We start from the raw sequence: 57,671 nt of genomic DNA, 5'->3' as shown, positions 1-57,671 counted from the left end.
TTAGTATCAAAGTCTGATATAACATATGCCCATCTTTAGTTTCTATATTTTCATAGTTTTGAGTTGTATATAACTCATCAGATATTTCTTTTTGGTTGTTTTTATTTTTTTTATAAATTTTATTACACTCATTTATTAAAATTCTTATTAACCATGTTTTAAAATACCTTTCATCCTTTAATGTATTAATCTTATTAAAGGCTATTAAAATAGTAGTTTGGATAGCATCTTCAACATCCTCTTCAATCTTTAAGATACCTTTAGCAACTCTATACATAGATGTGAGATTTTCTTTTATTAATAGTTCAAAGTCTTGAGATAAGTCCTCTTTAGTTAATTTTTTGTATGAAACTTTATTAAATGAATTTTTATTAAAAAAACTTATTAGTTCCAATATCATCCTTCCTTTTTCAACTATTAGAGAGTAAATTATACATAATTGTTCCATAAAAAAATGAGTATTTTCATTTTATTTACAAATAATAAAAAGTTTTGAATGTTTATTTAAAACTTGACTGATTTTTAGGAGTATTATAAATTAATAATTTAAGAATTTTACTTTATAAATAAGTGTGTTAAAGTAAAAAAATGAAATTAATATGATAAATTAGATATGTTTTCATAAAAAGATTATTTTTGTTTGAGAGGTTAATAATTAGAACTACTACAATAAAGTTTTCTTAGTGTATTTCTATTTAATATGGTAAAATTAATATATTACACTTAAATAAAAACATAGCTTTTAGTATGCAATTTTAATAAAAAAAATGACTATTTACTTAAAGTAAAATTAGAAAAATAGTAGTTTATATATCATTAAAAATGTTTAATAGAAACAATATTAGAAGAAAGGATGTGAAGGAAATGGGGGATAAAAAGTTTTGTCACTTACATCTGCACTCAGGGTACAGTTTGTTAGATGGTTCTGGAAAGATAAAGCCACTTATTAAAAGGGCGAAGGAACTTGGAATGGAAAGCATAGCTTTAACTGACCATGGTGTTATGTATGGATGTGTCGACTTATATAAAGAGGCTAAAGCACAAGGCATAAAGCCTGTTTTAGGTTGTGAAGTTTATGTTGTGCCTAAGTCTAGAAAGATAAAAAGTAATGATGAAGATAATAAAACATATCATTTAGTTCTTCTTGTTAAGAATGAAAAGGGATATGAGAACCTTATGAAAATTGTTTCTGTAGCATCTATTGAGGGATTTTATTATAAACCAAGAATTGATAGAGAATATTTAAAAGAACATTCAGAAGGAATAATAGCCTTAAGTGCTTGTCTAGGAGGAGAGGTTCAAAAGGCTATTTTAAATGGAAATATAGATAGAGCTAGAGAAGCCGCAACATTCTATAGAGATACTTTTAAAGATGGATTTTATTTAGAGCTTCAAAACCATGGTATGGAAGAACAAAAGAAGGTTAATGAAGTAAATATACAGTTAGCTAAGGAACTTAATATTCCATTAGTAGCGACTAATGACGTTCACTACATAAATCAAGAGGATTCAAAGGCTCATGACATACTTATGTGCATTCAAACTGGGAAAACTGTTGATGACCAAAATAGAAGAAGATACCCATCAGATCAATTCTATTTAAAATCACCAGAAGAGATGTGGGATATGTTTGATTATGTTCCAGAGGCTTTAGAAAATACATTAAAGATTGCTGAAGAATGTAATTTTGATTATGAGTTCCATGTATCAAAGCTACCTAAGTTCCCATTGCCAGAAGGGGTGGAGCCTTTTGACTATTTAAGAAAAACTTGTTTTGATGGTCTTATAGATAGATTAGAAGAACTTAAGCCGCTTAAGGACAATGGAGAATATGATATAGATAAGGTATATGAGATTGGGGAAAGCAATGAGCGTGTTAAAGAGGATATAGAAAGATTAGAATATGAGCTTGGAGTAATTAAGCAGATGGGATATGTAGATTACTTCTTAATAGTTTGGGACTTTATTAAATACGCTAATGATAATGGAATACCAACAGGCCCAGGAAGAGGGTCAGCTGCTGGAGCTTTAGTTGCCTATACTTTAGGAATAACAAAGATTGACCCTATGAAATATAGCTTGCTTTTTGAGCGTTTCTTAAATCCTGAAAGGGTAAGTATGCCCGATATAGATTCTGACTTCTGCTATGAAGGAAGACAGCAAGTTATAGACTATGTTGTTGAAAAGTATGGACATGATAATGTATCTCAGATTATAACCTTTGGAACAATGGCTGCAAGAGCTTGTATAAGAGATGTAGGAAGAGCTATGAATTATACTTATGCAGAGGTTGATAGAATAGCTAAACAAATACCTACAGTATTAGGAGTTACCATAGATAAGGCTTTAGATTTAAATCCAGAGCTTAAAACTATATATGATAGTGAGGAGCGAGTAAAGGAGCTTATAGATGTCAGCAGAAGACTAGAGGGACTTCCAAGACACTCATCAACTCATGCTGCTGGTGTTGTTATAGCATCTCAGCCTTTGGTTGAGTATGTTCCACTTCAAAAAAATGATGAGTCTATAGTAACTCAATTTGATATGACAACCCTTGAGGAACTTGGACTATTAAAGATGGATTTCCTTGGACTTAGAACCTTAACTGTTATGCGTGATGCTGTTGATATGATTAAATATAACAGAGGTGTAGATGTAGACTTAGATAATCTAGACTTTGATGATAAAGAAGTTTATAAAATGATTGGTGAGGGGAATACAGTAGGTGTATTCCAATTAGAATCAGCTGGTATGACTTCTTTCATGAAAGAGTTGAAACCAGACTGTTTAGAAGATATCATAGCGGGAATCTCTCTTTACAGACCAGGTCCAATGGCAGAAATACCAAGGTATATTGATGGAAAAAGAGATCCTAAATCAGTAGAATATATAGTTCCTGAACTTGAAAGCATACTAAATGTAACTTATGGAGTTATGGTTTATCAAGAGCAGGTTATGGAGATTGTTAGAAAGCTAGCAGGTTATTCTATGGGAAGAAGTGACCTTGTTAGAAGAGCCATGTCTAAGAAAAAGCATAAGGTCATGGAAGAGGAAAGAAAGAACTTCATTTATGGAGTTGAAGATGAAAATGGAAATATTGAGGTGCCAGGTTGCTTAAGAAATGGGATTTCAGCTGAGGCAGCCAATAAAATATTTGACTCCATGATGGACTTTGCATCTTATGCATTTAACAAAAGTCATGCTGCTGCTTATGCCGTAATAGGATTTCAAACTGCATACTTAATGAGATATTATCCAGTAGAGTTTTTAGCAGCTATGCTTAACTCTGTTATGGGTAACAGTGATAAAGTATCTGAGTATATAAGAAGTGCAGAAAAGCTTGGAATTCAAGTATTACCACCAGATATAAATGAAAGTTATACTAAGTTTACTGTTAAAGGAGATACCATAAGGTTTGGTATGGGAGCTATAAAGAATGTTGGAGTTAACGTTGTTGCTAACATATCCTCTTCTAGAGATAAAAAAGGTAAATTTACATCTCTTATGGATTTTTGTAATAAAGTAGATTTAAGTATTGTTAATAAGAGAGCCGTTGAGAGTTTAATTAAGGCTGGAACATTTGATAGTTTAAAGGTATATAGATCACAATTATTATCTGTTTTTGAAAAGATAATGGATGGAGTTTACTCGCAAAGAAAGAAGAATATAGATGGTCAAATGTCTCTATTTGGAGCTATACAAGAGGAAAGTAATAATTTAGAGATTAGTTATCCTAATATAAAAGAGTTTAATAAAAAGTATATGCTTGCTATGGAAAAAGAGATGACAGGTCTTTATATGAGCGGCCATCCTCTTGATGACTATGAAAAGCCTTTAAAGGAACAAACTTCGATAACTATAGAAAAAATAGTTGAAGCTCAAAAGAATTTAAGCGAACAGAAGGATGTTGAATTAGAAGATTTAGTTATAGATAGCTCTTTAAGTGATGGAACAAGGGTAATTGTAGGAGGAATTCTTACTAATGTATCTAGAAAAGTAACTAGAAATAATACACTTATGGCATTTGCAAAAATTGAGGATTTAACAGGATATTTAGAGTGTGTTATATTCCCAAAAACTTTAGAAAAGTGCAATACGCTAGTGAATGAAGATTCTTTTGTTTTAATAAGAGGAAGAGTTTCTCTAAAAGAAGATGAAGAGCCAAAGATACTTTGTGAGGATATACAACCATTAGAATTGATGAATTCATCTAAGGTTTATATAAAGGTAGAGGATAAGGCAAAGGCTAATATGATAATTAAGCCTTTAAAAGTTTTATTATCACAATATAAAGGGGATTCTCCAATATATGTTTTTGCTGAAAAAGAAAAAGCATCCTTCAGACTTAATAGAGATATGTGGGTTAATCTAGAGACTGATGTAATAGACTTTTTAATCAGTAAATTTGGGGAAGAGAATGTAAAAGTGGTTGAAACCTAGCTCTTAAATCTTAGAAAATTAGTGAAAAAATAAACAAAATAGGAAATTAATGTCCACTTATAAGAGAGAAGTTGCCAGTTTAAAATATTTTTTGAATATATAAGTATTAACGATTACTTATTGAGTTTTAGAGAGATATTTTAGAAAAAGCACTAGTAAAACCTCCTCTTAAAGTGGACTTTTTTTAAAAAAGTGATAAAATTAATTTGTAAATTTTCTTAAAATTAAAAAAATATAATCTTTTTGTATAATTAACTAAATTTTTTGTGCAAAAAGTGTTAATTTAGTTTTAAATGGACAATATAGTTAAATTTTGAATTATAACTTTTAATATTTATTTAAATATAAAAATGAAATTAGAGCATAATAATTATTGAAAAAATTATCAAATATCGAGTTTTTTTTCTTTAATTCTACATAAAAAGGTTGAAAATGGACACTACTTTAAGTACAATTAATTGTGGTAGAATAGTATTAACAAAAGTTACGTAGGGTATTTAAATTTTGAGATAAGATTTTACATAGTTTAAAATTGATAAACATTTAACATATATAAATAATATCTTAAAAATGTGGGTAATATTTGGCACTGTTGGGACTAAAGTTGTCCCGAGTGGTGTAGAGGAGGAAAATATTATGAAAAAGATTGCTGTTTTAACAAGTGGTGGAGATGCACCAGGAATGAATGCTGCATTAAGAGCAGTTACAAGAATGGCTTTACACAATGGACTTGAAGTGATGGGAGTTCAAAGAGGATACGCTGGATTAATAAACGGAGAACTATTCAAAATGGATAGAAAATCTGTTTCAGAAATCATAAACAGAGGTGGTACAATCTTAAGAACTGCTAGATGTTTAGAGTTCAAACAAGAAGAAGTAAGAGAAAAAGCTGCACAAATATTAAAAGCTTATGGAGTTGAAGCTTTAGTAGTTATCGGTGGAGATGGATCATTCATGGGAGCTAAACTTCTTTCAAAATTAGGAGTTAAGACTGTTGGATTACCAGGAACAATCGATAATGACTTATCTTACACTGATTACACTATAGGATTTGATACTGCATTAAACACTGTAGTAGATGCTATAAACAAATTAAGAGATACATCAACTTCACACGAAAGAGTATCTATCGTAGAAGTTATGGGAAGAAACTGTGGAGACCTTGCTTTATATGCTGGTATAGCAGGTGGAGCAGAAGCTATAATAGTTCCAGAAATGCCATTTGATAAAGATGAATTAATCAAAACTATCTTAGAAGGTAGAGCAAATGGAAAAACTCACAGCATAATAGTTGTTGCTGAAGGAGTTGGAGGATCAGCTGAGTTAGCTAAAGAAATAGAATCTGTAACAGGTATAGAAACTAGAGCTACAATTTTAGGACATATTCAAAGAGGTGGATCACCAACTGCTGATGATATAGTATTAGCATCAAGAATGGGAGCTAAAGCTGTAGAAGTTTTATTAGAAGGAAAAACTTCAAAAGTTATAGGAATTAAAGAAAATAAAATATTCGATATGGATATAGATGAAGCTTTAGATATAGAAAGAAGCTTTGATGAAAATTTATATGAAATGGCTAAAGCTATAAACAAATAATTTTATTGAGTTAATGACATAATAAATTTTTCAATTTATTATTTATTATATATTTTAAACTTAGGGTTAATTTTTTTACGAGGGAGTGTTTTTTAAATGAGAAGAACAAAATTAGTATGCACTATCGGACCAGCTAGTGAAAATGAAGAAATCTTAACAAAAATAATCGAAGCAGGTATGAACGCTTCAAGACACAATTTCTCACATGGTGACCATGAAGAACATAAAGGAAGAATGGTTAAAGTAAGAGAAATATCAAAAAAATTAGGTAAAGAAGTAGCTATATTATTAGATACTAAAGGACCAGAAATAAGAACAGGAAAATTCGAGCCAAGCAAAGTTGAATTAACTGCTGGAACTGAATTTACTATATATGCTGGAGGAGACGTAGTAGGTGATACTACTAAATGTTCAGTAACTTATGAAGGATTAGCTAAAGACGTTAAAGCTGGAGATACTATCTTAATAGACGACGGTTTAGTTGGATTAGAAGTTGTATCTGTAGAAGGTAACGCTGTTAAGTGTATCGTAAGAAACACTGGTTTAGTTGGAACTCACAAAGGAGTTAACGTTCCTGGAGTATCAATAAAATTACCAGCTATGACTGATAAAGACAGAGCTGACTTAATATTTGGTTGTGAAATGGGCGTTAACATGGTTGCTGCTTCATTCATAAGAAAAGCAGAAGACGTTAAAGCTATAAGAGAAGTATTAGTTGCTAATGGTGGAGCTGATATACAAATATTCTCAAAAATCGAAAACCAAGAAGGTGTTGATAACATAGATTCTATCATCGAAGCTTCAGATGGTATCATGGTAGCTAGAGGAGACCTTGGTGTTGAAATACCAATGGAAGACGTTCCTTCAGTTCAAAAAATGATAATAGAAAAATGTAACAATGCTGGAAAACCAGTTATAACAGCTACTCAAATGTTAGACTCAATGATGAGAAACCCAAGACCAACAAGAGCTGAGGTTTCAGACGTAACTAACGCTATCTTAGATGGTACTGATGCTATCATGTTAAGTGGTGAGTCAGCTAACGGAAGCTGGCCAGTAGAAGCTGTTGAGACTATGGTTAAAATAGCTACTAAATCAGAAGAAATGTTAAGCTACGAGTTAGCTGCTTCAAAAGCTAAAAAACACATACCAGCTGTACCAGGAGTTATCTCAAGAGCTGCTTGTAACGCTGCACACGAGTTAAAATCAGCTGCTATAGTTTCATTAACTCAATCAGGAGCTACTGCTAAGAGAATATCTCAATGCAGACCAGATGCACCAATAGTTGCTGTAACTCCATGTGAAAGAGTTGCTAAGAAAATAGCTTTATGCTTCGGAGTTTACCCAGTTGTTGCTGAAAATGCTACAATGGAAAACGCTGTTGAAATAGCTAAAAATGCTGGATTCGTTAAAGCAGAAGATACAGCTGTAGTTGTTGCAGGTGTACCAGCTAACGAAGGAAACACTAACATAGTAAAAGTTGAAGTTGTAAAATAATTTTACAAATATATAAAGAAATAGGTAGCAATAGCTACCTATTTTTTTTATTTAAAAGAACTTCTTACCAAATGTTAATAAATTATGAATTAAAATTTATATCCAAAATTTAAAAATAATTTAATGAAAATATTTAATTTAAAGCCTAAATATTAAAATAATATAATTAAATATATTAATTAACAAAAAGTTAACAAATTTATTATGACAAGTAAATAAAAATAGTGTATATTAGATAGTGCTTATGAAATAATATAAGTAGAATCAAATGGCAACTGATTCCAAACTTGAAAAGTACTTGATGACTGATACCATCGAGTGCTTCTTTTTTTATTCAAAAACTAATATTCATATAAATTAAAGAGTTCTTGCTTCATAACATTTCTTAAATACATCTTTAATAAGTATTTTAAATATAATAAATTTTAATATTAAGATATTAAATTCATTAAGTTAATTTAGGTATATAGTATAAATTTAAAATAAATACAAAAAATAACCTCAAATAATTATTTTGAGGAGGATATTGAATATGACAAGATTAGCATGTTCAGCTCATAATTGTGTTAACTATGTTAATGGCATGTGTTCAGCATTAACTATTCAGGTTGATGGTCAGTCTGCTGAAAGCAAACAAGAAACTTGTTGTGAGACCTTTGCACCAAGAACTTTTATGAATGCTGTTAAAAGTGCTTTTAACACTAATTATGCAGGAACAATAATACAAGCTTTAGATAGTCAGGCTGACGTAGATCATAAAATAAAATGTTATGCCATGAATTGTACATATAATGTTGGTATGATTTGTACATCTACTGACATACAAATTTTTGGACCAGAGGCTAATACATCCACTTCAACAGAGTGCGAGACTTTTTATAAAATATAATTATTAAAGGCTAGAATATAAAGGTTAACCTTTGTATTCTAGCTATTTTATTATATAATAAAATATATTTTATTTATCTATATAAAGGGGGGGAGAAATATAAAAGAAGTAAATAAAGTTGCTGTAATTACTGGAGCAACTAGTGGGATTGGAAGAGAATATGCCTTTCAGTTAGCAAAAGAAGGATATAATTTGATAATAGTAGGTAGAAGAATAGAAAAAATAAATGAGGTTGCTAGAGAGGTAAAGGATAAATTTAAGGTAGAGGTTTCAATTGAAATTTTAGATTTAACTAATGATGTTGAATTTAATGATTTTGTTGAAAGGTTAGAAGAAAAAGGAAATATAGAATTTTTAGTAAATAATGCTGGATATGGAGCTGATGATTCATTTACAAGAGATGAATATAATAAGCAGCTTGATATGGCCAAGGTACATATGTTAGTTACTATGAAATTATGTCATAGCATAAGTAAGCAAATGAAAAAAAACAATAAAGGATATATAATAAATGTTAGTTCTATGGCAGGGTTTAATGTTTTTCCAAGTTCAGCTATGTATTGTTCCACTAAGGCTTTTCTAATAAGTTTTTCTCAATGCTTAGAAATGGAACTTATAGGAAACAATGTTAAGGTTCAATGTCTTTGTCCAGGATTTACGAGAACAGATTTTCATAGCAAGTTAAATATGGAGGGAAATAAGCTTAAAAATAAAGGTCTTGTAAGGTGGATGAGCACTAAAGAGGTAGTGAAAATAAGTTTAAAAAATATAGATAAAAAATTAAAGGTTATTGTTATACCAGGAGTTTGCAATAAGATTCTTTATTTTGTTAGTAAGTTCACGCCTAGATGGCTATATTATAAAGTAGCTATAAAAGGGTGGGAGTTAATGGATTAACGAAAAAGGTTTGGTTATATAAGGTTTTGATCCAATAAGTATAGTGGTTTTTAGAGGATTAAGGAGGATAGAATGGAGAAGTTTTTAAAAAAATTATTAAGTAGAACATTTATAGTTGGATTTCTCATATTCATACAGTTAGTTATATTAATAGCTGCTATATGGAAGGTAAGTGAAGATTTCATTTATTTATATTTTTTATTTATTTTTATTAGTGTGGTAGTTTTTATTTATATTGTAAGTAGAAAAGATAATCCATCTTATAAGCTGGCATGGGCTGTACCGGTGTTATTGGTACCTGTTTTTGGGGGATTATTTTACCTAATATTTGGTGGGAATAAGACAAGTAAGAGGTTTAGAAAGCAAATTCAAGCCTCTCATGATGAAACCAAGCATTTATTATATAATGATGGAAAAATAATAGCGGAATTAGAAAGTCTAGATAAAAGTATAGCTAATCAGTCTAGATACATAGCTAATTATTCTCAATTCCCAGTGTATAAAAACACAATTACAGAATATTTATCACCAGGAGAGGTATTCTTTGAAAAGTTAAAGGAAGAACTTAAGAAGGCTAAACACTATATATTTATGGAGTATTTCATAGTTCATGAAGGGGTTATGTGGGATAGTATTCTTGAAATATTAGAAGAAAAGGTTAAAGAAGGCGTAGAAGTTAGATTTGTTTATGATGATATGGGATGTTTAGGTACTCTTCCATATAAGTATAATGAGGTTTTAGAGGCTAAGGGAATAAAGTGTATGGTTTTTAATCCTTTCGTACCACTTTTATCTTTAAGAATGAACAATCGTGATCATAGAAAAATAACAGTTATAGATGGACATACAGGTTTTACTGGAGGAATAAACCTAGCAGATGAATATATAAATGAAATTGTTAGATTTGGACACTGGAAAGATGCTTCTATAATGCTAAAAGGGGATGCTGTTTGGAATTTAACGGTTATGTTCCTTCAAACATGGAATTTTTATAGTGAAGGAAAAGAAGCATATGAAAAGTATTATCCATATTTTCATCATGAAGATGAATTTGAAAGTGATGGATATGTTCAGCCATATGGAGATAGTCCATTAGATGATGAGATTGTTGGAGAAAATGTTTATTTAAATATTATAAATAAAGCTAGGAATTATGTTTATATAAATACTCCATATTTTATTGTTGATAATGAGCTTGTAACAGCACTTACTCTTGCAGCTAAAAGTGGAGTAGATGTTAGAGTGGTTACTCCTCATATTGAAGATAAATGGTATGCTCATATAGTGACAAGAGCATATTATCCTCAGCTTATAGAAGCTGGTGTTAAGGTATATGAATATACTCCAGGATTTATTCACTCAAAAACTTTTGTATCTGATGATGAGGTTGGTACAGTAGGTTCAATTAACATGGATTATAGAAGTTTATATCTTCACTTTGAGTGTGGAGTATGGCTATATAAAACTAAATCAGTAGGGCAAATAAAAGAAGATTTCTTAGAAACATTGAAAAAGTGTCAAAGAATAACTTTAGAAGATTGTGCTAATGTTAAGATGCCAACTAGAATTTTAAGAGCAGTTATTAGAGTATTTGCACCTCTTATGTAATTAAAAAAGGAGACTAAATTTTAGTCTCCTTTTTGTGGTGTTAGAATGAAAAAATATTATTTTTTTTCAAAGCTTCCGCAGTCAGTACATTCAATAGAAGCAGCATCAGTACTATTTTTTACAACTTGGATTTTGTCTAAAGTGCAATAGTTGTCATCATGACAATGATGCTTACATTCATGAACTGTACATCCTATACTAGAATTATGATCCATAACAAACTCCTCCTTCTCTTAAACCTTTTTGTTGGAAGTACCAACAATATATATAATGTGTATAAAGGAATTTATTTATACTGGAATTTAAAGTTTGTAATAGGGGATATAAGTATTTAGAGTTTAATAATTGATATTAAGAATTTTTAAAGGTAATTTTATAATATATAAGCACTTAGTTAAGATGCTTTTTTTTATTAATTAATATATGATAAAATTTACTTAGTTTAATTAAGGATATAGAAATCAATGGGTTTGGATAAATGCAAAGAGATTTAGAATAGAAACCCTTGGAGGAATTTATGTTTAAAAATTTAACATTTAGTGAAAATGAGAAAAAGTATATACAAATAGCTGATTATATTAAAGACCTTATAAATAGAGAGGTTTTAATTGAAGGAAATAAGCTTCCATCATCAAGAGAGATTAGTAGTATTTTATCAATAGGAAGAAATACAGTGATTTCTGCCTATGAAATTCTTGAAATTGAAGGTTTTGTAGAGACTATAAAGGGAAAAGGAACCTTTGTTAAAGGAAAAATTTCTAATGGTTTTAAAAATGGTAATCCTATGTGGGAAGAGGCAAATTCTAAAAATAAAGAAGAAAAAAAATGGAGTATTGATTGGAATAAAAAAACTAATGAATATGGAGTTTTAGCTGAAAAATTAGATATTCAAAAAAGCGAATATAGGTGGGAAAAAGGAATGATTTCTTTTAAAAGTATAGCTCCACCAGGAGATCTTTTTAATATTGAAGAGCTTAAAAGAGCTTTTTCTAATAGGATAGCTTTAGAAAAACATAAAATAGTAAACTATGGTTACGCTGTTGGATATAAGCCTTTTATAGATTATTTAAAAGATTATATGAAGGAGAAGGGGGCTTATTCAGAGGAAAAGGAAATAATAATAACTAATGGATTCACAGAAGGATTAGATATGTTACTATCTGCTTTTACTGAAGAAGGTGATTATATACTTTGTGAAAATCCAACTCATAATACAGCTTTAAAAATAATGAAAACTCATAAACTAAATATTGTGGGAGTTAAAATGACAAAGGATGGAATGGATATAAATGATCTTAAGGAAAAGATAAAAAAATTTGGTTCAAAGATTAAATTTGCATACCTAATTCCTTCATATCATAATCCAACAGGGGTTGTTGCTTCTATAAAGAAGAGAGAAGAGGTTTATAATATTCTTAAAAATGTGGAGATTCCTATTATAGAGGATGGATTTAATGAAGAACTTTTATATGAAAGTTCCCCAACAATTCCTTTAGCTTCTTTAGATAGAGAAAGCAATGGAGTAATATATATAGGCAGCTTTTCAAAAATACTATTTCCAGGTTTAAGAATAGGATGGATTTATGGAGATAAAAGAATAATAGATATATTAGAGAGTGTAAAAAGGTGCAGGAACATTCATACTTCATTTTTAGATCAAGGAATATTATATGATTTCATGATAAGCGGAGCTTTTGAAAAATATATTAAAAAGGTTAGAAAAGTTTATAAGAAAAAATATAAGTTTACTAAGAATGTTATAGAAAAGTACATTCCAAGTGCTGAAATTTGGGGTGAAGGTGGACTTCACATGTTTCTAAAGATAAATGGAATAGATACAAGAGAGCTTTTAAAAAGGTGTTATGGTAGAGGAGTTCTCTTTATGCCTGGAGACTTGTTTTATATAGATAATGAAGTTTATTTAGAAGAAGAAAACATAGTTAATACTAAAGAAGGTTTAATTATTGGAGAAGAAAGTAAACAAAAAAGAGATACCTTAAGACTTGGATTTACTAGACTTTCAAAAGAAGATATAGAAAGAGGAATAAAAGTAATTGGAGAAGAGGTTGAAGATCTTTTAATTTAGCTTTAGATTTATTTTTCATATAGCTTTTCAGAATTACTTAATTTCGTAAAGTATTGCTATCATTTATTCCAAAATAATACAATACTAATTACTCATTAAGATATTCTTCCAATTCTATATGAAAAATAAATAACAAGCTAAATTAAAGATTTAATTCTATATAAAAGTTAATAAGGTTAATGTTTTGTTTTGAATATGTATAGTATATTAGCCATACGTTGTAAAAGGTTATTGCATGTGATAAACTTTAAAAGTTAGTTATCAACTTAGATTTGAAGTAAATTAAGGTTTAAATATATACGGATAAAATGAATCATAGATATATAGATGATTTAAATATACATAAGGGAGTTTTAGTGAATGGTTGAAAAGAATAAAGAATATATTTTGGATATAATTTCTCAAGGTTATGAAGGAGAAGGAATAGCTAAAATTGATAATAGATACCCAATTTTCATCGAAGGTGCTTTAAAGGATGAGAAGGTTAGAGTTAAGATAGTTAAGGTTAATAAAAACTTCGCTTACGGAAAACTTATTGAGGTGTTAGAAGCTTCTGAGGAAAGAGTGAACCCAGCATGTGCTATTTATAAAAGATGTGGAGGTTGTAAGCTTCAACATGCTTCATATAAGGCTCAATTAGATTTTAAGTGGGATAGAGTTAAGGATTGCGTTAGTAAGATAGGAAAACTTGATCCTAGTATAGTTAAGTATCCTTTAGGAATGGAAGAGCCTTGGAGATATAGAAATAAGGTTCAGCTTCCAATAGGGTTAATTAACGGAGAAGTTAAAATAGGATTCTTTGCTCCAAGAAGTCACGATATTATTGATATGGAATCTTGCTTAATTCAAGATGAAATAGGAGATAAGGTTGTTAAGCTTACTAGAGAGTGGATAGAAAAATTTAACATAAGACCATATAATGTTGATGGACAATATGATGAAAATGGAATAGTAAGACACATAATGATAAGAAGAGGTTTTACAACTAATGAAGTTATGGTTGTCTTAGTTACAAATGGAGAAAAACTTCCTCATAAAGAAGAGTTCGTAGATTTAATGGTTAAGAATATCCCAGGAATAAAGAGTGTTATACAAAATATAAACTCAAAGAAAACTAATGTAATATTAGGTTTAGAAAGTAAAACTTTATGGGGAGAAGATACAATAGCAGATTACATAGGAGACTTTAGATTCAATATATCTCCACTATCATTCTTCCAAGTAAATCCTACTCAAACAGAGGTTTTATATGGTAAGGCTTTAGAGTATGCAGATCTTACAGGAACTGAAGAAGTTTTTGATGCATATTGTGGAACTGGAACAATAACACTATTTTTATCACAAAAAGCTAAGAAAGTTTATGGAGTAGAAATAATTCCACAGGCTATAGATAACGCTTGGATAAATGCAAAAGAAAACAAAGTAGAAAACGTAGAATTCTTTGTTGGTGAATCAGAAGTGATAATACCAGATTTAATAAACAATGGAGTAAAAGCTGATGTGGTAGTAGTAGACCCACCAAGAAAAGGTTGCGACAAAAAGTTACTAGATGCTATAACAAATATAGATGCCAAGAAAATAGTGTATGTAAGCTGTGACCCAAGTACCTTAGGAAGAGATTTAGCAATATTAGAAGAGAATGGCTATAAAACTTTAGAAGTTCAACCAGTTGATATGTTCCCTAACACTGCTCATATTGAGAACGTAGCTTTACTTATCAAAGAGAGATAGCGACGAAGATAAGTAATTAGCACGTTCCATGCAATGGATGTCCAAAAAATCGAGCTTAAGCGAGATTGATTGGAAGCAGCCTACTGCTGAGAATGTTGCGAAGTTAATTAAAAAATAATGTAATTTAATAGTTTAATATTGAATGTTTAATTTAAAATTAAATGATTAGGATATAAAAATAGAGAGCGTATTTATTACGTTCTTTATTTTTATATTTATAAGTTTGATTATGTTAATAATTTGAAATAATTGAAAAATATTTATTGAACCTATAAAATAGGAGTATATTTGTAAATATTATGAAAGAGGAGATAGTTTTGGAAAGTTGTTTGAGTGACTTAATTGATATAAAAAATGGAGATATTATATCTGTTGTTGGTTCTGGTGGAAAAACTACTTTTATATATAACTTAGCTAAAGAGCTTAGAAAAGAAAAAGTTTTAATATCTACAACAACAAAGATGCTATGTCCTGAAGAAAATCAAGTTGATTATTTTTTCTGTTCATCTGAACGTAATAAACTAAATATAAAAAAAGGAAGAACATTTATTGCAGAAGAAAAAGTGAATCAGAATAAGATTTCAGGAGATATATACTTAATAAAAAAATATATGAGTAGCTTTGATTATGTATTACTTGAATGTGATGGATCAAAAAGAAAATCTCTTAAGGGATGGAATGAGACTGAACCAGTAATATTAAATGAAACTACAAAAACCATAGGAATAATTCCTTTACATATTGTTGGAGAGAGAATTACAGAAGAAAATATACATCGAATAGAAATTTTCAATAATATATTTAAAACTAAAATTGAAGATGAAATAACATTAGATGTAATAGCAGAGATAATAACAAATCCAAAGGGATTATTTAAAGATGCTATAGGAGAAAAAATATTGTTTTTAAATAGGATTGATGGTGAAAAAAGTAAAGAATTGGTATGGAAATTGCTTGAAATATTAAGTAGAAAAAATAAAAATTCCTTAAAAATTATTGGTGGAGATTTGAAGAAGAATCAATATTATAAATTTTAGTTGGAGGTGAGCTAAAATATTAGCTATAATTTTAGCCTCTGGAATTGGTAAACGAATGGGGGAAAATAAGCTTTTATTAGATTTTTGTGGTAAACCTTTAGTTCAGTGGGTAATAGAAACTGTTAGCTCTATAGGATTTAATGAGGTTATTTTAGTTTATAGGGATCCTAAAGTAAAGGAAATTGCCCAAAAGTATGGAATATCTACTATATATAATGAAAAAGCTAATTATGGACAAAGTGAAAGTATAAAAATTTCCTTAGAAAAATCATCAGATTTAAGCAATGGATATATGTTTTTTACTGGAGATCAACCATTATTAAAAAGAGAGACTATAATAAAATTAGTGCAAACGTTTAATGATAATGGCGGTATAATTGTTCCGAAAATTAATGGTCAAAACAAGAGTCCTACAATTTTTTCAAGTGATTTTAAAGATGAATTAATGTCTTTGAAAGGAGACATTGGAGGAAGGCCTGTTATAAAAAATAATTTGGACAAAGTATTTTTTGTGAATTTTCATTCAGATATTGAATTCTTTGATATTGACACCAAAGAGGAATTGGAATATGTGAGGAGAAAATATAATGAATGAAATAGTAGTTGTAAGAGGTGCTGGAGACATTGCCACTGGAGCAATTCAAAAATTATATAGAGCTGGATTTAAAGTAATAGCCTTAGAAATAGAAAAACCAACTTCTATAAGAAGAAGGGTTTGTTTAAGTGAGGCTATGTATGAAAAGGAATTTAAAGTTGAGGATGTAGTTGCTAAAAGAGCCGATTCATATAATGAAATATTTAATATATTAGATGAGAATAAGGTTTGTATTGTAAAGGATACTTCAGGCGAGATAATAGAAAAGATTAGACCTATGGCTGTTGTTGATGCCACTCTTTGTAAGAAAAACATTGGGACTAATAGAGATATGGCTGATATAACTGTAGCCTTAGGACCAGGTTATGTAGCTGGTGAAGATGTTGATATAGTAGTTGAAACTAATAGGGGGCATAACTTAGGAAGATTAATTTTTAATGGACCAGCTGCTAAAAATACTGGGGTTCCAGGAATAATAGAAGGCTTTGGAATTGAGAGAGTAGTTTATTCACCTTGTGAAGGAAATATTGAAATAATAAAGGATATTGGAAGCATTGTAGAAGCGGGTGAAACTATATGCATAGTTGGAGATAAAGCTGTTAAAGCATCACTAACTGGGGTAATAAGAGGAATGATAAGAAACGGATTTTATGTAAAGGAAGGCCTTAAAATAGCAGATATAGATCCTAGAATTAATCAAAAGAAAAATTGTGAGTTAATTTCAGATAAAGCTAGATGTATAGGTGGTTCAGTTTTAGAAAGTATAATGATGTTAAGACAATGGAGGAATAAATAATGGATGAAAAGGTATTGAAGAGTATTATTGAGGGATTAGCAAATGGAAAGAGGATGGCATTGGTTACTTTAACATCTTCTAATGGATCTACTCCAAGAAAAAATGGATCATTAATGAGTGTAGATGAGAAGGGCAATATTGTTGGTTCCATAGGTGGTGGTAAAATAGAGTGTGTGGTTATAGAAAGTGCAGTTAATTGTATAGAATATGGACAAGGAGAAAAGTTTGCTTATAACTTAAATGAAAATGGGGTTAAAATGGCATGTGGTGGTGCTGTAGAAGGATACATAAAGGTATTTGAACCAAAACCAAACCTAATTATTTTTGGAGGAGGCCATATATCTCAGAGTATATGTAGACTAACTGATAATATGAATTTTAGAAGAACTGTAATTGAAGATAGAGAAGAGTTTAAAGAATATGATGCTTTTAAAAATGTAGAAGACTTTGTTATAGCTGAAAGCATAGAAGAATTAGATCATATAAACTTTGAAAATAGTTATATAGTTATTGTAACTAGAGGACATAAAAGTGATACTTATTGGGCTCAAGAGTTAATAAATAAAAATTACAATTACATTGGTGTAGTTGGAAGTACAAAAAAAATTATTGAATTAAAACAAGCTGTATCAGAAAAAGGAGTTTCTGAAGAGTTAATTGAAAGTATGCATGCTCCAATTGGACTTGATATATCAGATGGAACTCCAGAAGAAATAGCATTTAGTATTTTATCAGAAATATTATTAGTAAAAAATAATGGTAGATTGGCTCATTTACAAGATGTAAAGATGAAAAAATTACAAAATCAATAAAAAAGGAGAATCACCATAATGATGCAGATAAATTTGATAGATATCTCAGATGTAGTAAATAAATATGCAAACTTATTATCAAATATATTGAAATTAGATGTAGAAATTGTTGATTACAATATGCAAAGGATAGCAGGTACAGGAATATATAAAGATGGAGTAGGAGAAAATATTGAATCTGCAGGTTATGTATATAAAGCGGCTTTATATACAGGAGAATCAAAAATAATAGAGGATCCAGGAGAAAATTTTCTCTGTAGAGATTGTATGAATAAGGGGAAATGTAAGGAGCATATGGAGATATGTGTCCCTATAAAATATGAAAATTCTATATTTGGAATAATTGGTCTTGTATGCTCAACAGAAAAACAAAAAAAGCATTTACTTTTAAATCTTGATACAATTATGAGTTTCTTAGAACAAATAGCTGAATTTATAGCTATAAAATTAATAGAGCAGAATGAAATATTAGCAAATAAAAATAATTTAGATTTCTTTAAAGAAATTATAAATTCTGTAGATGATGGAATCATTACAATAGACAGTTTGAATAATATTAAAATAATAAATAATAAGGCTCTTAGAATGTTAAACTTAAAGCCTGAAATAGTAGGAGAATATATACAAATCAAAGAGACTGATGATTACTTTCCAGGAGGAAATATATTTGAATTATATATAAAAGGGATTTCTTATAAGGTTGTTGGAAAAATAATATATAATTATATAAACAAAAGTAACTGTGAAAAAATAGTTGTGTTTAATGAACTTAAACATTTAAAAGATGAAGTTGTAAACTTAACTCATGGAAATAATAAAATAAACTGTGATGAAATAGTTGGTGAATCTGCGGCTATGAAACAGCTTAAAAGTAAGATAAAAAGAATATCCTATTCAAAATCAACTGTTTTAATAACAGGGGAAAGTGGAACAGGGAAGGAGCTAGTAGCAAGAGCTATACATGCAGAAGGTAGTAGAAAAAATAAACCTTTTATAGCTATAAACTGTGGAGCTATACCAGAGAGCTTACTTGAAAGTGAGTTGTTTGGTTATGTTAAAGGTGCCTTTTCTGGTGCTAGTTCAAGTGGACGTGTAGGTAAATTTGAACTTGCAAATAAGGGAGTTATATTTTTAGATGAAATTGGGGACATGCCTCTATACCTTCAAGTAAAACTACTTAGAGTTCTACAAGAAAGAACAATAGTTAAGATAGGTTCTAATCAATTGATAGAGCTTGATATAAGAGTTGTAGCAGCAACTAATAAAGATTTAAGAAAGCTTGTAGAAGAAGGTAAATTTAGAGAGGATTTATATTATAGATTAAATGTTATACCAATAGAAGTTCCTCCTCTTAGGAAAAGAGATGGCGATATTGAACTTATTATGAATGAGCTTATAAAAAAATATAATAAGATATTTAACAAATATGTTCATACAGTAAATGAAGATGTAATAGAAAAGTTAAAAGCTTATCAATGGAAGGGAAATGTTAGAGAGTTAGAAAATGTAGTTGAGTTCATGGTAAACCTAAGTGGAGAAGATGGAATAGTTACATTAGAAATGCTTCCTCAAACAGTATTAGAGTATGAAGATGAAAAGAAGGTAAGTTCTAACGTTATGGCTTCAGAGGATTCAGAAGAAATAAGAGAGCTTAAGGATATAGAAAGCGAATATATAAATAAGGCATTAGATTTATATGGTAGAGATACAGCAGGCAAGAAAAAAGCTGCAAAAAAATTAGGAATAGGTATTGCTACATTATACAGAAAAATTGGAGAACAATAATAAAGATAAGCAAGAAGAGTTATCAAAATGATAATTTCTCTTGCTTATTTTGTTAATAAAATAACTAAGATATAGTAAATTAAAAGGATTATCAAAATGATAATCCTTTTATCATTTTGATAAAAGGCAATAAGATAGCTATATAACTATCTGTAAACATATACAAAAAATGGCGTTTAAAATAAAATAATACAAAATTAAAGGATAAAATTTATATAAAATATAGAAAAACTTGGCATGGATGTTGCTTTGAATAATAGTATGAAATAAAAAAGATCGTGGGGAGGAACTAGTATGGAAAAAATACTATGGAAATTAAACACATTACCAAAAACAGATAAAGAAGGTTGTATAGAATTTTTAAGTAGAGAAGAAGTATCAAAAGCAAAGAACTTTCATGAAAGTTTTTCAGAATATGATAAAACACCATTAGTTGAATTAGATAATTTAGCTGAAAGAGTAGGTCTTAAAGGAATATATCTAAAAGATGAATCTTATAGATTTGGATTAAATGCTTTTAAAGTTCTTGGTGGATCATTTGCTATGGGAAGATACTTAGCAGATAAATTAGGAGAAGACATAAAGGATTTACCTTATGAAAAATTGACATCAGATGAGGTTAGAGAAAAACTTGGAGACATTACATTTGTTACAGCAACAGATGGAAACCATGGAAGAGGAGTAGCATGGACAGCTAATAAATTAAAACAAAAATCAGTTGTTTATATGCCAAAGGGATCATCACTTCAAAGATTAAATAATATAAAAGCAGAAGGAGCAGATGCTAGCATAACTGATTTAAATTATGATGATGCGGTTAGATTAGCTGCAAAATATGCAGATGATCATAATGGATTAATGGTACAAGATACTGCTTGGGAAGGATATGAAAAGATTCCAGCATGGATAATGCAAGGATATGGAACTATGGCATTAGAAGCTTTAGACCAATTAAATGCTATTAAAGTTATTAAGCCAACACATATATTTGTACAAGCTGGTGTTGGATCGCTTGCAGGAGCTGTTCAAGGATTCTTTGCATCAGAATTTGGAGAAGAGTGTCCAAAGACAGTTATTGTTGAATCAAACTTAGCAGATTGTTTCTATAAATCAGCAATAGCAGATGATGGAGAAGCAAGATTTGTTGGAGGAGATATGCAAACAATAATGGCAGGACTTGCTTGTGGCGAACCAAACACTATTGGATGGGAAGTTCTAAAAAATCATTCAACAGCTTTCGTATCATGTCCAGATTGGGTATCAGCTAAAGGTATGAGAATACTTGGAAACCCATTAAAAGGAGATGAAAAAGTAACATCAGGAGAATCAGGTGCAGTTACAACAGGCCTTTTATATGAAATCATGACAAATGAAGATTATAAGGACTTAAAAGAAGCTTTAGAATTAAATGAAAATTCAAGAGTACTTTTATTCAGTACTGAAGGAGATACAGATCCAGAAAAATATAGAGAAATTGTTTGGAACAGTGAATGTTAATAGATTAAATAATTTATTGGAGGAAGATAGAAATGCTTACTAATCAAAGAAAAGAAACCCTAACTAAGTTATGCCAAGAGTTAATAAGAAATCAATCAGTTTCAGGAGAAGAAGGTAAGGTAGTCGAAGCTATAAAAAAAGGCTTTAAAGAATTAGGATATGATGAATGTTTTGTAGATAGTTATGGAAATGTAATTGGACATATAAAAGGTAATAAACCAGGAAAAACAATACTTTTTGATGGGCACATTGATACAGTTCCAGTACCAGATGATTCAAAATGGACCTATGCACCATTCGGTGGAGAAATAGTTGATGGAAAAATCTATGGAAGAGGGGCTTCAGATATGAAAGGCCAAACATCAGCTATGATAGCAGCTGCAGCTTACTTTGCAGAGGATTTTAAAAAGGATTTTGCTGGTGATATTTTTGTGGCTGGTGTAGTACATGAAGAAATATTCGAAGGAGTATCAGCTAGAAAAATAAGTGAAGCTGTTAAACCAGACTATGTAGTTATTGGTGAGTCTTCAGAATTAAACTTAAAAATCGGACAAAGAGGAAGAGCTGAAATAGTTATTGAAACTTTCGGAAAGCCAGCTCATTCAGCTAACCCTGAAAAAGGGATAAATGCAGTATATAAAATGTCAAAAATAATTGAAAGAATTCAAGAAATAGAAACTCCTGTACACGATGTACTTGGAAAAGGAATTCTTGTATTAACTGATATTAAATCATCACCATATCCAGGAGCATCTGTAGTTCCAGATTACTGTAAGGCTACATTTGATAGAAGACTTTTAGTTGGAGAGACTAAAGAAGAAGTTTTAGCTCCAATCCAAAAGATTATAGATGATCTTATGAAAGAAGATAAGGAATTAAATGCTAAAGTCTCATATGCAATAGGTAGAGAAACTTGCTATACAGGAGAAGTAATAGAAGGTGAAAGATTCTTCCCAGCTTGGTTATATAGCGAAGATGATGAGTTTGTACAAGCTGCTTATAATGGATTAAAACGTGCAGGTATAAATCCAGAAATAACTCAATATTCATTCTGTACAAATGGTTCACACTATGCTGGAGAAGCTGGAATAAGAACAATTGGGTTTGGACCATCAAAAGAAAATTTAGCTCATACAATTGATGAATATATAGAATTAGATCAATTATTCATTGGAGCTGAAGGATATTATGGAATATTAGAATCTGTTTATAACAAATAAAAGGTGGTTTTAAGGATGAAGATATTAATAAAAGATGGCTTTATAGCTGATGGAAGTGGCAATAAAGGATATATCGGAGATATCTTAATCTGTGATGAGAGAATTGAAAAAATAGGACATGGACTTTGTGAAAATAATGTAGATAGAACAATAGATGCTAGGGGCTTAGTTATAGCCCCAGGATTTATTGATACTCACTCACACAGTGATCTTAAGATATTAGAAAATCCATTTAATGAAATAAAAATTAAACAAGGGATTACAACCGAAGTATTGGGTCAAGATGGAATATCAATGGCACCATTACCAAAAGAATATATTTCTCCTTGGAGAAAGAATATAGCTGGTTTAGATGGTGAATCAGATGAAATTGATTGGGAATATGAAATAACTGATAATTACTTAAAAATGATGGAAATTAATGGAGTAGGATTAAATGAAGCATATCTAGTACCACATGGAAATGTAAGAATGGAAGTAGTTGGGCTTGGAAATGTGCCTGCAACCAAGGATGATATAAGAAAAATGTGTGAAATAACAAGGAGAGAAATGGAAGCTGGAGCATATGGCTTGTCAACAGGTCTTATATATATGCCTTGTGCTTATTCTCATACTGAAGAGCTTATAGAGATGTGTAAAGTCGTTGCAGAATTTGATGGAGTATTTGTAGTACATCAAAGAAGTGAGGCTGATACTATTATAAATTCAATGAAAGAGATAATTGAGATTGGAGAAAAGTCAGGGGTAAGAGTTCACTTCTCACATTTTAAAGTATGTGGTAAGAAAAACTGGAAATACATTGATGAAGTAATTGAATTATTCAATGAAGCTAAGAAAAAAGGAATAAGAGTTACTTTTGATCAATATCCATATGCAGCAGGTAGTACAATGCTAGGAGTTATATTACCTCCATGGGCTCATGATGGTGGAACAGATAAGCTTATGGAAAGACTTGCTTCACAAGAGATGAGAGAAAAAATGATTTATGATATGGAGCATGGTATAGAAGGTTGGGATAACTTTGTTGATTTTGCTGGCCTTGATGCTATATATGTAACTTCAGTTAGAAATAAAAAGAATGAAGATGCAATAGGAAAGAACTTAGTAGAACTTGGAGTACTCAGAGGAAAAGATCCTTATAATGCAACTTTTGATCTTTTACTTGAAGAAGAAAATGCTGTAGGTATGGTTGATTATTATGGCATGGAAGAGCATATAATCAAGTTCATGAAACTTGCTGAACAAAATGTATGTACTGATGGGTTATTAGCTGGAAGACCTCATCCTAGAGCTTATGGATCATTCCCAAGAATACTTGGAAGATTTGTAAGAGAACTTGGCGTGTTAACTCTTGAAGAGGGAGTTATGAAAATGACAAGCAAAGCAGCTAATGCATTCAGTATAAAAGATAGAGGATTTCTTAAAGAAGGATACTTTGCTGATATAGTTTTATTTAATAAAGAAGAAGTTAAGGATATTGGAACTTTTGAGGATCCAATAAAATTCCCAGAAGGAATAAATTATGTAATTATAAATGGTCAGGTTGTAATAGACAATGGAGAGTATAAAAAGGTAAAAGCAGGTAAAGTATTAAGAAAAAAATAGGGAGAGGATTCGTGTGTTAGTAGTAGGTAATGGAAGGTTAATAACTCAAAACAAGGAAAATCCGTTTATAGAAGATGGTGCTGTGGTTATAGAAGAAGGAAAAATATTAGGCTATGGAAACACTGAAGAAATACTAAAAAAATATAAAGATAGTGAATATATAGACGCAAAGGGCAAAGTTATAATGCCTGGACTTATAAATACACATGGTCATATTTATAGTGCCTTTGCAAGAGGAATGAATTTAGATGGTCCTACATCAAAAGATTTCTTAGATATATTAAATAATTTGTGGTGGAGACTTGATAAAAGCTTATCTCTTGAAGATATAAAATACAGTGCATATAGTACTTTAATGGATAGCTTAAAATATGGAGTTACAACATTTTTTGATCATCATGCAAGTCCAAATGCAATTAAAGGAAGCCTATTTACTATAGGAGAAGTAGCAGAAGAGCTTGGAATAAGAACCTCACTTTGTTATGAAGTATCCGATAGAGATGGAGAAAAGGCTTTAATTGAAGGTATAAAAGAAAATGTAGACTACATAAAGCATTGCAAGGAAAGCAATAGCAATATGAGATCGGGTATGTTTGGAATGCATGCAAGTTTTACACTTTCAGATAGATCATTAGAAAAATGTATGAATGCTTCAAAAGGATTAGATTGTGGATATCATATTCATGTTGCAGAGGGTTTAGCTGATGAAGAAAAATGTATGGAAGAGCATCATATTAGGGTAGTAGAGAGATTAAAAAAATTCAATATATTGGGAGAGAAAACAATAGCTGTTCACTGTATTCATGCAGATGATAATGAACAAGAGATAATTCTAGAAACAGGGACTACAGTTGTTCATAATCCAGAATCTAATATGGGGAATGCAGTAGGGGTATCACCTGCTATTAATTTAATAGCAAAAGGAATAACCGTTGGGATTGGAACAGATGGCTATACATCAGACATGTTTGAATCAATGAAAGTTGCAAATATAATTCATAAGCATCACTTAAAAGATCCATCAGTAGCATGGGGAGAAGTTCCTATGATGTTATTTGAAAATAACAGAAAAATTGCAGAGAGACACTTTAATGGAACATTTGGAATCATTGAAGAGGGTGCAGTTGGAGATGTTATAGTAGTAGATTATAATCCATTAACACCAATGAATGGAAGCAATTATAATTCTCACATTTTATTTGGAATGATGGGAAAATCAGTTGATACTACCATAGTAAATGGTAAGGTTTTAGTTAAAGATGGAAAGCTTTTAAATATTAATGAAGATGAAATCTTAGCTAAATCAAGAGAGGTTTGTAGTAAGTTATGGAATAGAATCTAGTGAAAGGGTTTGGGTTTGTTATGAGAGAGGAGAATGAAAAAGAAAATATAGCACCAGTTGATGAAAGGATACCTTTTTCGAAGGCGTGGATATTTTCACTTCAACATGTTATGGCAATGTGTGCAGGAGCTGTGGCTGTACCACTTATGGTAGGAGAAGCAGCAGGGCTTAATCACGTAGAAATAGTATTTCTTATAAGTGCAGGACTTTTTATGGCTGGAATAGGTACTTTAATTCAGACTATAGGAATTAAAAATTTTGCTGGAGCTAAGATACCAATAATAGAAGGTACAAGCTTTGCGGCTGTTTCAGGAATTTTAGCAATAATAGCGGCTACATCTGGGGGGAAAGAATTAGCTATGACCAATGTCTTTGGAGCGGTTATTGCGGCAGGATTATTCTGTTTAATAATTGCCCCTGTATTTGGGAAGTTAATAAAGTTTTTTCCAAAGGTTGTTACAGGTACCGTTGTATTGGTAATTGGTATATCTATAATGCCTGTAGGTATAAAATGGATTACTGATAGCAAAGTACAAGCGGTAGATCCAAAAGATTTAGCTCTTTCAATGACTGTATTAGTAATCACATTATTATTGTTTAAATACTTAAAAGGTATATGGAATAGCGCTGCTATTTTATTTGCAATAGTTATTGGTACAATACTTGCAATGGTTTTTGGAATGGCTGATTTTAGTGCTGTAAGCGGTGCAGATTGGTTTAGTGTAAATTTCCCATTAGAGTTTGGAATGCCAACTTTTGACCCATCAGCAGTACTTTCAATGATACTAATAATGTTAGTTTTAATGACTGAATCAGTTGGAAATATGATTGCTATTCATGAAATGACTGATAAAGAAGTTACTGAAGAGAATATAAAAAAAGGATTAAAAGCAGACGGTATATCAACATTATTTGCAGGGTTTTTCAATACATTTCCAATTACTCCATTTGCTCAAAATACAGGATTAGTAGGTTTAACAGGTATTAAATCAAGATTCGTTGCTGTATATGCAGGAATAATACTTTTAGCATTAAGTTTTGTACCTAAATTTGCAGCAATCATAGGAGCTATACCAAAGCAAGTACTTGGTGGAGTTGGGTTTGCTATGTTTGGGATGGTTTTAGTTGGTGGAATAAGAACTTTAGGAAAGGTTCAATTTGATGGCAACAAGAACTGTGTAATAGTAGCTGTTAGTGTCGGTCTTGCAATGATTCCACTTGCAAATCCAGGATTTTATCATAACTTCCCATCATGGGTAGGAACAATATTCGATAGTGGTATTACAACAGGAAGTTTATCAGCTGTGATACTAAATATATTCTTTAATGTTTTAGGAAGTAAAGAACCAATGCCAGAAACTTTAGAGGCAGATATAGAAGAAATTGAAGAAGAAGTAGATGAAGAACAATTAGCTATACAAAGCAATAAATAAAATTTAAATAATATGATTGAAATTTAGAGGAGAGTGTTTGTTATGTCAAAATTAAACGTTAACATTTTAGGGATGAAATTTAATAATCCAATATTTACGGCAGCAGGTCCAGGAGCAAAAGATGGAGATCTTTGCATAGAAGCAGTAAAAGGTGGTGCTGGTGGTTTAGTTACAAAAACTATTTCAGTAGATCCAGCTCCAGTACCAAGACCATGTATGGGAAAAACAAACTCAGGATTTTTAAATACAGAGCTTTGGTCAGAACTACCAAAGGAGCAATGGATAAAAGAAGAATATAAAAAAGCTAAATCAGCTGGTGTACCTATGATAGTAAGTATGGGATACACAGCAGATCAAATAAAAATAGTGGCTCCCCTTGTTAAACCTTATGCTGATGCAGTTGAATTATCAACTCACTATGTTGGAACTGATGTGACACCTATAGTTGAGGCTATGAAAGCTGCAAAAGCTGCATTAGATTGTCCAGTATTCATGAAAATGAGTCCACATACAGACATTCAAAAAATAGCAAAAGCTTTAGAAGAAGCTGGGGCAGATGGCCTTGTAATGATCAACTCTCTAGGACCATGTATGGCAATAGATGTTGAATCAGGATATCCAATAATGGGAAGTAAAACAGGATATGGTTGGTTATCAGGTTCACCAGTAAGACCAGTTGCCATAAGAAATATATATGATGCAGCACAAGCTGTTAATATTCCAATAATAGGCGTTGGAGGAGTAACTTGTGGAAGAGACGCTGCTGAAATGTTAATGGCAGGGGCTACAGCTGTTGAAGTTTGTACTGAGGCTATTTTAAAAGGACCTGGAGTATATGGAAAAATTGCTAAGGAATTAGATGAATTCTTAGATAGTCATGGATATAAAGATGTTAATGAAATAATAGGATTAGCTCACAAGAAGATGGAAGATAGAAGATTTAGAACAGAAGCCATTGCGCCAGAGGTTAATCAAGATGCTTGTATAAAATGTGGACAATGTAAAGTAAGTTGTGTATATGATGCAATTGAAGTTGGAGAAGAACTTTTAATAGACAAGGATAAATGCTTTGGATGTGGATTATGTGTAACAAGATGTCCAAAACATGCATTATCAATTCAATATAAATAGTTAAAAGGAGAATGAGTTATGGGAACAGTGCTAAAGGGAGCTTATATAGTAACAAGTAAAGAAATAATGAGAAATGATTTAAGAATTTATGGAGAAAAAATTGAATCTATAGGGTTATCTTTGGAAAAGGATGGAGATGAAATAATAGACTTAAAAGGAAGCTATATACTTCCTGGTGGGATTGATGCCCATACTCATTTTGATTTAGAACTACCTAATATAAAAACATCTGATGATTTTAATAGTGGTACGAAGGCAGCAATAGCAGGTGGTACTACAACTATTATAGATTTTGTAAATTGTCATAGGGGAGAAAAACTAAGTAGTGCCTTAGAGATTTATAAAGAAAAAACAAAGGATAGATGTTATTCAGATTATGGATTCCATATGACATTATGTGAGTGGAATAAAGATGTTGAATCTGAAATGGAGGATATGGTAAAGCAAGGCATAACATCCTTCAAGATGTATATGGCATATAAAGACACTCTTCAAGTAAATGAGGAAGAGATAGAACAAGCATTAAGAAAGGCAAAAGAACTTGGAGCTCTTATTTCATTCCATTGTGAAAATGGTGATGAAATCATAAAAAATGTAAATAACTTGCTAAAAGAAAACAAGTCCGATGTAAAGTATCATGAGACCTCAAGATCCTCAGAGGTTGAATATAAAGCAGTAAATACTTTGATAAAAATAGCTACCAAAATTAATTACCCAATATATATAGTACATCTAAGTTCTAAAATGTCACTAGATGCTGTAAGAAAGGCCAGACAAGAAGGGGTTAAGATATTTGTGGAAACATGTCCTCACTATCTTCTATTAGATAAATCTTATTATGAATTAGAAAAAGATGAGGGGTTGGAGGGAGCTAAATATGTTATGTCACCACCTCTTAGAAGTAAGGAAGATAATAAGGCATTATGGAGAGGTATAAAACTAGGAGAAATAGATACAATTGCAACAGATCATTGCTCATTTAATTATGAAGATAAAAGAAAAAATGCAAAGGTTGATTTTTCTAAAATACCTAATGGAATACCTAGTGTTGAACATAGAATGGAATTGATTTTTAGCTATGGAGTAGGAGATAAGAAAATGTCTTTAAATGAAATGGTTCAATTGACATCAACTAACCCAGCTAAAATATTTGGGCTATATCCTAAAAAAGGTGAAATTAAAGAGGGTAGTGATGCTGACTTATTAATAATAGAAAGTGGTTGTGATGGTGTTATAAGCCGTAAAGATAGCATACAAGAAGTTGATTACACTCCTTATGAAGGATTTAAAAGTAATGGAAAAATAAAAAGGGTGTTTTTAAGAGGTAAGGAATTGGTTAAGGATGGAAAATTCATAGGAAAAGAGCCAACTGGCCAATATATCTCAAGAAAGAAATGGAGTTATGAGGGGAGATAATATATGTTTGAATTTATTCTTAACGGTGAAAAAAAATTAGTAGAAGAAAATAAAAAGCTTCTTAAGTATTTAAGAGAAGATTGTAATATAACATCAGTTAAAAATGGATGCTCAGAAGGAGCATGTGGAACATGTATGGTTATTGTTGATGGAAAAGCAGTAAAAGCATGTATATTAACAACTGAAAAAGTTAATGAAAAAGAAATATTAACTATAGAAGGGTTTACAGAAAGAGAAAGAGATGTCTTTGCATATGCATTTACTGAAGCAGGGGCAGTTCAATGTGGATTTTGTATACCAGGTATGGTTATTAGTGCAAAAGCACTTTTTAATAGAACATTAAATCCAACAGGCGAAGAAGTTAAGAAGGCTTTAATCGGTAACATATGTAGATGTACAGGCTATGTAAAGATAGAAAAAGCTATTATGATGGCAGCTGAAATTTTTAGAGAAGAAAAAGATGTTCCAAAGGTTGTTTGTAAAGGTCTTGTTGGAGAAAGAATGGGTAGAGTAGATGCTAGAGATAAGACTTTAGGAATAGCTGAATACACTGATGATATAAGAATAGATGGAATGTTACATGGAGTTGCACTTAGAAGTAAATATCCTAGAGCTTTAGTAAAAAGTATAGATATTAGTGAAGCTGAGAAAATTGAAGGGGTAATAAAGATTGTTACTGCAGAAGATATTCCTGGAGAAAGATATTTAGGTCATATTCAAAAAGATACTCCTGCTTTAGTAAAAGTTGGTGAAGAAACAAGATATCTTGGAGATGCATTGGCCTTAGTTGCGGCAGAAACTGAGGAGATAGCAAGGGAAGCTTTAAAGCATATAAAGGTTGAATATGAAGAGTTAAAACCAGTAACTTCTCCTCAGGAGGCTTTAGCAGAAGATGCACCTAAAATACATGAGAAGGGAAATATATTAACTCATGAACATCTGGTTAGAGGAAATGCTGATGAAGCCATAAAAAATTCTAAGTATGTTGTTACATACAATTATAGGGTTCCTTTTACAGAACATGCATTTTTAGAGCCAGAATGTGCCGTTGCGGTTCCAGATGGTGATGGGATAGTAGTTTATACGGGAACTCAAAGTGTATATGATGATCTTCGTGAGATAGAATCACTTTTAGGTCTTGATGATAGCAAGGTTAGAATAATTTCTAAATATGTTGGTGGTGGCTTTGGAGGAAAAGAAGATATGAGTTGCCAACATCATACAGCATTACTTGCTTATCTTATTAAAAGACCTGTTAAAATGGTACTTCCAAGACAAGAAAGCATTATAGTTGATACTAAGAGACATGCAATGGATATGGAATTTACAACAGCTTGTGATGAAAATGGAATGTTGACTGCAATGAAAGCTGTGATACTTGCAGATACAGGAGCTTATGCATCACTTGGTGGTCCTGTTCTTCAAAGAGCATGTACTCATGCCGCAGGTCCTTATAATTATCAAAATATGGACATTGATGGTAAGGCACTTTATACAAATAATACACCTGGGGGAGCCTTTAGAGGATTTGGAGTTACTCAGTCAGCCTTTGCAACAGAGTGTAACTTAAATAAACTTGCTGAGTTAGTTGGAATAGATCCTTTTGAAATAAGAAGAAGAAATGCAATAAAACCAGGAGAAGTATTGCCAAATGGACAAATAGCTGATGAAGGAACAGCTTTGATTGAAACCTTGGAGGCAGTAAGAGATGTTTACTATGCTAATAAAGATAGAGCAGGAATAGCATGTGCTTTTAAAAATGCAGGTGTTGGAGTAGGAATACCTGATACAGGAAGATGTAAGGTTAAGGTTATTGATGGAAAAGTTCATATAAGAACTTCTGCGGCATGTATTGGACAAGGTCTTGGAACAGTGGTTGTTCAGATTGTTGGACAAGTTTTGGGAATACCAGCATCAGAAATAGTATATGAATCACCAGATACAAGAATTACTCCGAATTCAGGGACTACAACGGCTTCAAGACAAACTGTATTTACTGGAGAAGCAACAAAAATCGCTGCTATGAAGCTTAGAGATGCTTTAAAAGAAAAGTCATTAGAAGAATTAGAAGGCGAGGAGTTTTATGGAGAATATTTAGGTGTTACTGACAAGATGGGTAGTAAAAAGGAAAATCCAGTAAGTCACGTTGCTTATGGTTTTGCTACACAGGTAGTTATTTTAGATGACCAAGGAAAGGTTACTAAGGTAGTTGCTGCTCATGATGTAGGAAAAGCAATAAATCCTAAAAATGTAGAAGGACAAATTGAAGGTGGTGTAGCCATGGGACTTGGATATGGCTTAACAGAAGATTATCCTATAGAGAATTCAATACCAAAAGTTAAATTTGGTACACTTGGTCTTCTAAGAGCAACTCAGGTCCCAGAAATACAACCTATAATAATAGAAAAAAATACTCAAGAATTATCCTTTGGAGCAAAGGGAGTTGGGGAAATAACTTGTATCCCAACAGCACCAGCTGCTCAAGGAGCATATTACAAATTAGATGGTGAGTTCAGAACAGAACTTCCACTTAAAAATACATTTTATAAAAAAACAAAAAAATAGAAAGAAGGAATTAAAATGAAAAAAATAATCAACACAGAACATGCACCAGCTGCAATAGGACCATATTCACAAGGAATAATAGTAGGAGATTTAATATATACTTCAGGTCAATTACCATTAAATCCAGAGACTAAAGTTTTAGAAACTGAAATAAAGGCTGCAACTAAGCAAAGCTTAGAAAATTGTAAAGCTATATTAGAAAATGCAGGAGCATCAATTGATAAAGTATTTAAAACAACTGTTTTTGTAAAAGATTTAAATGATTTTGCTGCAGTTAACGAAGTATATGGAACATACTTCAATGAAAACCCACCAGCAAGAAGTTGTGTACAAGTAGCTAAACTACCAATGGATGCACCAATAGAAATTGAAGTAATAGCTAAATTATAAGATTAAATAAAAATTTATATTAAGTAGGGAGTTTTATAAAACTTCCTACTTAATATAGGTTAAAGGGTTAGAGAGGACTTATATGCAATATAAAAATATTCTTTTAACTGGTAGAAGGAATTGTGGAAAAAGCACACTTATAAATAAAATATTAGATCATATGGGGATTGAATACACTGGATATAGAACTCTTCCTTATTATATAAATGGGTACATGCAAGGATATTATTTGCATGGTTATATAGATGAAATTGATAAGGAATGTTTATATAGTCCAATATCAATAAAAATTAGCAATAATAGATGTATTAGGGTTACAGAAACCTTTGATACAATTGGATGTTTAATATTAAAGAATAGTAGAAAACAAAAAGATTGTAAGATTATATTATTAGATGAAATTGGATTTTTAGAAGATGATTCAGAAGAATTTAAACTAGAGATAAAGAATTGCCTAGATAGTGAAAAGTTTTGTTTAGGTGTTTTAAAGGACAAAGATAGTGAGTTTCTAAACTCCATAAAACTTAGGACTGATACATTAATTATAAATATAGAAGATATAAGTTATGATCATAGAAAAATAATACAAGATGATATAGAAAATTATATAAAATTACATAGATTAAAGGGGAATGATTAAATTATGAAGGGGATTAAAAAATTAACAGCTATAATTCTTTTAGTCATGATGAGCATGACATTGTTTATAGGATGTTCTAGTGAGGCTAAAGTTAAAGAATCGGATAATAAAACAATTACTGTTGAAGATCAACTTGGTAGGAAGGTTGAAGTTAAAAAAGATGTAAATAGAATAATATCAAGTTATTATATATCTACTTCAATATTAATTAGTTTAAATGTTAAAGATAAAGTAGTTGGAATAGAGGCAAAGGCAAAAAATAGAGAGATGTATAAGAAGGTAGCAAAAGAGTTTTTAGATTTGCCAGCAGTTGGAACAGGAAAAGAAATAAATGTTGAAGAGTGTATGAAGCTAAATCCTGATGTAGTAATTATTCCTACTAGGCTTAAAAGTTTTATACCACAATTTGAAAAATTAAATATACCAGTTATAGCAATAGAACCAGAAACATTAGAAGGATTTAATAACTGTGTAGAACTTTTAGGAAAAGTTTCAGGTTCAGAAGAGAGAGCAAAGGAACTTCTAAAATATTATGATGACACAATAAATAAGGTAAAAGATATGACAAAGGATATAGAGAATAAACCAACAGTATATTTATCAGGAAGTGATAGCATACTTAAAACTTGTACATCTAAGATGTACCAAAACTATATGATTGACACAGCAGGTGGTAAAAATGTTACTGGAAATATTGATGATGGGTATTGGACAAACATATCAGTGGAGCAGTTAATAGACTACAATCCAGATATTATTTATGTGGTAGGTTATGCAAAATATACTATAGATGATGTATTAGAAGATAGCAAATTAAAGGGTATAAATGCAATTGAAAATAAAAAGGTATATTTATTCCCATCAACATTGGAACCTTGGGATTATCCAACACCTTCATCAATATTGGGTATGCTTTGGATAGTAAATAATCTTCATCCTGAAAAATATAGTACTGAGGACTTTAAAAAGGATGCTAAGGAATTCTATAAAAGATTCTATAATTTAGAAGTCACTGATGGAGAAATCGGGTTATGATGAAAAAATACTCTATACTACCATATGCAGTTATTTTACTAATCTTAGCTTTAGTATCATTATGTATAGGAAGATATGGACTTAAAATAAGTGAAATACTTAATATATTAGTTGGAAATGCAATTAATGGACAAGAGGCCAATCTATTAATAAATATAAGATTACCAAGAGTATTATTAGTAATGGTTAGTGGAGCTGCTCTAGCACTATCAGGTATGGTTTTTCAGAGTATATTTCAAAACCCATTAATATCACCTGATGTACTAGGGGTAAGTTCTGGGTGCTCACTTGGTGCTGCTATAGGAATAGTATTCTTATCAGCATCACCATTTATGATACAAGGGTTATCTTTTTTATTCGGTATATGCTCAGTTATATTTTCATTGATTTTATCTAAAAAGATGAGGAGTAATAGGGTTTTAGCACTTGTTATATCAGGAATAGTAACTGGAGCATTAACTTCATCCTTTATTATGATAATAAAGTATTTTGCGGATCCCTATAAGGAATTGCCTGCCATAGATTTTTGGCTTATGGGAGGTTTTTATAATAGTGATTGGAAAAGCGTAATAAATGTTTTTGTTTTAGTTTTCATATCAACAATTGTTTTATTATTGTTTAGATGGAAGTTAAAAGTTTTAACAATGGGAGATGATCAAGCTAAGCTTTTGGGAGTCAATGTTAAACATGTAAGGACGATAGCAATATTTTCAGCAACTCTTTTAGTATCCTCTGTGGTATCAGTTGCTGGACTTATAAGTTGGATAGGGATACTTGCACCTCATATAGTTAAATCATTTGCTAGAGATGATATATCAAAAATTATTCCATTAACAATGGTTGTTGGAGCTATCATACTATTAATTGCAGATACTGCGGCCAGAAGTATTACTACAACAGAAATACCTATAAGTATATTGACTTCATTATTTGGTGCCCCTTTCCTTGTATATCTTCTTAATAAAAAAGGAGCTGTTATGAGATGAATAAATCATTAGAAATACGGAATTTAAATGTCTCATATGGAGAAAAAACAGTACTTAATGGGATAGATATTGAAATTAATCCTGGTGAGTTTACAGTGCTTTTAGGATTAAATGGAGCTGGGAAAACCACATTGCTTAAATCAATAGCTAGCTTAAATCCCATAGATAATGGAGAGATAAAATATGGAGATATTGATTTAATAAGTTTGTCAGATAAGGAAAGAGGAAAATTAATATCATATATTCCACAGCATATTCACACAAATCAAAATTATAGTGTAGAGGATATAATTTTAATGGGAATAACTCCATATCTAGGGATGTTTGAAATGCCTAATAAGGAGCATTATAAACTCGTAGATAGTATTTTAAATGAATTAAATATATCTCATTTGAAAAATAAGCTTATAGGAGAGCTGAGTGGTGGAGAGAGAAGATTAGTTTATTTGGGGAGAATATTAATTCAAAAGTGTAGTATTTTGCTTTTAGATGAACCCAATACATTTTTAGACTATGTAAAGCAACATGATTTTTTTAGTTTTATTAAGCCTTTAATAAAAGAAAAGAATTTAATTACCTTGGTTACATTACATGATATTAACCTAGCATTAAGGTATGGAGATAGAATAATAATTTTAAGTAATAATAAAATAGTGGATTCAATAGACTGTAGTGAAGAAGATTATGAAAAAAGATTTATAAGAATAATGGAAGACATATATGAGCGTAAACTTGAAATAGTTTATACAGAAGTAGGACCATTTATAATATGTTAAAACAGAGACTAAAATAAAAAAGAAGGAATTTATCTTAAGTATGTAGCTTTAGATAGATTCCTTTTTTATTTTAGTAAAAAGTGAAATGTAAAAATTAGTGAAATGAGTGGTATAATTTAGAAATAGAAATTATAAGGGGGAGATTCTTTTGGCTCAGCAATATACTAAAAAAATGATTCGCAGTGTATTTATAAAATTGTTAAATGAAAGACCATTAAATAAGATTACAGTAAAAGATATAGCATCAGCTTGTGGAATTAACCGAAATACTTTCTACTATTATTATTCAGATATTTATGAACTTCTGTCTGAATTATTTCAAACTGAACTTCAAACTGTTATAGATGAATATAATGACACTATGTCTTGGGAAGAAAGTTTTATGTTAGCAACAAGATTTGCATTGGGAAATAAGAAGGTAATTTATCATGTATATAATTCAATGCAAAGGGAGGAATTGGTTAATTATATTTATAATGTTTCAGGAAATATGATGAATAGATATGTAAAAAAGATAAGTTATGGTATTAATGCTTCTGAATATGACATGAAATTAATAGCAACATTTTATCAATGTGCACTTACAGAAATGGTGATTCAATGGATTTCTTCTGGAATGAAAGAAGATCCTGATGCGATTATAAGAAGAATAGGTGAATTATTTGATGGAAATATAAAATTATCACTTAAACGTAGTGAAAAGTTTAATACTATTGGCCAAAAATGATGAGAGAAAACTAAAAAGTTAATTCTTAAATCCCTTAACAAGTGAGCTCAAAAGCATTTTCAATTAGATATAAGATACTAAAAAATTTAGGCAATAAAGAAGAAATGCCTAAAATTCAGACAAATATATATGAGTGTTTGAACTTTGAACACTTGGCTTATTTATCTAATGAAATATTTGGTAAAAGGCTATATTATAGATTTAAAGAACTTAAAGTTAGTTCTAAAACTTAAATAAATTAACAAAACTCTTATATTTAGAAGCTTATGATTAATTAATCAGTATTAGGTTTTAAATATAAAAGTATTTTAGAAAATTATATCTAGTTTTGGGAAAGAAGGGGATTTTATGAAACTTAAGACACATGATGAGAGGCTTACTTTAACAAATGGAAATTATCATTCATTAGTACACGCTAGAAAACCTAAAGGAATTGAAGATAAAAGTGCATATTTGATTGGTACTGGAATAGGGGCGTTAGCAGCAGGTTGCTTTTTAATCAAAGATGCACATATGGATGGCAGTAAAATCACATTTTTTGAACAATTAGATATTCCAGGAGGTTCTTTAGATGGAGAGGTTCTTCAAAATTTAGGTTATGTTGCTCGTGGTGGACGTGAAATGGGACACCACTTTGAAGTTTTGTGGGACTTATTTAGTTCACTTCCATCTACAGAGGATCCAAATATGACTGTGTTAGATCATCTATTCTACACAAATTACGATGATCCAAACTACAGTAATTGTCGTATTACTCATAAAAATGGAGAAAGATATGATGATGCTAAATTTAATCTTGGACAAGATTTAGCTAAAGAATTAGCAGAGTTTGTTCTTATACCAGATGAGGAACTTCAAGATAAGGCAATTGATGAGATATTCTCTGAGGATCTTTTAAACACAGATTTTTGGACATTATGGAGAACAATGTTTGCCTTTGAAAATTGGCATAGTGCACTAGAAATGAAATTATATATGAATAGATTTATACATCATGTTGGAGGTTTGCCAACACTTACAGCATTACAATTTTCAAGACATGATCAATATACATCCTTTGTAAAACCTATGGTGAAATTTTTACAAGAAAATGGAGCTAAGTTTGAATATGGAGTACATGTTGAAAATGTAGAATTTGATATAAGCGATGATAAAAAGGTGGCTAAAAGAATAGTCGCTAAAGATAAAAATGGAAAAGATATTTCTGTTGATTTAACAGAAAATGATTTAGTATTTATAACTAATGGATCTATTACAGAAGGATCAGGCTATGGGGATGATAATACTCCAGCTCCGTTTAATAAAGAACCACAAGGATGTTGGGAATTGTGGAGAAATATAGCTAAACAATCAGAGGAATTTGGAAACCCAGATAAATTCTGTACTGATACTGAAAGATCAAATTGGGAATCTTGTACAGTAACTTGTCATGATGAACGTGTACCAAAGTATATTGAAAAAATAACAAAACGTTCACCATATGGAGGAAAAACTGTAACAGGAGGTATAGTTACAGCTGTAGATTCCTCATGGTTAATGAGCTGGACTATAAATCGTCAAGAACAATATTATGGTCAACCAGAAAAAGATGTAGTTGTTTGGGTATATGGACTATTCTCTGATGTTGATGGTGATTATATTAAGAAACCTATGAGAGATTGTACTGGTAAGGAAATTACAAAGGAATGGTTATTTCATATAGGAGTTCCAGTTGATGAGATTGAAGAACTTGCTGAATCATGTACAGCAATTCCAGTAATGATGCCATTCATAACTTCACAATTTATGCCACGTGAATTTGGTGATAGACCTTATGTTGTTCCTAAGAATGCAGTTAACTTTGCTTTCCTTGGACAATTTGCAGAAACATTAGATGATCCAGGAAGAGATACAGTATTTACTATTGAATATTCAGGACGTACAGCTATGGAGGCAGTATATGTATTAACTGGTGTTGAAAAAGGTGTACCAGAAGTATATGCATCAAGATATGATATTCGTTATTTATTAAATGCTGGAGTATGCTTATTAGATGGGGAAAAACCAAAACTTGATTTACCACCTTTAACAAAGAGAAAGATTATGAAACAAATATCAGGAACTGAGATAGAAAAATTACTAAAGGAATATGGTATTATATAAGACTATAAAACTTAGATATAAAATCAGATTATTATTTATTAAATAATAAATATAATATGATTTATTAGAAAGATTTAATAGGTCACGATAAAATGGTAATCACTTTTAATAGGTGTGAACCTTTGTCGTGATCTATTTTTGTGTACTCTAAATTAAATATAATATATAGTATTAAACCTTGAGGTAATTCCTGGTTTATGTTTTAGCTCTACTAATTAAATATAAAAATTTAATAAATTTTAAAGATAAGGAAAATCAATATCAATAATTTGAAATTTATGATAATATAAAATCTTGGAACCATATTAAATACATAAGGAATATATTTAAAGTTGGAGAGATTTAAATATTAAACAAGAAAAATAGTGATTAAATAGGTATTTGAAGCTTTTAATAGCCTCATTGATTGTGGATTTTTCTCTCCAGTTGTGTTAAAATTTGCATAATTTTTATTTAAAGATCTAAGAATAAGATGAGTTTGTATAAAGATTTATTGATATTTATTTTGATACAAAGTCATCTTCAAATTATAAAAGTTTAGGAAAGGAAGGTAGATATAGCAATGAAACTAATACTAAAATATTTAAAGAACTACAAATTAATTCTTATCTTAAATGTTATATCGGTATTTGGATTTGCCTTAGTAGAACTAGGGATTCCAACTATTATGGCAAAGGTCATAGATACTGGAATAATAAATAGCGATATTAGTTACATTAAAAAAATGGGATTAGTTATGGTAGCTATTTCTATAGTAGGTGTGCTTGGAACAATACTATTAGGATATTGTTCTTCTAAAATTTCAACTGGAATAACTAGAGATATTAGAAATGATATATTCAAAAAAGCACAGGAATTTTCTCATACAGAGTATGATAAGTTTGGAGTTTCTTCTATGATTACAAGAACTACAAACGATCCATTTGTTATTTTACAATTTACAAATACACTTCTAAGAATAGCCTTAATAACTCCAGTAATGTTTACTATAAGTTTAATAATGATTCTTAAGACAAGTCTTTCATTATCAATTGTACTAGCTATAGTAATTCCTATAATAATTTTAGGCGTTATTATAATAGCCAAAACTTCAGAACCATTATCTGAAAAGTTACAAAAAGCTTTAGATAAACTAAATAGAATATCTAGAGAAAATTTAACTGGTATAAGGGTAATAAGAGCATTCTGTAACGAGAAGTATGAAAGTAAAAGATTTGAGGGAACTAATGAGGAATACACTGGTATATCTAAAAAATTAAACAAACTTATGTTAATTTCTCAACCACTTTTCTTCTTCTTACTTAATATAGCGATTATAGCTATATTCTGGATATCTAGTAATATGATAAATGTTGGGACTCTTCAAGTAGGACAACTAGTTGCATTTATTGAATATTTATTCCATGCAATGTTTTCAATAATGCTATTCTCAATGGTTTTTGTTATGTATCCTAAAGCTCAAGTTTCTGCTAATAGAATTAGTGAAGTACTTAGTGAAGAGCCAATAATAAAAAATCCTAAAAATGGAGTAAAAGAAACTAATAGTGAAGGTTCAATAGAATTTGATAATGTATCTTTTACTTATCCAGATGGAGAAGAACCAGTTATTAAGAATGTATCTTTCAAAGGGGAAAAAGGACAGGTTATTGCTTTTATTGGAAGTACAGGAAGTGGTAAAAGTACATTAATAAATTTAATACCAAGATTTTATGATGTTACTGAAGGTACCATAAAAATAGATGGGGTAGATGTAAGAGATTATGATTTAAAATACTTACGTAAAAAAATAGGATTTATTCCTCAAAAAACTCTATTATTTACTGGTAGCATAGCAAGTAATATAAAATTTGGTAAGAAAAATGCCAATACTGAAGACATAGAACATTCAGCTAAAATTGCTCAAGCTTATGAGTTTATTTCAGAAAAACCTAATAAGTTTGATGAGCCAATAACAGAGGGGGGTTCAAATGTATCAGGAGGTCAAAAGCAAAGACTTTCAATAGCTAGAGCTATTGTTAGAAAACCAGATATTTATATTTTTGATGATAGTTTTTCTGCTTTAGACTTTAAAACAGATGCTATTTTGAGAAAACAACTTAGAGCGGAAACAAAAGATGCCGTGGTATTAATAGTTGCTCAAAGAATTGGATCCATAATGGATGCAGATAAAATTGTAGTATTAAATGAAGGTGAAGTAGTTGGAATGGGAACTCATAAAGAATTATTAAAGACTTGTGAGATTTATCATGAAATAGCTACATCACAACTTACAGAGGAGGAGTTATCAAATGAATAAATTTAAATTAGTAGTTAAAAAGATTTCTCCTTTTGTTAGTAAATATAAATGGTCTTTCTTTGGAGCAATTTTATTTATAATTTCAGCAGCTGTTTTCACAGCTATAGCTCCAGTAACTGAGGGATTAATAATATCACAATTAACAAATGATTGCGAAGCATTAATAAGAGGTGTTGTAGGAGCATCTGTAAATTTTAATTATATTATAAAAGTGTTAATTTTATTATTTATAGTTTATGCAGGTAGTGCAGGTTCAACACTTATAGCAGGATTTTTATTAACAAATGCAATTCAAAATACAATGAAAGATATTAGGAATGCCGTTGAAAATAAAATTAATAGACTTCCTATAAGATATTTTGATAGTAATAGTTATGGAGATGTCCTAAGTAGAATTACTAATGATGTTGATACCATAGCAAATGCATTACAACAAAGTTTTGTACAAGTAATAAATGCTTTTTTATCTGTATCATTAGCACTTATAATGATGTATTCTATAAATTTAAAATTAGCTTTAATATCAACTTTAATAATACCAGCAAGTATTATTATAACTAAGATAATTGTAGGAAAATCACAAAAGTTATTTGATAAGCAACAAAAAGCTTTAGGAAACTTAAATGGAAGAGTACAAGAGCTTTATACTGGATTTAATGAATTAAAGCTATATGGAAAAGAAGAGGATGCTCTAGGAAACTTTATGGAAGTAAATGAAGAGTTATGTCAAACTGGATTTAAGGCTCAATTTATATCAAGTATAATGTCACCTTTAATAAGTTTAGTAACTTATTTAGGAATAGCAGTGATTGCTATAATGGGATCTATCACAGCTATAGCTGGAGGAATCACAGTAGGTAATTTACAAGCTTTTATACGTTATATTTGGCAAATAAATCAACCTTTATCTCAAGTAACTCAATTATCTTCAGCTATACAATCAGCTGTGGCTGCAGCTAATAGAGTGTTTGAATTTTTAGATGAGAAGGAAGAGATTAAAGATCCAGAGAATGCATTAAACCTTAAAAATCCAAAGGGAAATGTAACTTTTGAACATGTTAAATTTGGATATAACAAAGATAAAGAGTTAATAAAAGACTTAAATGTAGATGTAAAAAGTGGTCAAATGGTTGCTATAGTTGGAAAGACTGGAGCAGGTAAGACTACTCTTATTAACCTTCTAATGAGATTCTATGATATTCAGGGTGGATCAATAAAAATAGATGGTGTTGATATTAAAGATATGAAACGTGATGATTTAAGAAGCATGTTTGGTATGGTTCTTCAGGATACTTGGTTATTTAAAGGAACAATTTATGATAACATCAAATATGGTAGATTTAATGCAACTAAGGATGAGGTGATAGAAGCAGCTAAAATAGCTAATGTCCATCACTTTATTAAAACTTTGCCTGGTGGATATGATATGGTTTTAAATGAAGAGGCTTCGAATATATCTCAAGGAGAAAAGCAACTTTTAACTATAGCAAGGGCTATACTTAAGGATCCTGAGATATTAATTTTGGATGAGGCAACAAGTTCAGTTGATACTAGATTAGAATTGTTACTTCAAAAGGCAATGAGAAATGTAATGAAGGATAGAACTAGCTTTGTTATTGCTCATAGACTTTCAACTATAAAAAGTGCAGATTTAATATTAGTAATGAATGACGGAAATATAATTGAACAAGGAACCCATGAAGAATTAATGAAGCAAGGTGGCTACTATGAAAGCCTTTATAATAGTCAGTTTGCTAGCAAGGAAGAAGCAAATTAAAACTGTCTAGAATAAATTTAATTTAAAAACTATATAGATAAAATTAATTAGACCTAAAAATACTTCGGTGTTTTTAGGTCTTTTTTAGTGTGAAAATAATATAAAAAATAATAATTTTTTTATATTAGGGTTACAAATTACAGTTTAATTCCTTTTTATAATACGTAAGGACAAATTAATAAAACAAAAATTCAAAATTAAATTATTAAAAAATATAAATTTAGAAAGGATGATATATGTTATGTAAATTTAAGTACAAAAATCATAGAATGTAACATAATAAAAAAATATACGAAAGAAGGAGTTAAGCATGGAAAGTAGAAATAGTAATAATTTAAAAGGAATTGATGTATCAAATTGGAAAGGAAATATAGATTTTCAAAGTGTAAAAAATGATGGAGTTAAAGTAGTTTATATTAAGGCTACAGAAGGAGATTACTATAAGGATCCTTATGCTAAACAAAATTATGAGGGTGCAAAAGCTCAAGGATTAAAAGTAGGTTTTTATCATTTCTTTAGAGCCAATAAAGATGCAAAAGGACAAGCTAATTACTTCGTAAATTATCTTAATGAAATAGGTGCTACTAATTATGATTGTAAGTTAGCATTGGATATTGAGACTACAGAGGGAGTAGGAGTTACTGAGTTAACAACTATGTGCATAGAATTTTTAGAAGAGGTAAGAAAAATAACTAATAAAGAGGTTGTTGTCTACACTTATACAAGTTTTGCTAATTCTAATTTAGATAAAAGGATAGGAGCTTATCCATTATGGATAGCTGAATATGGTGTAGATGCACCAAAGAATAATGATATTTGGGATAGATGGATTGGGTTCCAATATTCAGATAATGGAATTGTAGCTGGAGTAGATGGTGGCTGTGATATGGATGAGTTTAAAGAAGAAATATTAGATGTAACAAATAATTTTAAGCTAGATAATGCTACTACTAAAAATGTATCAACTCATCTTAATATAAGAGCGAAAGGAACATCAGATGCCAATATTGTAGGAGAAATACCAGCAGGAGATAGGTTTATAATAAAATGGGTGGATTCTAATTATTTAGGATGGTATTATATTGAATATAAAAATATTAATGGCTATGTAAATGCTAATTATGTAGAGAAATTACAAATGGCTACTACCAATAATGTAAGTACTTTCTTAAATGTTAGAGAAAAAGGAACTACAGACTCAAAAGTAGTTGCAATTATAAATGTAGGAGAAGTATTTAGAATAGATTGGGTAGATTCAGACTATATTGGATGGTATAGAATAACTACTAAATATGGTGTAACAGGTTTTGTTAAGGCAGAGTTTGTTAAGAAAATTTAGGCGTATTAATTTATACTAAAGTATCTAAGATATAATATTTAAAGGCTGTATAGAAAATTTAATATAGGACTCATATAAGTCTTATATTAAAGTTTTGCTTATACAGCCTAATTTTTTTGTGAATTTTACCCTAGTACACATGGAATATGACCAGTTTTTCTTAAAGTCTTGAAATTAGTCATACATAGAATTAATATTTAAGCAAAATGGTAAAGAAAACATACTGCTATATTAGGTGAAAATTTACTGGGGTGATTTATGATTTAATTAATTTATAAAGGAGATGTATATGAGATATATAAATAAAATTCCTAGAAAAAATAATGAAGTTTATGATGAAATGGTAAGTGAAGGATGGCAATTTCTAAAAGAGCCTAAAAGCTTAAGACAAGCGACCTTAATTTCTATTCCAATATCACTTATAAGTGCAATAGTATCCATATTGTTTTTAATAAGTGTAAATGGAAAATTATCAGATTCAATAAGTCGAATTTTTAGTAGTAATCAGATAAATATAAATATTAAATTATCATATATAATTTTAATCTATTTATACATATTGTTTCATGAAATAATACACTTAGTTTTTATACCACAATTTATTAAGTCAAAATCAACATTTATATCTTTAAAATGGTGGGGTGGTTTTGTTTATACTGAGGAAGAATTATCAAAATTTAGATTTTTAGTTATTACAATAATGCCCTTTATAATGTTATCATTTATATTTCCAATTATATTAATTGGGATTGGAGTGAGTCCAATTTTAGTATTAATATTAGCTATAATTAATTCAGCTGGATCATCTGTAGATATATTAAACTTCTTCTTAATAATAGTACAAGTTCCTAATAAAGGCATTATTAAAAATATTGGAACTAAAACTTTGTTTAAGTTATAAAAATTTAAAAAACTATTTGGTTTTTATTGACAATGTAATTTTATGGTGATACTCTGTATACATACTATTAGTATGTATAAGAAAGGAGGAAGATTTATGGCTCGCAATAAGTATCCAGAAGAAACGGTAGAACGTATATTAGATGTTTCTTTAGATTTATTCATTAGAAATGGATATGAAAATACTTCTATTCAAGATATTATAGATAACTTAGGTGGCTTAACTAAGGGCGCAATATACCATCACTTTAAATCAAAAGAAAAAATATTAGAAGCTGTAGCAAATAAAATATATTCTAGTACAGAAGAAAAAGTAAAAAGTATTATGAAAGATAGCTCATTAAATGGATTAGAGAAGTTAAGAAAATTATTTCAAAGTTCTATTGAAAACCCTAATCAAGAAAAATTCTTTACAGCATCACCAATGCTACTCAATAATCCAAGCTTATTGGCTATGCAACTTAAAGACAGTATAGAGATCATAGCACCAAATTATATTCAGCCAATAATAGAAGAAGGAATAAAGGATGGGTCAATAAAAACTGATTATCCTAAAGAACTTGCAGAAGTTATGCTGATTCTTTCTAATATTTGGCTAAATCCTTTGGTTTATAGTGTTTCAACACAAGATATGATAAATAAAATTAAGTTTTATGATGTTTTTTTAAAGGGAATGGGAATCAATGTTTTTGATGAGAGTATGTATGATAAGCTTGTTGAATTAGATAATTTATCTAAACGATAATAAGAGCTTTCTTATACAAAAGTATATAATAGTCTTATTTCAAAATGGGTTAAATAATAAAATAAGATTATTTTACAACTGCCTTACTATAGGGCAGTTATAAAAAACAAATTTACATACCAACGGTTGGTATTAAAGTGAGTTGCATTTTAAAGTAAAATTTACTAAAAATAAAAAGGAGAGAGTTATATGGAAAATAAAAAATTGTTTAATAAGGACTTTACTATTGTTGTATTGGGGCAAATCATATCTTTGTTTGGGAATGCTATTATTAGGTTTGCATTGCCACTATATTTACTTAGAGAAACCAATTCAGTTGCACTTTTTGGATTAGTATCTGCAACATCGTTTATTCCAATGATACTTTTATCTTTAGTTGGAGGCGTTATAGCTGATAGAGTAAACAAGAGAAATATCATGGTATTTTTAGATTTTTTAACGGCTATTATTATGATAGGTTATACTTTATCTTACAAAACTAATTCATTAGTTGTATTATTAATAGTTGTTTTAATGGCTTTGTATGGAATACAGGGAGCATATCAACCAGCAGTTCAAGCAAGTATTCCTTTATTAGTAGATAGAGAAAATATTATGAGGGGAAATGCCATTATAAATATGGTAAGTTCTTTAGCAAACTTTACAGGGCCAACTATAGGAGGAATATTATTTGGACTTTATGGAATTCAGCCAATCTTAGTAGTTAGTATTATTTGTTTTATATTTTCAGCAATAATGGAAATATTCATTAACATACCTAATCAAAAAAATATAAACACGTCTAAAAATTTATTTTCACTTGCATATGATGACATTAAAATAAGCATGCAGTTTATTTTAAAAGAAAAACCAGTTTTATTTAAAGCAATTCTAATAATCTCAGCTTTAAACTTATTCTTAAGTTCAATGATGGTAGTTGGAATGCCTGCATTAATAACTCAAACTTTACAATTAAGTGATAGTTTATATGGAATATCACAGGGAGTTTTAGCTATTGGATCAGTTTTAGGAGGAATATTAGTAGGAGTATTACATCAAAAATTAAATATTAAAAATTCAAATGCCTTGGTACTATGTGCTGCAATAGCATTACTACCTATGGTTATTGTATTTTTAGTACCAGTGACTCCATTTATAAGTTATTTAGTGATTTCAATAATGGGATTTTTAATTATGACATTTGCAACTATGTTCAGTATTCAAATGATGACATTTATACAAATACAAACACCACCTGAAATAGTTGGAAAAGTTATATCATGTCTATTAGGATTATCTCTATGTGCAATGCCAATAGGTCAGGCTTTATATGGATTCTTATTTCAAAGATATGGAGCAACTCCTTGGAAAGTGTTATTAGGAGCAATGATTTGCTCAATTATAATATCGCTTGCTTCGAAAAATATATTCAGTAGATTACATGAAGATAAAGAGAATCTTAATGAAATAATAAATAAATAAACTATAATTAAACTTTGATATAAAGTTTAATTATAAGATAAATTTTTTTGAGTTTAGATTGTATTTTATTGATGTAAAAATAATTATAGTTTTATTGACATATTGTTAATTTATATTTCCTTTGTAATACAAAAATTTCTTTATATGATATTATTTACAATATAAATATTAGATATGTTTTAGGTGAATATTGATTTAAAACAGAGCCAATTATTAAAATTTAAGTTGAAAAAATTAGTGTTGATTTTAGTTAATGTTTTAAGACTAAATTCAACACTTACTTAAAATATAGACTAATTAAAAGGTAGTAAAATTTTAAATATATAAATATAAAGAAAAAGGGGATTGGGGATGTATAGTATATTACTTGTTGAAGATGATAAAATGTTAAATCAGGGAATAGCATTTAATTTTCAGATGGATGGATTTGAAGTCTTTTCAGCTTTTAATCTTAGTGAGGCTGGAGATGTTTTAAAAAAAGAGCCGGTTGATTTAATTTTATTAGATGTTAATTTGCCTGATGGAACTGGTTTTGATTTTTGTAAAAGTATAAAAAATAAATATTCTACTCCAATAATTTTTTTAACTGCCTGTGATATGGATATTGATATAATAATGGGGCTTAGAATAGGGGCTGATGATTATATAACAAAGCCATTTAATGTGAACATTTTAAGGGAAAGAGTTTTAACAGTTCTAAGAAGATGTGGAAAAAGTGAAGATAAGTCAAATATTTTAGAACTTGGTGAGTTTAGATTTGATTTTGATAAAATGTCAGTTCAGAAGAATGGAGAAAATATTGTTTTAGCTCCAACGGAATATAAAATATTAAGAAAATTAGTTTTAGCTAATGGTGAAATTCTTACAAGACAAGCTTTACTTGAAGAGATTTGGGAAAATGATGAGTATATAGAGGAACATGCACTAACAGTAAACATAAATAGGCTAAGAAATAAAATAGAAAACAAAAATCCAAAATCTAATTATATAAAAACTGTTTATGGAATTGGATATGCATGGGCTGGTGAAAAATTTTGAGAAAAGTTAAGACGTTTATATTAAATTATTTATACTTAATAATATTTTCTTTGTTTTCGCTTGTTGGAATTATATTTTTCTTTATTTTAAAAATAAAGTTAGATGGTATAGTTTTATTATCGCCTAATATCTATATCGAAATAAATGGAGTTATAAATTTAATAGGAATATTTATTTCATTAATGATAGCTATAGGAGTGATCTTTATAGTTTTAACTAGATTTACTGTAAGTAATTTTGCAGAAGATGTTTGTAATACCATTGATAAAATTATGAGTAATCAAGAAGATATTAAGCTATATAAATACAAGGATAATTTATTATCAAAGGTTCAAAATAAATTTAAGAGGCTTTTTGATATTATGGAGAATGATAGAAAAGAAGCATTAGTTGAAAAGGAAAATATACAATCCTTAATAGCTAATATTTCACATCAAATAAAAACTCCAATAGCTAATATTTCTATGTACAATGAAACTTTAATAGCTAGAGATTTAAATAAAGATCAGCAAAAAATGTTTCTAGGGAATATGCAGTTTCAAGTTTCTAAGCTTCAATGGCTAGTTGAGTCATTAATAAAAATGTCTAGATTAGAGAGTAACATAATAAAGTTAAATAAAAAAGAAAGCTTAATAAGTGATACCATAGCCAATGCATTAAGTAATGTTTATTTAAAAGCAGAAGAAAAAGAAATTGAATTAATAGTAGAATGTCCTGATAATTTAAAATTAAATCACGATAAAAAATGGACAAGTGAAGCCTTATTTAATGTTATAGATAATGCAGTTAAATATACAAAGCCTAATGGAAAGATTGAAGTCAATATAAAAAGCTTTGAGATTTTTACAAAGATAGATGTTAGTGATAATGGAATAGGAATTTCAGAAGAAGAAATAAATAAAATATTTAAAAGATTTTATAGAGCTAGAGAGGTATCTGATGTTGAAGGCGTTGGAATTGGATTATATCTAAGTAATGAAATAATTACAAAACAAGGTGGATACATGAAAGTTGTTTCAAAGAAAAATGAAGGAAGTACATTCTCAATTTTCCTTAAAAATTAAGTTCTCTTTCATAGAAATCATAATTTTTATATTAACAAATGTGGTTTTCATGTTGTGAGAATTGAAAATCTAAGGGATTTGGAAGAAGGTAGTTTTATACTTGAAAAAAGAATGAAATAGCCTTGATAAATTAATATTATATTAATTCGTACTAAGAATTAAAGTGGACAAATTAATTTGTCCGCTTTTTTTATGTTCATATATCAATATTGATTTAAAACATAGTCAAAATTGAAGTTTGGTCTGAAGGTATAGATAGAAATCAATAATATATAAACATAGTAATTTAAAAAAATCACAAAATTGTTATTTTTCAAAGGATAAATATAACAAGGCTGTGAGGATTTAAAGGTATGCTAGATGATATGATTTTATTGTAAGGAAGAAGAATAATTCGGTTTAAAATAAATTGTTTTGAAAAGGGAGATTGGGAATATGAGTATATTAAAAACTGAGAATTTAAAAAAATATTATGGAAAAGAGGAAAACTTAGTTAAGGCTTTAGATGGAGTTAACATTGAGATAAATAAAGGTGAGTTTGTTGCAATAGTTGGAACATCTGGTTCAGGTAAAAGTACATTACTTCATATGCTAGGAGGTCTTGATAGAGCATCAGAAGGAAAAGTTTTTGTTGAGGGCAATGATATATTTTCTATGAATGATGATGAGCTTACAGTATTCAGACGTAGAAACATAGGATTTGTATTTCAGAGTTATAACTTAGTCCCAATATTGAATGTATATGAAAATATAGTCTTACCAATAGAGCTTGATGGAAATAAGGTTGATGAGAAATATGTTGATAATATAATAAAAACTTTAGGGCTAGAAGAAAAAGAAAATAGACTTCCAAGTAAATTATCGGGAGGGCAACAACAAAGAGTAGCAATTGCTAGGTCATTAGCAACAAAGCCATCAATAATTTTTGCTGATGAGCCAACAGGAAACTTAGATTCAAAAACAGAACAAGAGGTTTTAGGATTATTAAAAGTAACTAGTAGAGAATTTAATCAAACAATAGTAATGATTACTCATAATGAACAAATAGCTCAAATGGCTGATAGAATTATTAGAATTGAAGATGGAAGAATCGTTAATAAAAGGGGATAGGAGTTAATGTTAGGAAATAATAATAGCAAGATAACAAATAAAATAAGTAGAAGAATTTTAAAGGCTAATAAGATGAGAAATATATTTACAATCTTATCAATAGCCCTAACCACATTATTAATAACTGTCATGATAACAGGAGGAATAACATTCTACAATTCATATAAAACCTTTAATATGATTAGTAATTATGGAGTAGATTCAGATGGGTATATAAATGTTACTGATGAAAGTTTGGATAAGTTAAAGGAGATTGATAGAGTAGACAAAATAGGAGTAGCTCAATTAGCAAGTATGGATACAGCTAAAAATAAAGAATTCTTAAATGAAAATATAATTCTTCAATCAGCTGATAAAAACACTTATGATATGATGGCTATTATTCCTATAGAAGGAAATTATCCTAAGAAAGAAGATGAAGTATTAGTGCCAACTTGGGTATTAGATGTTCTTGATGTAACTAATAAGGTTGGAGAAAAAATAAGTTTAGACTTAGTTATAGGTGGAGAAGTTAAAACTTTTGATTTTAAACTTAGTGGGTATTATGAATCTTTAGTTTCAAGAGGAGCAGGACGCACATCAATATTTGTATCACAGGATTTTATAAATAAATATAGTAAAGACATAGAAAATGTAGATGGAGTTAAGGTTGCTTACGTAAATGTAAAAACTTTAAATGAAAATTCAACTTTTGAGGAAGCTAAAGGTGAGATAGAAAACTTAGTAAATGAAATTGGAGCAACAATGGGAAAGGTCCATCCAAAGTATGAGGATAAAGGAATAGTCTTTGATAGCAATAAAATAGAACAAATTTTAGCTATATCAGTTGGAATATTACTTATGGTTTTTACAGGGTATTTAATAATATACAACATTTTTTATATATCAGTAAGCAAGGATATAAGGTTTTATGGATTATTAAAAACTATTGGAACAACGTCGAAACAATTAAAAAAAATAATCTTAAAACAGGCTTTAAAATTATCAATTATAGGAATCCCTTTAGGTTTAATACTGGGATATTTAATAGCTAGCTTCGTATTACCATTAGCATTGAAAGTAACTACTTTTGGAAATATTGTAGTTATATCAAAGAACCCAATAATATTTTTATTATCAACAATATTTTCACTCCTAACTGTAATAATAAGTTGCAGAAAACCAGGGAAAATAGCAGGAAAAGTTTCACCTATTGAAGCTGTGAGATTCGTCTCATTAGATGATTCTAAATCAAAAAAGAAAAACAAAAGTGGGATGAATGGAGGCAAACTTCATAAGATGGCCTGGAGTAGCATATTAAAAAATAAAAAAAGGGTTACTTTGTCCATAATATCAATATCATTAAGTTCAGTTATAGTAATATTTACAGTAAATGCTACATTAGGAATGGATCCAATTGCACATGCTGAAAATCAGATGGTTTCAGATATTGAAGTAAATAATAATATAGGTCATTTCTGGGGTGAAGAGGAATATAAGCCTATAAATCAAGAGCTTATTAAAAAGATAAGCGATTTAGAGGGAGTAAAAGAAGTTACACCTCTTTATAGTGTAATTGAAGAAGATGACGAAGGTAATACATTTGGGTTTGGTGTTGATATTATTTTAGATGGAAAGTTTAAAGAAGAAATTAATGATTTAATGGAATCAGAAAAAAATTATATGTGGTTAAGTAAAATTGATTTAGCTAAGGACTTAATAAGAACTGAAGTGGTTGGTTTAAAGTCAGAGAACTTAGATAAAGAGTTAGAAGGCTTAGATGTTATAGATGGAAAAATAGATGAGGAAAAATTTAAAACTGGAAACTACCTTATTTACTACACAGATTCAGGAAGACCTATAAATTTAAAAGTAGGTGATATTTTACCTTTAAAATTTAGAGTAAAGGATAAAAATGGGAATAGTAAAGAGATAAAAAAAGAATTTGAAATTATGGCTATTGTTTCAAAGAATAAAAAGGATAAAAGGGTTAATAATTTATTAAATTTAAATATTGAAGAAGAAGCACTAAAAACTATATTTCCTAATCCAGATCAATATATAAAACAATTAAATATAGAATTATATGATGGGGTAGATATTGGGGATATGGATAAAAAAATAACCGATATTCTTGTTAAATCTGAAAATAGAACTTTGGGCTTGCTTTCAAAGAATTATTATATTAAAGGAATAAAGGAAATGAAAGCTATATTTCTTATAATAGGATCAATATTATCCTTAATTTTAGGAATCATAGGAGCTATAAATATAATAAATACAATGTTAACATCAATATTTGCAAGAAAAGTTGAATTTGCAATGCTTGAGTCTGTAGGGATGACTAAAAAGCAATTGAAGAAAATGATACTTTTTGAAGGAATATATTATATTGGGTTAATATCAATACTAATAATACCTTTAGGGTTTATAGTATCCTTTGTTGCACCAATGTTATTACCACCAATAAGTGAAGGGTTTAATTTAGGATTATGCTTAATATCAATATTAGTAGCATTAATTATAATTTCAATATTAATGATAACAGTACCTCTAATTGGATATAATCTTGTAAGTAAAGAAAGTATAGTTGAAAGATTAAGAGATTTAGAATAATTATAAAAAGATAGTGAGATTAAAAGTTAATATCTCACTATCTTTTTATTATGTTTAAATAAAATAAATTTTTATTTGTTAAAGGAATATAAGTAAAAGTGTTTAATATTAGTATTTAAATGGTAAAATATGTATTTGATTATATGATTAAGTTATTATAAAGGAAATTAAATTTAAATGCATGTTATATGAAATATATTTAAAATAAATGGGGGAGATTAGTATGCGTAGAAACAAAATGAAGATGTTAATATTGTTAGTAGCTACGACGGTTTCTGTAAGTAGTATATCTAATGTATTCATGTACGATGTACAGGCTTATGAGAAGGAAATATCAACTTATGTAGATGAGGAAGAATGCACCGTTGTTGATGTTACTATGTTTGGGGCTGATCCAACTGGAAGGACTGATTCTGCCGAAGCTGTTAATAAAGCTATAGAATATGCGAAGGAGATTGATGGACCAAAGAGGATATATTTTCCTAAAGGGGAATACACTCTTTATCCGGAAAATACACCAAAGAGGGAATTATATGTTTCAAATACCGTTGGAACAAATCAAAATTACAAGGACAAGAATATTGGTATCTTAATAGAAGATATGGATGATGTCATAGTTGATGGTGGTGGATCACATTTTAGTTATCATGGATTTCAAACAGCTTTTGCATCAATACGATCAAATAATGTAAGGTTTGAAAATTTTTCTTTTGATTATGTTAACCCTAAAACTGTAGACGTTACCATAGAAGAAATAGGAGTAGAAAATGGAAAAGGTTATAGAATTGTATATATTCCTGAAACCTATGATTATAAGATAGAAAACAATGGCATTAATTGGTTCGGTGAAAAGAGTCCAACTACAGGAAAGTATTATTGGACTGGTAGAAATTCTTTTAATTACTCTCAATATTACAATGCTAATACTGGAGAAACTAGAAGAGGGGGAAATCCATTATTCTCAAATGTAAATAATATTGAACAGTTAGAAGATAATAGAGTAAAGATAACATATAATACTAATGCTGTTTCAGAGGATGCAGGCATAATTTATCAAATGAGAGAAACTATTAGAGATACTCCAGGAGTCTTTATTTGGGAAAGTAAAGATGTAACCATAAGTAATATAGGTGCAAATTATTTACATGGTTTTGGAATTGTTGGACAATTTTCAGAGAATATTACTATAGATAGTGTTGATTTTAAAAGTAGAGATGGTTCAGGTAGAGCTACAGCCGGTTTTGCAGATTTCATACAGATGTCAGGTACTAAGGGAAAAATAAAAATAAATAATAATGACTTTTCTAATCCTCATGATGATCCTATAAATGTCCATGGAACTTATCTTGAAGTAAAAGAAAAGCTAGCTCCAAATAAAGTTAAAGTAAGATATATGCATAATGAGACAGCAGGATTTCCACAATTTTATGTAGGAGATGAGGTGCAATTCTTTACTAAGACAACTATGTTACCGGTAGAAGATTCCATAGCTAAAGTAATAGATGTTGAAGGGCCATCAGGAACAAGTTCAGAAGGAAGTTTAACAGACATAATAGTGACTTTAGATAGAGATATTCCAGATGATGTTCTAGCTGGAAATACCCACGTAGTTGAAAATATAACTTATACACCAGAGGTTGAAATAACTAATAATAGATTCATGGAAACTCCAACTAGAGGTATATTAGTTACAACAAGAAAGCCAGTTTTAATAGAAAATAACTACTTTGATGGAATGGGAATGTCTAGTATATTCATATCAAGTGATGCTCACCAATGGTATGAATCAGGCCCTACAAATGATGTAATAATAAGAAATAATATATTTGATAGATCTTCTGGACCTGTGATTTACTTTGGACCAACAAATCAACAGTTTAATGAAAATAACCCAATTCACAATAATATAGTTATAGAAGATAATATTTTTAATATAAAGGATACCACTGTATTAGATGGTAAAAGTGTAGGAAATTTAACTTTTAAAAATAATACAATAAATAGATATAATACAAATGCTGAAGTGAAAATATCATCTGAAGTTGAGGATTTAAAAGTAGGAGAAGTTACGACTTTAAATGTTGACGCTTTAGGAGAAACCTTTAGATCACCTATGTTTAATTTTTCAGGTTCAAACAATATTAATATTGAAAACAATAAATATGATAATGGATTAAATATGAGGATAAATACTTCAAATATGAGTAATCCAGCTAATAATATTAATATTGTAGGAGATGATTTAAAGATTAATGCTAGTAATCAAAAAGATGGACAGGGTATAGTTCAATACTATAGTAGTGATGAAAATGTTGTTAGGGTAGATGAGAATGGAGAAGTAGTTGCTGTTGGTGAGGGAACGGCAGAGGTTAAAGCTTTTGTTGTATCAGACACAAGGGCATATGAATCCAATAGTATCACATTTAATATTCAAGGAGATAAGACAAAGGAAATAGAGTCGAAAGCATCATTAGAGCTTTCTGATAATTGGTCTATAGTAAGAGAAGATTATAGTAAATGGAGATTATTAGATGAAGATACTATTAGCATAATGACTAGTGGAGGATCACTATGGGCAACAGGTAATTCAGCTAACAATATATTCTTAACAGATGTTTTAGAAGATCAAAATAATTATACATTAACTTGTAAGATGAAAGGTAAAACTCAATCAGGATATGAAGAAGCTGGTATTGTAATTTACAATGATGATGATAACTATGTGGCAATACAGAGAAAGCATAATAATGGTAATCCTACTATCAATGTAGTTACAGAAGATTCGGGTTCACCAAATGAAAGTAGAGTATCAGCTGATATAAATGAAAATGAAATATATTTCAAGTTAGAAAAGAATGATAACATAATAAAAGGTTATTATTCTATAAATGGAGTTGATTGGATTCAAGTTGGTAGTAGCTTAACTAATAATGGAGTTTCAAACAATGCAAAAGTTGGAATTTTAACAGCTAATCCTAATCAATCTCATGAATTTGTATTTAGTGAGTTTAAGGTTAATGATAAAGAAGTTAAGTTTGGAGAAGAAGTAATTCCTAGTGGCCTTGGTTTAGCGACTTTAGATATTAATGGAGCAGGACTTACTACTAATTTCGATACAAATATTGAAAATTATAGTGTAAAAGCTCCATCATCAGTTAATGAAGTTGATTTTAATTTAGAAACTTTAACTAAAGATACTAGTATAGAGGTTCTTTTAGATGAAGAGAGTATAGCAGAAGGAGTAGGGGGATTAAACTTTAAGATTCCTATTTCTGTTGACGAAAGTAAAGATATAAGCATTAAATTAACTTCTATAACTGGAGAAACTAAAATCTATACTGTTCAATTAGAAAAATTTAAGGAAAGTGAATCTAAACTAGATAATATAAGCGTTACTGGTATTGAAGGTATGCCAGAATTTAGTGAAAATAGATATTTCTATACTGCTAATGGTTCTACAACAAGTGATACTATGAATATTTCTGTAGAAGGAAAATCACCAAATAGTAAATTGGTAGTTTTAGTGAATGGAGAAGTTCATGAAAAAGTAGATGGGAATTCATTTAGTGGAGAAATAAATTTAGTTTCTGGTTATAATACAGTGCAAATATATTCTATAGCAGAGGATGGAAAGTCTAAATCTATGTATAGAGTATCTGTTATAAGAAGAGAAAACAATGATGTTTCTCTTTCAACTTTAAAAGTAAATGGGGAAGAAATAAATGGATTTACTCCAGATAATTTAAATTATACTTATTCTGTAGACAGGGATGTTGAAAGTATAAATATAGAGGCGGTTCAGAATAATCCAAAGTCAAAGGTTGAAATCTTTAATGGAAATACTAAATTTGAAGGATCAAAGGTTGATATTTCTTTAGATTTAGGAGTTAACAGCATAATTGTAAAAGTAACATCAGAAGATTATTCAAAAATAAATTACTATAAAATAACTTTAAATAGAAAGTTCGAAGGAAATGCAGCCTTAGAAAGCATTGAAATAGATGGAGATATGAAGTTAAATCCAGAATTCGATGCAGATATAACAAACTATTCAGTTAAATGTCCTGAAGGAGTTAATACTGTTAAGATAAAAGCAAAGGCTATGGAAGATGAGGCGAAAGTATCTATAACATTAGATGGGGAAGAGATACAGTATGGTTCTAACATGGAAGAATCAATTTTCTATATTGAAGAAAATAATACTGTGATTAAGATTACTGTCCAAGCAGAAAATGGAGAGATAAAAGAATATAAAATAAATGTAGGCTTAGAATCAAGCTTGCAAATAGATAAATCACAAATGACTGCAACTGCAAGTAGTGAACATCCTAATGTAGGAACAGAAGGATTAGCTAGCTTTGCTATTGATGATAACTTAAACACTATATGGCATACAAAATATTCACCAAAAGATGAATTGCCACAAGATATTACTTTAAATTTAGGAGGAGAATATTTAGTAGATAAATTTGAATATGTACCAAGACAAAGTGGAGGAGTCAATGGAATTATTACTCAGTATGAACTATATGTAAGCACTGATGGAGATAATTTTAAAAAGGTTTCTGAAGGAACTTGGGCAGAAGATTCAAGTACTAAGATAGTAGAATTAGATGGAGAACTTGCAACTCATATTAAGTTAGTAGCCTTACAAGGGGGAGGAGGCTTTGCT

The 57,671-nt window shown here is 29.7% G+C and carries 41 protein-coding genes (2 of these 41 only partly in view); 39 read left to right on the top strand and 2 right to left on the bottom strand.

What is annotated here, in order from left to right:
* Positions 1-394, bottom strand: partial view of a sigma-70 family RNA polymerase sigma factor gene (locus OIF33_RS12550; protein ID WP_322504601.1) — the 5' portion only. Its footprint begins 17 nt before the window's first position; only the first 394 of its 411 coding nucleotides appear in the window; its start codon is at positions 392-394; the stop codon falls past the left edge of the window.
* Between the two features lie 470 nt (positions 395-864).
* Here OIF33_RS12550 and OIF33_RS12545 point away from each other — a divergent pair, with 470 nt between their 5' ends.
* The 6 genes from OIF33_RS12545 (at position 865) to cls (ending at position 10,927) form a co-directional block, all read left to right on the top strand.
* Positions 865-4,440 carry a DNA polymerase III subunit alpha gene (locus OIF33_RS12545; RefSeq protein WP_322504600.1) on the top strand — a complete coding sequence of 1,192 codons (3,576 nt, stop codon included), beginning with the start codon at positions 865-867 and terminating at the stop codon, positions 4,438-4,440.
* Between the two features lie 636 nt (positions 4,441-5,076).
* On the top strand, positions 5,077-6,036 hold the full coding sequence (gene pfkA, locus OIF33_RS12540; protein WP_322504599.1) for a 6-phosphofructokinase: 960 nt from the start codon (positions 5,077-5,079) through the stop codon (positions 6,034-6,036).
* A 96-nt stretch (positions 6,037-6,132) separates the two neighbouring features.
* Complete coding sequence (gene pyk, locus OIF33_RS12535) at positions 6,133-7,533, top strand: pyruvate kinase (RefSeq protein ID WP_322504598.1); 1,401 nt, start codon at positions 6,133-6,135, stop codon at positions 7,531-7,533.
* A 532-nt stretch (positions 7,534-8,065) separates the two neighbouring features.
* A complete protein-coding gene (locus OIF33_RS12530; protein WP_322504597.1) occupies positions 8,066-8,422 on the top strand; it encodes a DUF1540 domain-containing protein in 357 nt (118 codons plus the stop codon).
* Between the two features lie 54 nt (positions 8,423-8,476).
* Entirely contained in the window at positions 8,477-9,319 is an 843-nt protein-coding gene (locus tag OIF33_RS12525; RefSeq protein WP_322504703.1) for an SDR family oxidoreductase, read from the top strand.
* A 72-nt stretch (positions 9,320-9,391) separates the two neighbouring features.
* Positions 9,392-10,927, top strand: coding sequence for a cardiolipin synthase (gene cls, locus OIF33_RS12520; protein WP_322504596.1), 1,536 nt, complete (start codon positions 9,392-9,394; stop codon positions 10,925-10,927).
* 56 nt (positions 10,928-10,983) lie between these two features.
* Here the strand turns inward: cls and OIF33_RS12515 are convergent, their stop codons facing one another.
* Positions 10,984-11,142 carry a DUF1540 domain-containing protein gene (locus tag OIF33_RS12515; protein WP_322504595.1) on the bottom strand — a complete coding sequence of 53 codons (159 nt, stop codon included), beginning with the start codon at positions 11,140-11,142 and terminating at the stop codon, positions 10,984-10,986.
* A 302-nt stretch (positions 11,143-11,444) separates the two neighbouring features.
* Here OIF33_RS12515 and OIF33_RS12510 point away from each other — a divergent pair, with 302 nt between their 5' ends.
* The 33 genes from OIF33_RS12510 to OIF33_RS12350 all read left to right on the top strand — a co-directional run.
* Positions 11,445-13,013: a PLP-dependent aminotransferase family protein gene (locus tag OIF33_RS12510; RefSeq protein WP_322504594.1), complete on the top strand. Its 1,569-nt coding sequence runs from the start codon at positions 11,445-11,447 to the stop codon at positions 13,011-13,013.
* Between the two features lie 360 nt (positions 13,014-13,373).
* Complete coding sequence (gene rlmD / locus OIF33_RS12505; protein WP_322504593.1) at positions 13,374-14,744, top strand: 23S rRNA (uracil(1939)-C(5))-methyltransferase RlmD; 1,371 nt, start codon at positions 13,374-13,376, stop codon at positions 14,742-14,744.
* Between the two features lie 317 nt (positions 14,745-15,061).
* A complete protein-coding gene (gene yqeC / locus OIF33_RS12500; protein WP_322504592.1) occupies positions 15,062-15,781 on the top strand; it encodes a selenium cofactor biosynthesis protein YqeC in 720 nt (239 codons plus the stop codon).
* A gap of 16 nt (positions 15,782-15,797) precedes the next feature.
* A complete protein-coding gene (locus OIF33_RS12495; protein WP_322504702.1) occupies positions 15,798-16,376 on the top strand; it encodes a nucleotidyltransferase family protein in 579 nt (192 codons plus the stop codon).
* Positions 16,369-17,172, top strand: a complete 804-nt coding sequence (gene yqeB, locus OIF33_RS12490) for a selenium-dependent molybdenum cofactor biosynthesis protein YqeB (RefSeq protein WP_322504591.1) — start codon at positions 16,369-16,371, stop codon at positions 17,170-17,172. The genes OIF33_RS12495 and yqeB overlap by 8 nt, the downstream gene beginning before the upstream one ends.
* Positions 17,172-17,984 carry an XdhC/CoxI family protein gene (locus OIF33_RS12485; RefSeq protein WP_322504590.1) on the top strand — a complete coding sequence of 271 codons (813 nt, stop codon included), beginning with the start codon at positions 17,172-17,174 and terminating at the stop codon, positions 17,982-17,984. The genes yqeB and OIF33_RS12485 overlap by 1 nt, the downstream gene beginning before the upstream one ends.
* Positions 17,985-18,002: 18 nt before the next feature.
* Positions 18,003-19,769: a sigma 54-interacting transcriptional regulator gene (locus OIF33_RS12480; RefSeq protein ID WP_416173360.1), complete on the top strand. Its 1,767-nt coding sequence runs from the start codon at positions 18,003-18,005 to the stop codon at positions 19,767-19,769.
* 294 nt (positions 19,770-20,063) lie between these two features.
* Positions 20,064-21,266 carry a diaminopropionate ammonia-lyase gene (dpaL, locus tag OIF33_RS12475; RefSeq protein ID WP_322504589.1) on the top strand — a complete coding sequence of 401 codons (1,203 nt, stop codon included), beginning with the start codon at positions 20,064-20,066 and terminating at the stop codon, positions 21,264-21,266.
* A 32-nt stretch (positions 21,267-21,298) separates the two neighbouring features.
* The gene (locus tag OIF33_RS12470; protein WP_322504588.1) at positions 21,299-22,486 is read left to right on the top strand and encodes a YgeY family selenium metabolism-linked hydrolase; all 1,188 of its coding nucleotides are present in this window, start codon (positions 21,299-21,301) and stop codon (positions 22,484-22,486) included.
* Between the two features lie 15 nt (positions 22,487-22,501).
* The gene (locus OIF33_RS12465) at positions 22,502-24,091 is read left to right on the top strand and encodes a D-aminoacylase (protein WP_322504587.1); all 1,590 of its coding nucleotides are present in this window, start codon (positions 22,502-22,504) and stop codon (positions 24,089-24,091) included.
* Between the two features lie 13 nt (positions 24,092-24,104).
* Positions 24,105-25,433, top strand: a complete 1,329-nt coding sequence (gene ssnA / locus OIF33_RS12460) for a putative aminohydrolase SsnA (protein WP_322504586.1) — start codon at positions 24,105-24,107, stop codon at positions 25,431-25,433.
* Between the two features lie 20 nt (positions 25,434-25,453).
* On the top strand, positions 25,454-26,866 hold the full coding sequence (locus OIF33_RS12455; RefSeq protein WP_322504585.1) for a nucleobase:cation symporter-2 family protein: 1,413 nt from the start codon (positions 25,454-25,456) through the stop codon (positions 26,864-26,866).
* 42 nt (positions 26,867-26,908) lie between these two features.
* On the top strand, positions 26,909-27,997 hold the full coding sequence (locus tag OIF33_RS12450) for a 4Fe-4S binding protein (protein WP_322504584.1): 1,089 nt from the start codon (positions 26,909-26,911) through the stop codon (positions 27,995-27,997).
* A gap of 18 nt (positions 27,998-28,015) precedes the next feature.
* Positions 28,016-29,413 carry a dihydropyrimidinase gene (gene hydA / locus OIF33_RS12445; protein ID WP_322504583.1) on the top strand — a complete coding sequence of 466 codons (1,398 nt, stop codon included), beginning with the start codon at positions 28,016-28,018 and terminating at the stop codon, positions 29,411-29,413.
* Positions 29,414-29,416: 3 nt separating this feature from the next.
* Positions 29,417-31,978 carry a selenium-dependent xanthine dehydrogenase gene (xdh, locus tag OIF33_RS12440; protein ID WP_322504582.1) on the top strand — a complete coding sequence of 854 codons (2,562 nt, stop codon included), beginning with the start codon at positions 29,417-29,419 and terminating at the stop codon, positions 31,976-31,978.
* 15 nt (positions 31,979-31,993) lie between these two features.
* The gene (locus tag OIF33_RS12435; protein WP_322504581.1) at positions 31,994-32,368 is read left to right on the top strand and encodes a RidA family protein; all 375 of its coding nucleotides are present in this window, start codon (positions 31,994-31,996) and stop codon (positions 32,366-32,368) included.
* Positions 32,369-32,450: 82 nt separating this feature from the next.
* Positions 32,451-33,008, top strand: a complete 558-nt coding sequence (locus OIF33_RS12430) for a nucleoside-triphosphatase (protein WP_322504580.1) — start codon at positions 32,451-32,453, stop codon at positions 33,006-33,008.
* Between the two features lie 3 nt (positions 33,009-33,011).
* Positions 33,012-34,043 carry an ABC transporter substrate-binding protein gene (locus OIF33_RS12425; protein WP_322504579.1) on the top strand — a complete coding sequence of 344 codons (1,032 nt, stop codon included), beginning with the start codon at positions 33,012-33,014 and terminating at the stop codon, positions 34,041-34,043.
* The gene (locus tag OIF33_RS12420; protein WP_322504578.1) at positions 34,040-35,029 is read left to right on the top strand and encodes an iron ABC transporter permease; all 990 of its coding nucleotides are present in this window, start codon (positions 34,040-34,042) and stop codon (positions 35,027-35,029) included. Before OIF33_RS12425 ends, OIF33_RS12420 begins: the two co-directional genes overlap by 4 nt.
* On the top strand, positions 35,026-35,805 hold the full coding sequence (locus OIF33_RS12415) for an ABC transporter ATP-binding protein (RefSeq protein ID WP_322504577.1): 780 nt from the start codon (positions 35,026-35,028) through the stop codon (positions 35,803-35,805). Before OIF33_RS12420 ends, OIF33_RS12415 begins: the two co-directional genes overlap by 4 nt.
* A 148-nt stretch (positions 35,806-35,953) precedes the next feature.
* Positions 35,954-36,532, top strand: a complete 579-nt coding sequence (locus tag OIF33_RS12410) for a TetR/AcrR family transcriptional regulator (RefSeq protein WP_322504576.1) — start codon at positions 35,954-35,956, stop codon at positions 36,530-36,532.
* A 348-nt stretch (positions 36,533-36,880) separates the two neighbouring features.
* A complete protein-coding gene (locus OIF33_RS12405) occupies positions 36,881-38,674 on the top strand; it encodes an oleate hydratase (RefSeq protein ID WP_322504575.1) in 1,794 nt (597 codons plus the stop codon).
* A gap of 562 nt (positions 38,675-39,236) precedes the next feature.
* A complete protein-coding gene (locus tag OIF33_RS12400; protein WP_322504574.1) occupies positions 39,237-40,970 on the top strand; it encodes an ABC transporter ATP-binding protein in 1,734 nt (577 codons plus the stop codon).
* Complete coding sequence (locus OIF33_RS12395; RefSeq protein WP_322504573.1) at positions 40,963-42,747, top strand: ABC transporter ATP-binding protein; 1,785 nt, start codon at positions 40,963-40,965, stop codon at positions 42,745-42,747. The genes OIF33_RS12400 and OIF33_RS12395 overlap by 8 nt, the downstream gene beginning before the upstream one ends.
* 310 nt (positions 42,748-43,057) lie before the next feature.
* On the top strand, positions 43,058-44,086 hold the full coding sequence (locus tag OIF33_RS12390) for a GH25 family lysozyme (RefSeq protein WP_322504572.1): 1,029 nt from the start codon (positions 43,058-43,060) through the stop codon (positions 44,084-44,086).
* A 289-nt stretch (positions 44,087-44,375) separates the two neighbouring features.
* Positions 44,376-44,987 carry a DUF3267 domain-containing protein gene (locus OIF33_RS12385; protein WP_322504571.1) on the top strand — a complete coding sequence of 204 codons (612 nt, stop codon included), beginning with the start codon at positions 44,376-44,378 and terminating at the stop codon, positions 44,985-44,987.
* Positions 44,988-45,083: 96 nt separating this feature from the next.
* Entirely contained in the window at positions 45,084-45,731 is a 648-nt protein-coding gene (locus OIF33_RS12380) for a TetR/AcrR family transcriptional regulator (RefSeq protein ID WP_322504570.1), read from the top strand.
* A 189-nt stretch (positions 45,732-45,920) separates the two neighbouring features.
* Positions 45,921-47,192 carry an MFS transporter gene (locus tag OIF33_RS12375; protein WP_322504569.1) on the top strand — a complete coding sequence of 424 codons (1,272 nt, stop codon included), beginning with the start codon at positions 45,921-45,923 and terminating at the stop codon, positions 47,190-47,192.
* A gap of 351 nt (positions 47,193-47,543) precedes the next feature.
* Complete coding sequence (locus OIF33_RS12370; protein ID WP_322504568.1) at positions 47,544-48,230, top strand: response regulator transcription factor; 687 nt, start codon at positions 47,544-47,546, stop codon at positions 48,228-48,230.
* Positions 48,227-49,294, top strand: coding sequence for a HAMP domain-containing sensor histidine kinase (locus tag OIF33_RS12365; RefSeq protein WP_322504567.1), 1,068 nt, complete (start codon positions 48,227-48,229; stop codon positions 49,292-49,294). Before OIF33_RS12370 ends, OIF33_RS12365 begins: the two co-directional genes overlap by 4 nt.
* 435 nt (positions 49,295-49,729) lie before the next feature.
* The gene (locus OIF33_RS12360; protein ID WP_322504566.1) at positions 49,730-50,404 is read left to right on the top strand and encodes an ABC transporter ATP-binding protein; all 675 of its coding nucleotides are present in this window, start codon (positions 49,730-49,732) and stop codon (positions 50,402-50,404) included.
* A 6-nt stretch (positions 50,405-50,410) separates the two neighbouring features.
* Positions 50,411-52,999, top strand: a complete 2,589-nt coding sequence (locus OIF33_RS12355) for an ABC transporter permease (protein ID WP_322504565.1) — start codon at positions 50,411-50,413, stop codon at positions 52,997-52,999.
* Between the two features lie 223 nt (positions 53,000-53,222).
* Positions 53,223-57,671, top strand: partial view of a cadherin-like beta sandwich domain-containing protein gene (locus tag OIF33_RS12350; RefSeq protein WP_322504564.1) — the 5' portion only. It continues 468 nt past the right edge of the window; the window shows 4,449 of its 4,917 coding nt (coding positions 1-4,449); it begins with the start codon at positions 53,223-53,225; its stop codon lies beyond the right edge, outside the window.

The organism is Clostridium sp. LIBA-8841 (assembly GCF_034439435.1).
Taxonomy (GTDB): domain Bacteria; phylum Bacillota; class Clostridia; order Clostridiales; family Clostridiaceae; genus Sarcina.
This window is presented reverse-complemented; position numbering and strand designations above follow the sequence as displayed.

What these genes read in the sequence shown, in the direction of transcription:
- OIF33_RS12545 (WP_322504600.1), top strand. Translation starts at nt 865, where the DNA reads ATGGGGGATAAAAAGTTTTGTCACTTACATCTGCACTCAGGGTACAGT.
- pfkA (WP_322504599.1), top strand. Translation starts at nt 5,077, where the DNA reads ATGAAAAAGATTGCTGTTTTAACAAGTGGTGGAGATGCACCAGGAATG.
- pyk (WP_322504598.1), top strand. Translation starts at nt 6,133, where the DNA reads ATGAGAAGAACAAAATTAGTATGCACTATCGGACCAGCTAGTGAAAAT.
- OIF33_RS12530 (WP_322504597.1), top strand. Translation starts at nt 8,066, where the DNA reads ATGACAAGATTAGCATGTTCAGCTCATAATTGTGTTAACTATGTTAAT.
- cls (WP_322504596.1), top strand. Translation starts at nt 9,392, where the DNA reads ATGGAGAAGTTTTTAAAAAAATTATTAAGTAGAACATTTATAGTTGGA.
- OIF33_RS12515 (WP_322504595.1), bottom strand. Translation starts at nt 11,142, where the DNA reads ATGGATCATAATTCTAGTATAGGATGTACAGTTCATGAATGTAAGCAT.
- OIF33_RS12510 (WP_322504594.1), top strand. Translation starts at nt 11,445, where the DNA reads ATGTTTAAAAATTTAACATTTAGTGAAAATGAGAAAAAGTATATACAA.
- rlmD (WP_322504593.1), top strand. Translation starts at nt 13,374, where the DNA reads ATGGTTGAAAAGAATAAAGAATATATTTTGGATATAATTTCTCAAGGT.
- yqeB (WP_322504591.1), top strand. Translation starts at nt 16,369, where the DNA reads ATGAATGAAATAGTAGTTGTAAGAGGTGCTGGAGACATTGCCACTGGA.
- OIF33_RS12485 (WP_322504590.1), top strand. Translation starts at nt 17,172, where the DNA reads ATGGATGAAAAGGTATTGAAGAGTATTATTGAGGGATTAGCAAATGGA.
- OIF33_RS12480 (WP_416173360.1), top strand. Translation starts at nt 18,003, where the DNA reads ATGATGCAGATAAATTTGATAGATATCTCAGATGTAGTAAATAAATAT.
- dpaL (WP_322504589.1), top strand. Translation starts at nt 20,064, where the DNA reads ATGGAAAAAATACTATGGAAATTAAACACATTACCAAAAACAGATAAA.
- OIF33_RS12470 (WP_322504588.1), top strand. Translation starts at nt 21,299, where the DNA reads ATGCTTACTAATCAAAGAAAAGAAACCCTAACTAAGTTATGCCAAGAG.
- OIF33_RS12465 (WP_322504587.1), top strand. Translation starts at nt 22,502, where the DNA reads ATGAAGATATTAATAAAAGATGGCTTTATAGCTGATGGAAGTGGCAAT.
- OIF33_RS12455 (WP_322504585.1), top strand. Translation starts at nt 25,454, where the DNA reads ATGAGAGAGGAGAATGAAAAAGAAAATATAGCACCAGTTGATGAAAGG.
- OIF33_RS12450 (WP_322504584.1), top strand. Translation starts at nt 26,909, where the DNA reads ATGTCAAAATTAAACGTTAACATTTTAGGGATGAAATTTAATAATCCA.
- hydA (WP_322504583.1), top strand. Translation starts at nt 28,016, where the DNA reads ATGGGAACAGTGCTAAAGGGAGCTTATATAGTAACAAGTAAAGAAATA.
- xdh (WP_322504582.1), top strand. Translation starts at nt 29,417, where the DNA reads ATGTTTGAATTTATTCTTAACGGTGAAAAAAAATTAGTAGAAGAAAAT.
- OIF33_RS12435 (WP_322504581.1), top strand. Translation starts at nt 31,994, where the DNA reads ATGAAAAAAATAATCAACACAGAACATGCACCAGCTGCAATAGGACCA.
- OIF33_RS12430 (WP_322504580.1), top strand. Translation starts at nt 32,451, where the DNA reads ATGCAATATAAAAATATTCTTTTAACTGGTAGAAGGAATTGTGGAAAA.
- OIF33_RS12425 (WP_322504579.1), top strand. Translation starts at nt 33,012, where the DNA reads ATGAAGGGGATTAAAAAATTAACAGCTATAATTCTTTTAGTCATGATG.
- OIF33_RS12420 (WP_322504578.1), top strand. Translation starts at nt 34,040, where the DNA reads ATGATGAAAAAATACTCTATACTACCATATGCAGTTATTTTACTAATC.
- OIF33_RS12415 (WP_322504577.1), top strand. Translation starts at nt 35,026, where the DNA reads ATGAATAAATCATTAGAAATACGGAATTTAAATGTCTCATATGGAGAA.
- OIF33_RS12405 (WP_322504575.1), top strand. Translation starts at nt 36,881, where the DNA reads ATGAAACTTAAGACACATGATGAGAGGCTTACTTTAACAAATGGAAAT.
- OIF33_RS12400 (WP_322504574.1), top strand. Translation starts at nt 39,237, where the DNA reads ATGAAACTAATACTAAAATATTTAAAGAACTACAAATTAATTCTTATC.
- OIF33_RS12395 (WP_322504573.1), top strand. Translation starts at nt 40,963, where the DNA reads ATGAATAAATTTAAATTAGTAGTTAAAAAGATTTCTCCTTTTGTTAGT.
- OIF33_RS12390 (WP_322504572.1), top strand. Translation starts at nt 43,058, where the DNA reads ATGGAAAGTAGAAATAGTAATAATTTAAAAGGAATTGATGTATCAAAT.
- OIF33_RS12385 (WP_322504571.1), top strand. Translation starts at nt 44,376, where the DNA reads ATGAGATATATAAATAAAATTCCTAGAAAAAATAATGAAGTTTATGAT.
- OIF33_RS12380 (WP_322504570.1), top strand. Translation starts at nt 45,084, where the DNA reads ATGGCTCGCAATAAGTATCCAGAAGAAACGGTAGAACGTATATTAGAT.
- OIF33_RS12375 (WP_322504569.1), top strand. Translation starts at nt 45,921, where the DNA reads ATGGAAAATAAAAAATTGTTTAATAAGGACTTTACTATTGTTGTATTG.
- OIF33_RS12370 (WP_322504568.1), top strand. Translation starts at nt 47,544, where the DNA reads ATGTATAGTATATTACTTGTTGAAGATGATAAAATGTTAAATCAGGGA.
- OIF33_RS12360 (WP_322504566.1), top strand. Translation starts at nt 49,730, where the DNA reads ATGAGTATATTAAAAACTGAGAATTTAAAAAAATATTATGGAAAAGAG.
- OIF33_RS12355 (WP_322504565.1), top strand. Translation starts at nt 50,411, where the DNA reads ATGTTAGGAAATAATAATAGCAAGATAACAAATAAAATAAGTAGAAGA.